This is a genomic window from Burkholderia multivorans ATCC BAA-247 (assembly GCF_000959525.1).
GTDB classification, from domain to species: Bacteria; Pseudomonadota; Gammaproteobacteria; order Burkholderiales; family Burkholderiaceae; genus Burkholderia; species Burkholderia multivorans.
Window position 1 is genome coordinate 112,030 of sequence record NZ_CP009832.1, and the last position, 57,487, is coordinate 169,516.

Consider the following 57,487-nt stretch of genomic DNA (forward strand, 5'->3'; position numbering starts at 1 on the left):
GACTACGGGATCGTCTTCCAGTCGTATGCGCTGTTTCCGAACCTCACCGTCTACGACAACGTCGCGTACGGGCTCGTCAATCGCAAGATGAAGCGCGACGCGATCCACGAACGCGTGCATACGCTGCTCGCGCTCGTCGGCCTGCCCGACAGTCATCGCAAGCATCCGGGCCAGCTGTCGGGCGGCCAGCAGCAGCGCATCGCGCTCGCACGCGCGCTCGCGACGTCGCCGGGCCTGCTGCTGCTCGACGAGCCGCTCTCGGCGCTCGACGCACGCGTGCGTGTGCGGCTGCGTCAGGAGATTCGCGCGCTGCAGCAGCGGCTCGGCGTGACGACGATCATGGTCACGCACGATCAGGAAGAAGCGCTGTCGATGGCCGATCGCATCGTCGTGATGAACCAGGGCGTGATCGAGCAGATCGGTACGCCGCTCGAGATCTACCGGCAGCCCGCGTCGCCGTTCGTCGCCGATTTCATTGGGCGCGTCAATACGATTCCGGCCGAGGTCGCGCACGACGGCACGCTGCGCGCGGGCGGCGTCGGCATCGACTGCCGGCACGGCGCCGCACGGCCGGCGCAGGGCGCGGCCGTCTCGGTGTACGTGAGGCCCGAAGACCTGCGCATCCGCGTCGCCGGCGAAGCGGCCGACAACGTGCTCGCGGGCCGCGTCGAGAAACTCGAGTTCCTCGGCGCGTTCTGCCGCGTGAGCTTCCGGATCGATGGGCTCGACGGCCAGGAGATCGTCGCCGATCTGTCGTATCGCGACGTCGACCGCACCGGCGTGTGCGCCGGCGCGCGCGTCGATCTCGCGCTCGATCGCGAGCATGTCCGTGTGTTCCCCGTTGCCCAGGAGCGACTGCAATGAGCGCCGTCCTCGCCGAGCGCCGCCGCGGCGCTACCGCCCCCGCCGACGTGCGGCAGATCACGCACTGGCACGATCGCGTCGCGCAGCTCGCGCTCGTCGCGATGGCCGCGCTGCTGTCACTGTTCCTGCTGCTGCCGCTCGCGCTCGTCGTGCATAAATGCTTCGTCGATGCGGACGGCCATTTCGTCGGCCTGCACAACTTCGTCACGTATCTCGAGGACAGCGCCGTGCTGCGCTCGATGCTGCATTCGTTGACGGTCGGCGCGCTCGTCACCGCGATCGTCGTGCCGATGGCGTTCACGTTCGCCTATGCGCTCACGCGTTCGTGTATGCCGTTCAAGAATGCCGCGCGCACGATCGCGCTGCTGCCGCTGCTCGCGCCGACGCTGCTGTCTGCCGTGTCGTTCATCTACTGGTTCGGCAACGCGGGGCTGCTCAAGCCGCTGCTGCACGGTCACTCGATCTACGGGCTGCCGGGAATCGTCGTCAGCATGGTCTACGCGTCGTTTCCGCACGTGCTGATGATCCTCGTCACCGCGCTGTCGCTCGCGGACGGGCGCCTGTACGAAGCGGCCGCCGCGATGGGCACGAGCCGCACGCGCAAGTTCTTCACGATCACGTTGCCCGGCGCGAAATACGGGCTCATCAGCGCGACGATGGTGTCGTTCACGATGTGCATCAACGACTTCGGCGTGCCGGTCGTGATCGGGGGATCGTACAACGTGCTGTCGACCGACATCTACAAGCTGATCATCGGGCTGCAGGACTTCAACCGCAGCGCGGTCGTGAGCCTGATGCTGCTGTGCCCGGCGCTCGTCGCGTTCGGCGTCGACTACTTCATCCGCCGCCGCCAGCAGTCGCAGCTCGGCGCACGCTCGACGCCGTATCAGCCGAAACCGTCGCGCGGCTTCGATCTCGCGATGTTCGCGTACTGCGCGATCGTCTGTGCGTTCTTCCTCGCGGTCGTCGGGATCGCGGTGTTCGCGTCGTTCGTGAAGTTCTGGCCGTATCAGATGAGCGTCGGGCTGCAGCACTATCGGATGGGACTCATCGCGGCCGGCATCTTCGACGCGTACAAGAACAGCCTGAAGATGGCGGCGACCGTCGCGATCGGCGGCACGATCGTCGTGTTCGGCGGCGCCTATCTGATCGAGAAGACGCGCGGCGCGCGCTGGCTGCGCGGCTTCATCAGCCTGTGCGCGATCCTGCCGATGGGTGTGCCGGGGCTCGTGCTCGGCATCAGCTACATCTTCCTGTTCAATGCGCCCGGCAATCCGCTGAGCGGGCTGTACGGCACGCTGTGGCTGCTTGCGATCGTCACCGTCGTCCACTACTACGCATCGAGCCACCTGACGGCCGTCACCGCGCTGCGGCAGATCGACGGCGAATTCGAGGCCGTGTCGGCGTCACTGAAGGTGCCGTTCTACAAGACCTTCGTGCGCGTCACGGTGCCGGTGTGCCTGCCCGCGATCCTGCTGATCGCGCGCTATCTGTTCGTGAACGGGATGACGACCGTATCGGCCGTCGCGTTCCTCTACTCGCCGGACACGCAGCCCGCGTCGGTCGCGATCCTGAACCTCGACGATGCGGGACAGATGGGCCCGGCCGCCGCGATGGCGACGCTCGTGCTCGCGACGTCGTCGTGCGCGTGCCTGCTGTTTGCCTGCGTGTCGCACGTGCTGCTGCGTCGCACGCAGGCTTGGCGCACACCGTATCGCCGCTGATTTCCCGATGCACCGATCCGATGCCCGACTTCCTCAAGGAGAAACCATGACGCTCGCCGATCAGCCCATCCTGCTCACGCCCGGCCCTCTGACGACCTCCGCGCGCACGCGCGACGCGATGCTGCGCGACTGGGGGTCGTGGGACAGCGACTTCAACGCGATCACGGCGCGGCTGCGTACGCGGCTCGTGCAGATCGTGCACGGCGAAGACACGCACGAATGCGTGCCGCTCCAAGGCAGCGGCACGTTCTCGGTCGAAGCGGCGATCGGCACGCTCGTGCCGCGCGACGGCCACGTGCTGGTGCCGAACAACGGCGCGTACTGCCAGCGCATCGCGAAGATCTGCCGCGTGCTCGGCCGCCGGCTGACGACGATCGACTACAGCGAAGACCGCCGCGTCGATCCGGCCGACGTCGATCGCGCGCTCGCCGCCGATCCCGGCATCACGCACGTCGCGCTCGTGCACTGCGAGACGGGCACCGGCGTGATGAATCCGCTGCACGAGATCGCGCAGATCGTCGCGAAGCACGGCCGCGGGCTGATCGTCGACGCGATGAGTTCGTTCGGCGCGATCGAGATCGATGCGCGCACGACGCCGTTCGACGCGGTGATCGCGGCGTCGGGCAAGTGCCTCGAAGGCGTGCCGGGCATCGGCTTCGTGATCGTGAAGCGCAGCACGCTCGAACGTTGCGAAGGCAACTGCCATTCGCTCGCGATGGACCTGTACGACCAGTGGGTCTACATGCAGCGCACGACGCAGTGGCGCTTCACGCCGCCGACGCACGTCGTCGCGGCACTCGACGCGGCGCTCGCGCAATACGTCGACGAAGGCGGGCTCGCCGCACGCGGCGGCCGCTACCAGCGCAACTATCGTGCGCTGGTCGACGGGATGCTGGCACTCGGCTTCCGCCCGTTCCTCGATCCGGCGATCCAGGCGCCGATCATCGTCACGTTCCATGCGCCGGACGATCCGAAGTACGACTTCAAGACCTTTTATCAAGAGGTCAAAAAGCGCGGCTACATTCTGTATCCGGGCAAGCTCACGCAGGTCGAGACGTTCCGCGTCGGCTGCATCGGCCACTTCGGCGAAGCGGGCATTCCGGGCGCCGTCGCCGCGATCGCCGACACGCTCAAGGCGATGGGCGTGCAGCGCATGTCCGCCGAAGCGGCCGCGTGATGCATGCCACACCGACACCGTTCGGGCCGTGCACGCGCGCGGCCCTCCACTCAACCGGCTGAACCTTCGATGCGACCTTTCTGGATCGAACAAGCGCTGTTCAACGACGGCGATCTCGCGCCCGCGCTGCAGGGCGCGACGCAGGCGGACGTCTGCATCGTCGGCGGCGGCTTCACCGGACTCTGGACCGCGATCCAGACGAAGCGGCAGAATCCGGCGCTCGACATCGCGATCGTCGAGAGCGACCTGTGCGGCGCCGGCGCGAGCGGCCGCAACGGCGGATGCCTGCTCACGTGGTCCGCGAAATTCCTGACGTTGCGGCGATTGTTCGGCGAGGCCGAGGCGATCCGGCTCGTGAAGGCATCGGAAGCGGCCGTGCAGCACATCGCGGACTTCTGCCGCGAGCATGCGGTCGACGCGGAACTGCGGCGCGACGGCACGCTCTACACCGCGACCTCGCCTGCGCAGATCGGCACGCTCGCGCCGGTGCTCGATGCGCTGGCCGCGTGCGGCATCCACAGCTACGCGCCGCTGCCGCCGGCCGAGGTTGCGCGCCGCTCGGGATCCGCACGCAATCTCGACGGCGTGTACTCGCCGATCGCGGCGACCGTCCATCCGGGCAAGCTCGTGCGCGGCCTGCGCCGCGTCGCGCTCGCGATGGGCATCCGCCTCTACGAACGCACGCCGATGCTCGCGTTTACGCCGGGCCAGCCGGTGGTCGTGCGCACGCCGTGCGGCAGCGTGACCGCGAAGAAACTCGTGCTCGCCATCAACGCGTGGATGGCGAGCCGTTTCCCGCAGTTCGAACGGACGATCGCGGTCGTCTCGAGCGACATGGTGATCACCGACCGATGCCCGGAGCTGCTCGAACGCACGGGGCTCGTCGACGGCGTGTCGGTGCTCGACTCGCGGATCTTCGTCTACTACTACCGGACGACGGTCGACGGCCGGCTGATGCTCGGCAAGGGCGGCAACACGTTCTCGTGGCGCAGCCGGATCGCACCTGTCTTCGATCGCCGCTCGCCGTACGAGAGCGAACTCACGCGAAGCCTGCACGCGTTCTTTCCGTCGCTCGCCGGCGTGCCGATCACCGCGAGCTGGAACGGGCCATCCGACCGCTCGGTGACGGGCTTTCCGTTCTTCGGCCGGCTCGACGGCGCGCCGAACGTGTACTACGGCTTCGGCTATTCCGGCAACGGCGTCGGGCCGACGTACATGGGCGGGCAGATCCTGTCGTCGCTCGTGCTCGACGCCGACAACGCATGGACGCGCAGCCCGCTCGTGCGAGGGCCGCTCGGCCGCTTCCCGCCGGAACCGCTGCGCTACGTAGGTGCGCATGTCGTGCGCAATGCGATCCGCCGCAAGGAACGCGCGGAAGACGAAAACCGACGGCCGGCGGCCGTCGACACGTGGCTCGCGAAGTTCGCGAGCGCGGCCGGCAAGGCCGACAAGGAATGATTCGCGCGTCGCGCGCCGCCGCAGCAGTAGATGAAAAAAGGGACGCCGGAAAAGCGTCCCTTTTTCATGCCGCGTGACTTGCGTACGCGGCGCGGTGCACGGCCGCGCGTGCCGAGCGCTACGCGCGCGCCTTCTCGCGCGCCGCCTTGCCGGCCGCCGGCAGGCCCTGCTCGTGCGTGCGCCGCATCCGCGCCAGACCGTGCGCGACGTGCTCGCGCACGAGCGCGACGGCCTTCTCCTCGTCGCCGTCGGCGAGCGCCTGCACGATCTTGTCGTGCTCGGCCGCCGACACCGCGATCGCATCCTCTTCCGCCTCGATCGCCGCCTGGCGGAGCAGCCCGAGCTGCCGGACGAGCCGGCGATACGTATCGGTGAGATGCGTATTGCCGACGCCGACCACCATCGCATCGTGGAACTGCACGTTGAGCTCGGTGTAGCGCGTGACGTCGTGTGTCTTCGCGGCCTCCTTCATCGACTTGACGATGCCCTTCAGGATCTTCAGCGTGTCGGCCGACATGCGCTTCGCGAGCGCGCGCGCGACCGATTCGTCGAGCATCGCCCGCACCTCGTAGATTTCCTCGGCCTCGCGCAGCGGCACGACGCGCACGGTCACGCCGCGGTTCTTCTCGTTGCGCAGCAGGCCGGCCTGCTCGAGCGCACGGAACGCTTCGCGCACCGGCCCGCGTGACACGTTCAGCTTCGTCGCGATCTCGACTTCGTTCAGCTTCTCGCCCGGTGCGTACTCGCCGGATACGATCGCGCGCTCCAGCATGTCCTGGACGATCATCGCGAGCGACTGGCTTTGCAGGAGTTCGATGGCGTTCAGCGCGTTCGGGGCAGTCATGGTCGGGCAGGCAGCAAGGCTGCGGCAGGAAACAGGGGCGCCATATCGGCGAATGATCCCTGTATACCCTTAGCCCGATATATTGTCAACAGTTTTCAGTTTCCAAAAAGCTTGCGCCGCCGCGGCGGCGCAGCGCTCACTTCGGCAGCGCCGGGATCATCCATGTGAGCACGTGCTGCTGCAGGAAGACCAGCACGCCGAGCAGCAGCGTCAGCACGACGCTGTGCCAGAACGTGCGCGCGAACACGATCCCTTCGCGCCCTTTCAAATCGGTCGTCGACACGCCGGTCGCGATATTCTGCGGCGAAATCATCTTGCCCATCACGCCGCCCGACGAATTGGTCGCGGCCATCAGCACCGGATCGAGGCCGAGTTGCCGCGCGGCGACGACCTGCAGATTGCCGAACAGCGCATTACCCGACGTATCGCTGCCCGACAGGAACACCGCGATCCAGCCGAGCGACGCCGACACGAGCGGAAACAGCGCGCCCGTCGATGCGACGCCGGTGCCGAGCGTATAGCTGATGCCCGAGTAGTTGAGCAGATACGCGAGCCCGACGATCATCATCACCGTGACGATCGCGATCCACGTCTGCCGCCACGTTTTCACCACGCACTCGAAGAACGCGCCGACGCCCGTGCGCGTGAGCGCAGCCGTGATGATCGCCGACACGAGGATCGCGGTGCCCGTGCCGAGCGGCTGGAAGTCCCAGATCGCCGCATACGGCTTCTGGTACAGCGACACGAACACCGCATTGTGCAGCCCCGGCCACTTGATCTTCACGTCGCCGATCGCCGCGATATTCGCATGCACCCACACGATCACGACGACCGACACGACGATCCACGGCAGCCAGCCGCCGAATCCGGCGCGCATGCCGCTGCCGCCCGTGCCCACGCCCGTCTCCGTGCCCGCGCCCGCGCCGCGTGCGAGCGAGAACTGCGGATCGGGCTGCGGCTTCCACATCTGCAGGAAGCCGATCGTGACGATCAGCGACGTGAGCGACGACAGCACGTCAGTCAGCTGATAGCCGAGATAGTTCGACGTGACGAACTGCGCGAGCGCGAAGCTGCCGCCCGATACGAGCAGCGCAGGCCACAGCCGCGCGATCGAACGCATGCCGCCGTACGCGCCGACCACGTAGAACGGCAGCAGCAGCGCGAAGAACGGCAGCTGGCGGCCGACCATCGCGGCAAGCGTCGTCGGCGGCAGCGAGGTGACCGCGCCGAGCACCGTGATCGGCACGCCGAGCGCGCCGAACGCGACCGGCGCGGTATTGAACAGCAGCGTATAGGTCAGCGCTTCGAGCGCGGGGAAGCCGAGCGCGATCAGCAACGCGCTGGTGATCGCGACCGGCGTGCCGAACCCGGAGATCCCTTCTAGCAGACAGCCGAACGAGAACGCGACGACCAGCAGCACGAGGCGCCGGTCGTCGGGCAGATTGTCGAGCATCCATTGCCGGAACTGGTCGAAGCGGCCCGACTTCACCGCGATGTTGTACAGCAGCAGCGCGTTGAAGACGATCCACATCACCGGCACGACGGCGAGCGCCATTCCGGCGCCGACCGCATCGAACGCGAGACCGGCCGGCATCCCCCACGCCCCGATCGCGACCGCGAGGCCCGCGACGAGCCCGGCGAGCGACGCCTGCCACGCAGGGCGGCGCAGCACGCCGAGCGCGATCAGCGCAACGGCGATCGGAATCACGGCGACGAGGAACGAGAGCAGCAGCGAGCCGGCGACGGGCGTCAGCGGCTGCGCGAAGACGATGCCGGGCGGTAGAGCGACTGTGGGATTCATCGTGTCTCCTCTGGATGGACGACGAGCCGATCGATCGGCCGCTTGCGCATGCAACGGTCTGCGTCGCCAACCGATCGGTCGCTTAAAAGAGGTTAGGAGCCACGTGCCGCTTGTACAAGGGAGGACAAGCCCGAGGCCGGCCGCTGTGCGCGGCCGTTCGCCGACGCGCAGCGGGCAGCGCGCTGACAGGCACGACAGCTACGCGCGCGTCGCGTCGCGTCGCGTCGCGCCGCCGCAATGTTGCGTGTCGAACAAAGGAGCCTGTCTGCGAGCGGGATGTTTCGTTGGGCGTCCGAAGTCTAGACTCGCTGCATCGAATCCGGCCGCGCCGCCGACGGCGCCGCGCCGGCATGCCATGGAGCCAAACACGATATGAACACGTTGAAACAGGCCATATGTGCTGCGCTGCTGATCGGCTCGACGTGCGCGGCGCACGCGCAGCCCGCATCGCGGCCGCTGACGCGCGCCGAGGTTCGTCAGGAACTCGCCGAACTGCAGGCGGTTGGCTATCGCGCGAGCCTCGCGAGCAGCCCGAACTTCCCGGACGACATGCAGACGATCATGCGACGCGCGGCCGCTGCGCGCGAACGCGCCGGATATGGCGGCACCGGCCGTGCGAATGTCGAATCGGGCAAGCCGGCGCTGCCGCGCGCAGCCGATCGCGAGACGTATGCGCACCACTGATGGCGCGCCGCACGTGCTGAGGCGCTCGCAGCAAGATCGCCCGACGGGCGCCGACGTGCGCGGCGCAGTGCGCCGCGACGCACGTCAGACGCTGAAGCGGTTCAGCGTATATGCGCGATAGGCCGCGACGAACGCGTCGAACGATCCGGCCTCCTTCGCTTCCAGCTCCGCCTGCTCGGCGAGCGACTGCTCGGCCAGTGCGGTCGATGCGCGCATCGCGTCCGCCGACGGCGGATGCGCACGGTAGTACGCGGCATGCGCTTCGCTCTGCGCGCGCGCGAACGCGAGGAACGAGTGGCCGTTCTCGCGCATCGTGCGCAGCACACGCGCCGACGGCGTGCGTTCCGGATCGGCGAGCTTCTCGCGCTGCGCGGCGATCGCGCGCGCATGCGCATCGTCGCCGCGAATCTCGTCGAGACGGCGGCCGATCGTTTCGATGTCGGCCATCAGCGCATCGGCCCACGCGCGCATCGCGATCGGCTCGCCGTCGCGCGTCAGCATCAGTCCCGGCTTGCGGCCTTCCATCGTCACGCTCGCGAAGTTCGCATTCGCTTCCTTGTACGCGTCGCAGTCGAGCGTCGGGCTCGCGTCGAGCGCGCATGCGAGCAGAAACGCGTCGAGAAAGCGCGCGGTGTCGATCGCGATGCCGGTCGGCTCGAACGGATCGATGTCGAGGCAGCGCACTTCGATGTACTGCACGCCGCGCGACGCGAGCGCATGCAGCGGACGCTCGCCCGAATAGGTGACGCGCTTCGGCCGGATCGTCGAGTAGAACTCGTTCTCGATCTGCAGCACGTTCGTGTTGATCTGGATCCACTCGCCGTCGCGGTGCGTGCCGATCGCCTCGTACGGCGGATACGGCTCGCTGACGGCCTTCGACAGCGCGTCGAGATAGCCGGGCAGCGTGTTGTAGTCGACGTGCAGCGCGGCCTGCGCGGTCGTGTTCGAGTAGCCGAGATCGCTCATGCGCAGGCTCGTCGCATACGGGCGGTACAGCGTATCGGCGTCGAACGCTTCGAGCGTGTTCGGCTTGCCGCGCAGGAACTTCGTGTCGAGCGCGGGCGACGCGCCGAACAGATACATCAGCAGCCAGCTGCGGCGCCGGAAGTTGCGGATCAGCGCGAGATAGCGCTCGGACTGATAGTCGACGAGCGTCGCGGTCGATCCTTCGTCCGCATGCAGCCGCCGCCACACTTCCTCATGCAGCGAGTAGTTGTAGTGGATGCCCGCGATGCACTGCATCGTGCGGCCGTAGCGATACGCGAGGCCGCGGCGATACACCGTCTTCAGCCGACCGATGTTCGACGTGCCGTAGTTCGCAATCGGGATCTCGTCGTCGGCGGGCAGCAGGCCGGGCATCGAGTTGTTCCATAGCAGCTCGTCGCCGAGCGACGCGTACACGTAGCGATGCAGTTCGTCGAGGCGTTCGAGCGTCAGCGCGGCGTCTCCTTCCGCGGGGGTGATCAGCTCGAGCAGCGCTTCGGAATAATCGGTCGTCAGCGACGGATGCGTGAGTGCCGAACCGAGCGCGCGCGGGTGCGGCGTGAACGCGATCATCCCGTCGCGCGTCACGCGCAGGCTTTCCTTTTCGATGCCGCGCAGGCCGTCGGGCAGATGCTGCCGCGTCGGGCCCGTGCTCAGCGCATCGAGGCGATTCAGCAGCAGTTCGGACTGGCGGTGAGTCATGGTGTTCGACATGGATGCGCAAGTGCGGGACGGCCGCAGGACGATGCCGCGCGGCCGGCTGGATTATTGGTCGCTTCGTTGGTAGCGGGCACTTTAACATCTCGCCGAAACACGCGCTTGAGGTGCGCCGGCGCGCGCGCGGGCGTGAAATCGACGGTCCGGGCGCGCGGCGTGCGGCGTTGCGCCGACGTTGCGCCGACGTTGCGCCGACGTTATGCAGCACGCAGCGAGGCGGCTGCGCAGGCGGTTGCGGATTCGTCCGACGGAACGCGGCGCGCGGCCATCGTACGCAGCGCCGGTTCCGATGCAATAGCGGCTAGCCGCCGCGCGCGGCGCCCATCCGGTCCGCGACCTCGTTCCACAGATGCAGCGCCGCGTACGCGCGCCACGGCCGCCAGCCCTCGGTGCGCTGCTTCTGGCTCGCGAGCCGGTCGAGCGACGGATCGCGCGCGGCGATCGACTGCATCAGGACCAGATCGGACGCGGGCCACGCGTCCGGATCGCGCCATGCGCGCATCGCGATGTATTCGACCGTCCACGGGCCGATGCCGGGCAATTCGAGCCACGCGGCGCGCAGCGTCGCGAGATCGGCCTGCGCGGTGTCGACCGGCACGTCGCCGGCCGCGACCGCGCGCGCCATCCCGGTTAGCGCGGCCGCGCGCTTGCCCGGCATGCCGATCTTCGCGAGATCGCACGTGGCGAGCGCGTCCGGCGTCGGAAAGCGCCAGGCGGGCGCACCGTCGGCCGTATCTGCATCGTCATGCAGCACGCGTTCGCCCGCACGTTCGACGAGCCGCCCGACGATCGTCGTCGCGGCCTTCACGCTAACCTGCTGGCCGACGATCGCCCGCACCGCCAGCTCGAAACCCGACCACGCGCCCGGCACGCGCAGCCCCGGCGCGGCCGCGACGAGCGGCGCGAACCACGGGTCGCGCGCGAGCCCGCTGCCGATCGCGGCCGGGTCCGCGCCGAGATCGAACATCGACGCGACACGCGCGGCGAATGCATCGTCGACGTGGCGCGCCGCCGCGCCTTCGACGGTCGCGATCAGACAATGCCGACGCGGATGCCGCGTCACGGTGAGCCGGCCCGGTTCGCCGTGTAGATCGACGATGCGTCGATAGACGCCGTGCGCGACCTGCTCGACGCCGGGGATCGCGCGGCCGCTGAAAAAGCGCAGCACGCGCGGCCAGTCGTACGGCACCTTGAAGCGCAGTTCCAGTTGCGCCGACGGCGGCACGTGGCCGCCGTCCGCTGTCGATGCGATCGTTGCGATTTCGATGCTCAAGCTGTGCTGTCCTCCTCGATGGCGGCCGTGGCCGGTTCGTCGTCGCGTGCGCGGCGCGCTTCGGATGCGAGCAGCGTCGCCTTGCGGCGCACGCCCCACCGATAGCCGGCGAGCGCGCCGCCCTTTTGCACGACACGATGACACGGAATCGCGAGCGCGACCGGATTCGACGCGCACGCGGACGCAACCGCGCGCACCGCGCCCGGCGCACCGAGCGCTGCGGCGATCTCCGAATAGCTGCGCGTCTCGCCGTACGGAATATGCGTGAGCGCTTCCCAGACGCGCTGCTGGAACGCGGTCGGCGCGATGTCGAGCGGCAAGTCGAAGGTGTGCCGCGTGCCGTCCAGATAGGCGCCGATCTGCGCGATGAACGGTGCGAGCCGCGCCGGCGATTCGACGAGCTCGGCCCGCGCGAAGCTCGCCTTCAGTTCGTGCACGAGCGCAGCCGGTTCGTCGCCGAACGCGATCCGGCAAATGCCTTTGTCGGTCGCGGCGACGAGCACCGTGCCGAGCGACGTCGGCGCGGTCGCATAGTCGATCCGCAGCCCCGCGCCCTGCCGGCGAAACGCGGACGGCGCCATCCCGAGCTCGCGCGGCACCGACGCGTAGAGCCGCGACGGCGAATTGAAGCCGGCGTCGACCGCGGCGCGCGTGACGGGCTGCCCGCGCTGCAGCGCCTGGCGCAGCGCGGCGCCGCGCTGTGCGGCCTGGTATTGCCGCGGCGACACGCCGACGACGCGCTTGAACAGCCGCTGAAGATGAAACCGGCTCACATGCACGGCGTCGCTCAGCTGCTGCAGCGTCAGCCGCTCCGAATGGGCATCGAGCACCGCGCAGGCGCGATTGACGATCTCGAGCTCGCGCGGCAGCCCTTCCGGCTGACAGCGCTTGCAGGGCCGGAAGCCTGCCGCCCGCGCGGCGGCCGGATCGTCGAAGAACGCCACGTGCTCGCGGCGCGGCAGCCGCGACGCGCAGCTCGGACGGCAGAACACGCCCGTCGTGCGGACTGCGTAGAAAAACGCGCCGTCCGCGTGCGGATCGCGGGCAGTCACGGCGCCCCAGCGGGCATCGTCGGTCGGATAGGCGGTTTTCATCGTAACCTCGCACTCTCGAGTGTAGACGGTGCCCACTTTAGGCGCCGGCACGTACAGTCGCGCGCCGAATCTTGCGCTGTCATCCGCGGCGCAAATCGGGGCCGCAAGCGACGCCGCCTGTCATCGCGCCGTCACAATTTTGCTGCACTGCGGGTGCGACAAAACGCCGTCCTGACGTTTTTTTACACACACGATATTGCATCGCACCATTCGTATGTGTATAGTGGTTCCTGTCTCCTCCATGTCTCCTCCTGATATGGATTAAGCCCGTTCCGCGTGAACGGGCTTTTTTTCGTCCGTCGATTGTGCCGCGTTCCGGCCGATGCGCGTGCGTGGTCTACACTCGATGAACCTTGCCTGGCGAAGGAGCGTTCGTCCATGAAACCGACCCTGCGCGGCATCGACCACGTCGTGCTGCGCGTCACCGACATGGCCGCGATGACGCGCTTTTACTGCGATGCCGTCGGCTGTCACGTCGAGAAGGAGCAGCCCGATCTCGGCCTCGTGCAACTGCGCGCCGGCGACGCGCTGATCGACCTGCTCGCCGTCGGCAGCAAGATCGACCGCGCCGACAGCGGGCCGCCCGGCGCCGGGCGCAACGTCGATCACGTGTGCCTGCGCGTCGAACCGTTCGACCCCGACGCGCTGATCGCGCACTTCGCCCGTTTCGGTGCGCGGCCCGGCGAGCCGATCGAGCGCTACGGCGCCGGCGGCTACGGGCCGTCGATCTACCTGTTCGATCCGGAAGGAAACATGCTGGAGTTCAAGGGGCCGCCTGCCGTCGTCGGCTGAGCGTGCGGCCCGCGGATGGCGCGCTCACGCGTCGGCGCGCGCCTTCAGCGTCGTCCATTCGACGGCGACCGGATCGTGATCGGCGCTCGAGATCCACGCGGCGCCGTCCTGCACCGTGCACTGCAGGCGCATCGTGCGCTCCGCGAGGCGGCCAAGCGCGGCCGCGACGCCTTCCGCGAGCGACAGCACCTGCACGTTGCGCAGCCGCTCGACCTTGCTGCGCACGCCCTGCCACCAGATATCCGACGCCTTCCCGCCGTACGCGATCACCGTGACCTGTGCGGCGCGGCCCGCTGCCTTCGCGATGCGCCGCTCGTCGGGCTGGCCGACCTCGATCCATGCGTCGATCGCGCCGGTCAGATCCTTCTGCCACAGATCGGGCTCGTCGGTGTCCGACAATCCCTTGCCGAACTCGAGACGCTCGTGCGCGAGCAGCGCGAACGTGGCGATCCGCACCATCATCCGTTCGTCGGTTTCGGACGGATGACGCGCGACCGTCAGCGCATGATCGGCGTAGTAATGCCGATCCATGTCGGCGATTTGCAGTTCGGCTTTGTAGATCGTGGATTTCAGCGCCATGCGGATGCGGCCCGGGCGGGCATTCGGTTCGGTCGGGCCGTGATGATACCGAATGCGTGCGGCCGCGCGTGTCGCCGCATGCCCACAGCACAACGGCCCGGCATTGCCGGGCCGCGTCCGATCCGCGCCGCCGGCTCGGCGAGCCGGCGCACGCGGTGCCTGCCGCGTCGCGTCGTCGTGCGACTGCGCGTTACTGCTTGATGAAGCGCGCGTCCGTCCAGAGACCTTGCTGGTCGCTGTTGTCCGCGCTGACGAACTGCACGTCGCCGTGCTCGACCGACACCACGCGGAAACGCTGGCCTTCCGGTACCGACAGGCAACGGAAGTCGTCGAAGTACTGCTGCTTCGCCTGCGCCTTGCCGTCGCGTTCGTGACTCAGTACGGAATCCAGATTGTCTTTCGACAGGCAGCCCCAGGCATTCTTCGTCAACTGGATTTCCTGCTTCGGCTGAACGGCTACATCGCCGCCCGCCTGGGCAATCGACACCATCGCACACGCGCCGACGAGGGCAAGAAAGACACCGGTACGCTTCATCATGTTTTGTCTCCAGGCTTGCGGGCACCAGGCTGGGGTTAGCTATGTGTTTAAAGGTGATCGTGAACCCGCGTTTTTCACTTTAGAAGACCGGCAAACGATAGCAAGCACATTTGTTGTGCGATCGCAATAGCGGCGAATTGTCGCACCCTGCGCGCGAGCGTTTTTTGGCGTCGGCAACGCCCGCCGCGCTTCGGCTACACGGCGGCCGGATTGATGGCGACAGTTCGCAGAGCGTTGCGGGACAAGGCTTTCAACGCAGTTACAGCGCACGGCATGAACGGTTTGGATAATCCATTTCGATGTCCAGACCATTTTGATGCAACGCACATAAAGTCGTGCGACGCGCTGCCCGATTATTGCGCTGCGCTATCCGATTTACATCATTCAAGAAAAATGCCAGAAATAAGCCGATCCGTATTTATCCGGATCGGCCCGGCCATTCGCGCGGTTCGATTACGCCGCTTGCTGCTTCGCAAAATAGTCGCGCTGGAAGATGCACATCCGATACGCGTTGTGATACGTGCCGTTGCCGAAAAATTCTTCCTTCAATTCGGCCTCGTGCTGAAAACCGCACTTTTCGTAGATGTGAATCGCCGCCGCGTTCGACGTATCGACGATCAGATACAGCTTGCGCAGGTTCAGCACCTTGAACGCGTACTCGATCGCGAGCCGCGTTGCCTGCCCCGCATAGCCGCGCCCCTGACGCTGCGGCGCGATGATGATCTGGAACTCGCCGCGGCGATGGATGTAGTCGAGCTCGATCAACTCGACGAGCCCGACCAGTTCGCCCTGCGTGTCGACCGCGACGAAGCGGCGTTCGCGCTGATCGTGCACGTGGCGGTCGTACAGCTGCGACAGCTCGGCGAACGTTTCGTACGGTTCCTCGAACCAGTAGCGCATGATTTTCGCGTCGTTGTTCAGCTCGTGAACGAAGCGCAGGTCCTGACGTTCCAGCGGGCGCAGCGCAAGCGTATGGGTCTCGTTCTGAAGTTGCATATTCGCGTCCTTTTTTGAGGCCGGCGTGTGCGTCGAACGCGTGCGTCCGCTGTCGCGGCCGCCGCGCGGCGCGTTGTAAGAAGTTGAACGCCGGCGAAGTTCAGAGCCTAGAATGGGAGCAAGGGTTCCTGCCACCGCAAGGAGGCTATCGTGATCGAGCATGTCATTCTCGGCATCTTTCTCGTGCTGCCGCTCGTCATTGTCGCAGCGCTGTTTTCCGACGAACTCTGGCAGGAACATCGCCGCCAGCATCCGCGCGACGAACACGCGCCGCATATCGACTGGAAGCATCCGTGGCGCCGCGTGCGTCGCGGCCACTGAATCGCCCGCCGCGCGGCGACGCGCCCGCGGCCGCGCCGCCGCGCGGCGGCCTCATCTGCCCCGACCGCGAGATTCCGACGTGAACGACAAACTGCCCACTCCCGCACACGACATTCCGAACGAAGCGATCGATCTGCAAATCGCCGACGTGCTCGCCGCCGTCCGCTACCCGGCGAACAAGGACGCGATCGTGGACGCCGCGCGCGACGCCGGCGCGAGCAACGAAGTGCTGTCGATGCTCGACGGCCTGCCGGAGCAGGATTATCCGGACGTCGATGCCGTCACGCGCTGGGTCGCCGGCAATTTCGGGCCCGGCATCGGCACCTGAGGCGACGCGCGCGCACGCCGCCGCCGCGCCACGCGTCCTGCGCGTCCTTTTGCGGCCCGACAGCTCGAAACGTCAGCGGTTTCGGCGATTTGTTACGGTCATTCTGACCGGAATAATGCGCCGTTACGCAATGGACGCCGGGGAAACGAATCCTTACAGCCGGTGTTCGGGGCGCTCGCTATGCTGGGTTCCATATCGAATCCAGCGGGTGAACGCGATGAAAAAGACTCTGTTGCTGATTGCCGGTGTGGCCGCGTTGCTGAGCGGCTGCATCGTCGTGCCGGACGGCGGCTATTACGACGGCGGGTATCACCATCATCATCGGCATTGGGACTGATGCCGATGCCGCGCACGGGCGCTTCGGCAACGCGATGACGCCCCGCTTGCCGCGCCTCGGCGCGCGGCGTTGAAGGTGAAGTGATGGCGGCGATTGCCGCGTCACTTCCCGATGCAAAACCTGCTGAAGATCACGCCCAGCAGGTCGTCCGAAGTAAATTCCCCCGTAATCGCATTGAGCTGTTCCTGCGCGAGCCGAAGCTCCTCCGCGAACAGATCGAGCGACTGCGCACGCTGTTCCGCATGCTCGGCCGCGCGCGCGAGGTGATCCTGCGCGGCGCGCAGCGCGATCAGATGCCGCTCGCGCGCGAGATACACGCCTTCCGCGCCGGCCTGCCAGCCGGCGATGCGCAGCAGCTCCGCACGCAGCAGGTCGATCCCGTCGCCGCGCTTCGCGGATAGATGCACTTCGGTCAGATCGCCTTCCGCGGCCGGATGCGCAACCGATGCCGGCACGCCGGTCAGATCCGTCTTGTTCAGCACGCGCACGACCGGCACGCCGGCCGGGAAACGCGCGGCGATTGCGTCGTCGTCCGCGGTCATCCCGGTGCGCGAATCGAGCAGATGCAGCACGACGTCCGCGCGCTCGATCTCGCTCCACGTGCGCGCGATCCCGATCCGCTCGACCTCGTCCTCGGTCTCGCGCAGGCCTGCCGTATCGATGATGTGCAGCGGAATCCCTTCGACCTGGATCGTCTGCGCGACCTTGTCGCGCGTCGTGCCGGCGATCGGCGTGACGATCGCGAGCTCCGCGCCGGCCAGCGCGTTCAGCAGCGACGACTTGCCGACGTTCGGCTGCCCCGCGAGCACGACCGACAGCCCTTCGCGCAGCAGCGCGCCCTGCCGCGCATCGCCGAGCACGTGCGCGAGCTGCGCGCGGATCTTCGCGAGCTTGCCGCGTGCGTCGGCCGCTTCGAGAAAGTCGATTTCCTCTTCCGGAAAATCGAGCGTCGCCTCGACCAGCATCCGCAGATCGATCACGTCGTCGACGAGTGCATGAATCTGCCGCGAAAACGCCCCGTCGAGCGAGCGCCCGGCCGAGCGCGCGGCTGCCTCGGTGCTTGCCTCGATCAGATCGGCGACCGCTTCGGCCTGCGCGAGATCGAGCTTGTCGTTCAGAAATGCGCGGCGCGTGAATTCGCCGGGCTCCGCGAGCCGCAGCCCGACCGCGCGACCGACGTCGAGGCAGCGCTGCAGCAGCAGCTGCATCACGATCGGGCCGCCGTGCCCCTGCAGTTCGAGCACGTGCTCGCCCGTATACGAATGCGGCGCCGGGAAGTACAGCGCGATGCCGCGATCGAGCGGCACGCCCTGCGCGTCGAGGAACGGCACGTAGCTCGCATGGCGCGGCGCGAGCCGCTGACCGCATAGTGCGTCGATCATCGGCAGCGCCGCCGCCTCGCCGCCGCGCCCGAACGAAACGCGGACGACGCCGATGCCGCCCCGGCCGGCAGCAGTGGCAATGGCGACGATCGGATCGGAATCGGTAGCGAGCATGGGGATCGGAGGCGGTGATCAGGCAGTCAGTGGTGCGCCCGCGCAACAGGTCGGGCAAACGAACGCCGGCATTGTAGCGCGCCCGCACCCGCACGGCGGGCGCATCTGGCCGTTTCAGACGGTATCGAATTTATCCCGGTGGGGATAAGCCGTGTCTCAGTCCCGTACACTGTCGCGCGACGCGCTTCGGACCGGTATGCCGTCCGGCGCGCATTCGCGCCCGCTCGTTTCGTTCCGCACCCGCCGGTCGTCAGATTTGGATTCGTCTGCATAGGATATGTTTATCCCATACAGTTGTCTGAAACGGGTCGGCGGAATTGCACAATCCTGTCCATGCCGACACCCGAAGAAAAAGCGGCGTTCTCGGAACGCCTGAAATTCGCCTTGCGGCGCAGCCCGGAAAAGATCGCCGGTGCGACGGAGCTTGCCAACCGCTTCAATCTGCGTCATCGCGGAACGCATCCGGTTTCGCCGCAGACCGCGCACAAATGGCTGACGGGCCGCACCATTCCGACGCCCGACAAACTCGAAACGCTCGCCGAGTGGCTGCGCGTCGAGTTGCACTGGCTGCACTACGGCCCGTCGCCGAGCGCGGCCGATCATGCGACGCCGCAACCGCTGCCGCGCGACGAACGCTATCCGCCGACACCGGAGACGATCGAACTCGCATCGAAGATCGAAGCGCTGTCGCCGCATCAGCGTTATCTGGTGCAGGAACTCGTCGAACAGTTCTACGGCGAACCGAAGGGCGACGCAAAGAAACCGTGAGCGGCGCGCCAAGCGCCGCCTGAAAACAAAAAGCCGCATGGCGGAACCATGCGGCTTTTTTGCATGCGCGGCGCGCGGGCAGATCGCGCGCGCGCCGTTGCGTCATGCGGGCTTCTTCTTGACGCCGCCGAGCTTGCGCGTGATGTAGTACTGCTGCGCGATCGACAGCACGTTGTTCACGACGTAGTACAGCACGAGGCCGGCCGGGAAGAAGAAGAACATCACCGAGAACGCGATCGGCATGAACTTCATCATCTTGGCCTGGACCGGATCCGGCGGCGTCGGGTTCAGGCTCGTCTGCACGTACATCGAGACGGCCATCAGCACCGGCAGGATGAAGTACGGATCGCGCTGCGACAGATCGTGAATCCACAGAATCCACGGCGCGCCGCGCATTTCGACCGACGCGAGCAGCACCCAGTACAGCGAGATGAACACCGGGATCTGGATCACGACCGGCAGACAGCCGCCGAACGGATTGACCTTCTCGGTCTTGTACAGCTCCATCAGCGCCGCGTTCATCTTCTGCGGATCGTTCTTGAAGCGTTCGCGCAGCGCCTGCATCCGCGGCGTGATTTCCTTCATGCGCGCCATCGACTTGTAGCTCGCGGCCGACAGCGGGAAGAACACGGCCTTGATCAGCAGCGTGAGCAGCACGATCGCCCAGCCCCAGTTGCCGACGTAGCTGTGGATCTTCTCGAGCAGCCAGAACAGCGGCTTCGCGATGATCGTCACCCAGCCGTAGTCCTTCACGAGTTCGAGGCCCGGCGCAATGCCTTCGAGCATGCGCTCTTCTTCCGGACCGGCAAACAGGCGCGCCTGCACGTCGACCGACTGGCCCGGCGCGATCGCGGCGACCGGCTGCTTCACGCCGACGCGGTACAGCGACGGATCGATCTTCTCCGCGTAGATGTCGCGCTTCGCGCCCTGCTGCGGAATCCACGCCGACGCGAAGTAGTGCTGCACCATCGCGACCCAGCCGTTGTCGGCGGACGTCACGTAGTCGGCCTTGTTCTTGTCGAGGTCGCTGAAGTTGATCTTCTGGAAGTGCTTCGCGTCCGTGTACACCGCCGGCCCGAGGAAGGTATGCGAGAACATCGGCGTTTCGACGGCCGTGTTGTCGCGCACGAGTTCCATGTAGAGCGTCGGCGTGACGGGCGTCGTGCCGACGTTGTCGATCTTCGTGTCGACGCCGATCACGTAGCTGCCGCGCGTGAACGTGTACGTCTTCACGACCTTCACGCCGCCCTTCACCGGCGACTCGAACGACAGCTTCAGCGTGTTCTGGTCGCCCGACAGCGACGTCGGGCCCGCATTGACCTGCGTATAGACGTCGTTGTGGTTCGGGAAGTCGCCGAGCAGGCCCGTGCGCGCGAGGTACGTGTGGCCCGCCGTGTGGTCGAACAGCGTGATGTACAGATCGGGCTGCTTGCCGTCGCCCTGCTTCTTCAGCGTGAGCTTCGCGAGCGTGCCGCCGCGCGTGTCGATTTCGCCGTCATACACGTCGGTCGAGAACTTCACGAGCTGCGCCTGTGCGGCGGGCGCCGTCGTTGCAGGCGCGGCGCCGGCAGCGGGCGCCGGCACGTTGCCGGCCGTCGTCGTCGCGCCGGTGCCGGACGCGCCGCCGGCAGCCGCGGGGGCCGTCTGCGTGGCGCTCGGGAAGAACATCGACGGGCGTCCATGGGACCGCTGCCAGTTGTCGTACAGCATGACAGCTGACATGAAGAAGATCACCCATAGGACGGTGCGTTTGATATCCATGCGTTGTCTCAGAGTCGATGGGACTGCGCGTCGGCGTCGCCGTGCGCGCGAGTGTCGGAGTTGGGCGGCGGGACGAGGTCGACGCCGCCCGCGGAAAACGGATGGCATCGGCACACGCGCCTGACGGCGAGATACGTGCCGCGCGCGGCGCCATGATACTGGATTGCCTCGCGCGCGTAATCCGAACAGGAAGGATAAAAACGGCAACGGTTGCCGAGCAGCGGACTCACGGCAACCTTGTAGAAGCGCAGCAAGGCGGTCAATACCGTTTTCATACCTGGGGCGACGCCGTTCGGCGCCGCGTCAAAACCGGCCGCGCGGGCGCGAACGCCGCGCTTCGGCACGGATGCGTCACTCGGACGCGGGCTTCAACGCGCGGCGGGCGATTTCCCGGGCCGCTCTGTCGAGCAGCTCGCGGATTTCGGCCGCGCACATCGCCGCGAGCGGAGCGGAAGCCGCGCTCGGCAGCGCTTTCTTGTCGAAGCGCGTGTGCTGCCGCAGCAGCAGGTCGTATCCCGCGAATTCGGCCCGCCGCACGCGAAACGCTTCGCGCGCAAGCCGCTTCACGAGATTGCGCGTCACGGCACGCGGCGCGTACTTCTTGCCGACGACGAGCCCCAGCCGCGCGGGCTGGCCGGTCGGCTTGCCGTAGATCACGAAATGCGCGGAGCGCCGCCACGGGCGCAAACGAAAAACGGATGAAAATTCATCCGTTTTCAGAAGTCGCGCAGCTTTCGGGAAGGCGGCTTTCGTCTGCAACGGATTCGCACCCGGTTCGACGGCACCCTCCGCAGGGCTGCGGACGGCGGACACAGCGCGCAACCCGCCTTAAATGGCGAGGCGCTTGCGGCCCTTCGCGCGGCGAGCGTTGATGACCTTGCGGCCGCCTGCCGTCTTCATGCGGACACGGAAGCCATGGGTGCGCTTGCGGCGCGTCACGGACGGTTGGTAAGTACGTTTCATGATGCTCTCACTTGTTCGAGAATGTCGAAATTCAGGGGACCGCGTGCCCTTACCGGACGCCTTCGGGCGAACGCAATCGCCGGAAATACAGGATTGGTTTTCGCGGAACCCGCTATTTAAACCGTTTTTCTCTTGACGGTCAATACTTTACGGTGCTTGCGCCTGTGCCGGCCCTCGCCGATCCGGCCCCGCGACCCACAATCGCACCCTGTGGATAAGTCCCGCTGTGACCGCGTTTGGCGTTAGAATCTCGCCTTATCTCCAAGAATCCCGCACGCCGCTTCGGCTCGCGCCTGCCTCGCCCCAGACCGTGACGCAGGCGCCCGAAGCACGCTCGCACGCCGCTTCGGGCCTTGTTGCGCGACCGCGACAAGGGCGCCGGCGAGTCGCTGTGCACGCATAAAACGACAGTCATTTGATGAACGATTTCTGGCAACACTGTTCCGCACTGCTGGAGCGCGAATTGACGCCCCAGCAGTACGTGACGTGGATCAAACCCTTGGCCCCGGTGGCCTTCGATGCGTCGGCGAACACGCTGTCCATCGCTGCGCCGAACCGCTTCAAGCTGGACTGGGTCAAGAGCCAGTTTTCGGGTCGGATCGCCGATCTGGCCCGCGATTTCTGGAACGCGCCGATCGAAGTCCAGTTCGTCCTCGATCCGAAGGCCGGCATGCGCAGCCCGGCGGCCGGCGCGGCGCCCGCTGCGCCGCGCGCGCCGCTCGCGAGCGGCCCGGCCGCGACGGTGGCCGCGATCGCGGCGAACCTGACGGCGAACCAGTCGGCCGCGCCTGCCGCGCCGGCCGACGTGCCGATGACGCCGTCGGCCGCCGCCGCGCATCATCTGAACAACGACGACGCCGACATCGACCTGCCGAGCCTGCCCGCCCACGAGGCGGCGGCCGGCCGGCGCACCTGGCGTCCGGGCCCCGGCGCCGCGCCCGCGGCAGGCGGCGAGGCCGATTCGATGTACGAGCGCTCGAAGCTGAACCCGGTGCTCACGTTCGACAACTTCGTGACCGGCAAGGCGAACCAGCTCGCGCGCGCGGCCGCGATCCAGGTCGCGGACAACCCCGGCATCTCGTACAACCCGCTGTTCCTGTACGGCGGCGTCGGCCTCGGCAAGACGCACCTGATCCACGCGATCGGCAACCAGCTGCTGCTCGACAAGCCCGGCGCGCGGATCCGCTACATCCACGCGGAGCAATACGTGTCGGACGTCGTGAAGGCGTACCAGCGCAAGGCGTTCGACGATTTCAAGCGCTACTACCACTCGCTCGACCTGCTGCTGATCGACGACATCCAGTTCTTCTCGGGCAAGTCGCGCACGCAGGAGGAATTCTTCTACGCGTTCGAGGCGCTCGTCGCGAACAAGGCGCAGGTGATCATCACCAGCGATACGTATCCGAAGGAGATTTCGGGGATCGACGATCGCCTGATCTCGCGCTTCGATTCCGGGCTGACCGTCGCGATCGAGCCGCCCGAGCTCGAGATGCGCGTCGCGATCCTGATGCGCAAGGCGCAGTCCGAAGGCGTGAACCTGTCGGAAGACGTCGCGTTCTTCGTCGCGAAGCATCTGCGCTCGAACGTGCGCGAGCTCGAGGGCGCGCTGCGCAAGATCCTCGCGTATTCGAAGTTCCACGGCCGCGAGATCTCGATCGAGCTGACCAAGGAAGCGCTGAAGGATCTGCTGACCGTGCAGAACCGGCAGATTTCGGTCGAGAACATCCAGAAGACCGTCGCCGACTTCTACAACATCAAGGTCGCCGACATGTATTCGAAGAAGCGTCCGGCGAACATCGCGCGGCCGCGGCAGATCGCGATGTATCTGGCGAAGGAACTGACGCAAAAGAGCCTGCCCGAGATCGGCGAGCTGTTCGGCGGACGCGATCACACGACCGTGCTGCACGCGGTGCGCAAGATCGCCGACGAACGCAGCAAGGACGCGCAGCTGAACCACGAACTGCACGTGCTGGAGCAGACGCTGAAGGGTTGAGCGCGCCGCGCACTTGAGAATCATGAGTCCGCCCCAATTTAGGAGGGGCGATTCGGTTTTGAGGCACAATACAGGTTTGACCGCCCCGGCGTCGGCGGGCAATACGTCCGGCCGCGGGGCGCTGCGAGGCTGCTGCGCTGCAGGCCGTCATCTCAACGAAGGAACTCTATGCAACTGGTCAAGACCGAACGAGACACCCTCCTCAGGCCGCTGCAAACGGTCAGCGGCATCGTCGAGCGCCGCCACACGTTGCCGATCCTCGCCAACCTGCTGATCACGAAGAACGGCCCGGACGTTTCTTTCCTGTCGACCGACCTGGAGCTGCAGATCACGACGCGCGCCGATTTCGGCGTCGGCAGCGACCAGGTGGCCACCACCGTCGCGGCCCGCAAGCTGCTCGACATCCTGCGCGCGATGCCCGACGGCCAGGTCACGCTGTCGCTCGCGGACAAGCGCCTCACCGTTCAGTCGGGCAAGAGCCGCTTCGCACTGCAGACGCTCGCGGCCGACGAGTTCCCGACCGTCGCGCAGGCGAAGGATTTCGGCGCGAGCCTGACCGTCCCGCAGAAGTCGTTCCGCCAGCTGCTCGGCATGGTGCACTTCGCGATGGCGCAGCAGGACATCCGCTACTACCTGAACGGCATGCTGCTCGTCGTCGACGGCGATCAGCTGATGGCCGTGGCCACCGACGGCCACCGTCTCGCGTTCTCGTCGATGAAGATCGACGGCGGCACGTTCGGGCGCCAGGAAGTGATCGTTCCGCGCAAGACCATTCTCGAGCTGCAGCGCCTGCTCGAAGACATCGACGACACCGTCACGATCGACATCGCCCAGACGCAGGCGAAGTTCACGTTCGGCCAGGTCGAGTTGGTGTCGAAGCTCGTCGAGGGCAAGTTCCCCGACTTCCAGCGCGTGATTCCGAAGGCGCACAAGAACACGTTCCAGATCGGCCGCGAGGAACTGCAGCGTTCGCTGCAACGTGCGGCGATCCTGACCTCGGACAAGTTCAAGGGCGTGCGCTGCATCGTCGCGCCCGGTCAGCTGAAGATCATGTCGACCAACGCCGATCAGGAAGAGGCGCAGGAAGAACTGGAAATCGCGTATCAGGGCGATACCGTCGACATCGGCTTCAACGTCACGTATCTGCTCGACGTGCTCGCGAACCTGAAGGTCGACACCGTGCAGGTGAGCCTCGGCGACGCGAGCTCGAGCGCACTGATCACCGTGCCCGAGAACGACGAGTTCAAGTATGTCGTGATGCCGATGCGCATCTGACGCGCGCGACACACGACACATTCCAGGGGGCGGCAAGCCCCTTTGGCGTTTTTATGGCGATTCGACAACCCCTCCTCTCCGCGCCGGGCCGGCGCCCTGGAGGGGCCAGGAAAACTGGAGCGGCCCGGCGTTTCCTCGCGGAAACGCACCGCGCCGCCGCTTGAGTGGCCTCGCAGAACCGGAAGATATCCATGAGTGAACAGCACAATTCGCAGCCCGATAACAGCAGCTACGGCGCCTCGTCGATCCAGATCCTCGAGGGTCTGGAGGCGGTGCGCAAGCGCCCCGGGATGTACATCGGCGACACGTCGGACGGCACCGGTCTGCACCACCTCGTCTTCGAGGTGCTCGACAACTCGATCGACGAAGCGTTGGCCGGGTACTGCAACGACATCCACGTGACGATTCACGCCGACAACTCGATTTCCGTCGTCGACAACGGCCGCGGGATTCCGACCGACGTGAAGATGAACGACAAGCACGAACCGAAGCGCAGCGCCGCCGAGATCGTGATGACCGAGCTGCACGCGGGCGGCAAGTTCGACCAGAACAGCTACAAGGTGTCGGGCGGGCTGCACGGCGTCGGCGTGTCGTGCGTGAACGCGCTGTCGAGCTGGCTGCGCCTCACCGTGCGCCGCAACGGCAAGAAGCATTTCATGGAGTTCCATCGCGGCGTCGCGCAGGATCGCGTGATCGAGGTTGTCGACGGCGAGGAAGTGTCGCCGATGCAGGTGATCGGCGATACCGAGAACCGCGGCACCGAAGTGCACTTCATGGCCGATCCGACGATCTTCGGCACCGTCGAGTACCACTACGACATCCTCGCGAAGCGGATGCGCGAGCTCTCGTTCCTGAACAACGGCGTGCGGATCCGCCTGACCGACCTGCGTTCGGGCAAGGAAGACGATTTCGCGTTCGCCGGCGGCGTGAAGGGCTTCGTCGAGTACATCAACAAGACGAAGAGCAACCTGCACCCGACGATCTTCCACGTGATCGGCGAGAAGGACGGCGTGGGCGTCGAAGTCGCGATGCAGTGGAACGACAGCTACAACGAGAACGTGCTGTGCTTCACGAACAACATTCCGCAGCGCGACGGCGGCACGCACCTGACCGGCCTGCGCGCCGCGATGACGCGCGTGATCAACAAGTACATCGCCGATAACGAAATCGCGAAGAAGGCGAAGGTCGAGACGACCGGCGACGACATGCGCGAAGGCTTGTCGTGCGTGCTCTCCGTGAAGGTGCCGGAGCCGAAGTTCAGCTCGCAGACGAAGGACAAGCTCGTTTCGTCGGAAGTGCGTGCGCCGGTCGAGGAAGTCGTCGCGAAGGCGCTCGAGGAGTTCCTGCTCGAAACGCCGAACGACGCGAAGATCATCTGCGGGAAGATCGTCGAGGCTGCGCGCGCGCGCGATGCCGCGCGCAAGGCGCGCGAGATGACGCGCCGCAAGGGCGTGCTCGACGGCGTCGGGCTGCCGGGCAAGCTCGCGGACTGCCAGGAGAAGGATCCGGCGAAGTCGGAAATCTACATCGTCGAGGGCGACTCGGCGGGCGGCTCGGCGAAGCAAGGCCGCGACCGCAAGTTCCAGGCGATCCTGCCGCTGCGCGGCAAGGTGCTGAACGTCGAGAAGGCGCGCTACGACAAGCTGCTGTCGTCGGAGCAGATCGTCACGCTCGTGACCGCGCTCGGCTGCGGCATCGGCAAGGACGACTACAACCTCGACAAGCTGCGCTATCACCGGATCATCATCATGACCGACGCGGACGTCGACGGTGCGCACATCCGCACGCTGCTGCTCACGTTCTTCTACCGTCAGATGCCGGAGATGATCGAGCGCGGGTATGTGTATATCGCGCAGCCGCCGCTGTACAAGGTGAAGGCCGGCAAGGACGAGCGCTATCTGAAGGACGATGCGGAGCTGAACGCGCACATGCTGCGGCTCGCGCTGCAGGGTTCGGAACTGCTGCCGAGCGAGAACGCGACGCCGATCACCGGCGATGCGCTCGGCGAGCTCGCGCGGTCGTATCTGATGTCGCAGAGCGTGATCGAGCGGCTGAGCCGCCTGTACGACCCGGCGGCGCTCGAGGCGATCATGGATGGCGTTTCGATCGATCTGTCGAGCGAGGCGTCGACGGAGGCGTCGGCGAAGGCGCTGCACGCGGCTCTGCATGACGACACGCTGAAGAACGAAGTGCGTGTGGTGCCGGCTTACGATCCGGTGCGCGAACTGCGGTCGCTGCGCGTCGAGCGTGCGCATCACGGCAACGTGCGCGTTTCCGTGATCGACGAGGAGTTCCAGCACACGGCGGATTATCAGCAGCTTGTGAATACGGCCAAGACGTTCGAAGGGCTGATTCAGGCCGGCGCGGTGATCAAGCGCGGCGAGCGCAGCATGGCCGTGACGGACTTCAAGAACGCGATGAAGTGGCTGCTCGCGGATGCGGAGCGGAATGTTTCGAAACAGCGGTATAAGGGGTTGGGCGAGATGAACCCGGAGCAGCTGTGGGAAACGACGATGGATCCGAATGTGCGACGGTTGCTGCGTGTGCAGATCGAGGATGCCATTGCGGCGGACGGGATCTTTACGACGCTGATGGGCGATGAGGTGGAGCCGCGGCGGGCGTTTATCGAGTCTAATGCGTTGAGGGCGGGGAATATTGATGTTTGATGTGTTGTCGGGCAACGCATAACGCCATACGCTTTCGACGTATAAGACGAGAGCTTTTTAAAGGGAACGCAATTGCGTTCCCTTTTTTGTGCTCAGCGTTCGGGAGACGGTTGCTTCAAAAGCCGTCTTCTTGGGAGGCCACCATCCAGACGCGTTTCAGCTGTATAGGCCGAGACCTCCCCGGTCAGTCAACGTCAGGTTAGGTCTCGGCCAATACGACCGCTCGCCGCCAATGGCGGTGATCGACCCTGAGCTGACAATCGACGCGGCGCAGACTCGGCGGCACGTTACAAGGTAGAACGACCGCACGGCCCACTGTTGCTACGGCCAACTCGGCGGCCATTGCGAATGCTCAGGTATCGGTGCTCGCAGGGCGGCCATAAGTTGCCCGCACCTGTCATTCCCACCATAACAGCCTCAACCGTCCGAGCTGAGACAAGCAGATAGCATCGGTCAGTTTGTATCCTCGAGGCTGAAGCCTATCCCTGCAATTGTCGTCTTTGGAAAAAGACTGCGAAGCTCTTCCGTGATGTATGGAATGTATCCCTTTAATGGTCCTGTTATCAATTCTGCGTTCGCTAGGGCTCCAATGCAGAACTGAAGGAGCGAAATGCTCTTGGGGTATGCCGCTCCAACTTGATCCAAGGCCGCCTCGATGGTTTCCAAACGTTTCTCAACGAACCGTTCAGCTACCGCTCCCTTTACCGCATCCTTACTGGTCGAAATGATAAGGCGTTGGACATTCTCACAGAATCGCATCCAGCTTAATGGGCGTATTTCTAGGGGAAGAGTTCCTTCATCAAATCGAGAGCGAAATACCTGTTCTATTCTGGCTCGAATAGCCACGTCCGGCCATTTCTGCTTGTGAATAGCATTCGCTGCGCCATCGAAGCCCAAAACTAGCATATCTAACTGCTCGACCGACGCTTTTAGCTGTGCAGCCAGCCTCAAACGACTCCAATCGACCCGCTCACCTTTGTACGCTAATGAATGCGTCGCTACTGACCATGCATGTTCGAACGCTGTACGAACTTGAATTTCAAATGAAATCTTCGTCAATTCGCTATGTGCGGCGAAATCACTGCTCCGCAGTTTGGCAACAACGCGGGTCGCATCGAACCGAAAAACTGCGGGATCTTTAAGAGTTGTTCCTCGCAATTTTATTTCAACAACATCAAATTGGTCCTTGAGCCATTGAATCACCTGTTCCTCTTCATCGAGGAACGGAATTACTATGGAGCATCCGTACAGGTCGTCAAGTTTGCTCCAACTGTCAAAACGACCCGTTTCGATCTTCTCGAAGAGCGACTCAGTATCCTTGAGGCGCCCTACGAATGCGTAACCGTGCGCGTTGCAAAAATTAAAAATTCGTTCGCGAGCACGCTGCTCAACCTTCTCAAGGTAAGGCTTATACAGGTTGTGCTTTTGGACAAGCTGCGCAGGGATGATCACGCTTGTTTCACCGCCAGTATAGATCGCATGTACCGCACACGTGTCTCGCGCGGCCCTTTGTCGTTCGATGCAGATCTTGCTGCATCGAAATAGTTAGCAAGCGCGAGATCGGCTTCGCGAGCCTCCAAAAGGTCAACTGTGTTCACAAATCTGCGCAATGCGGCCGCAGATTGCTCAGTTGACCCGAGTTGCCCATCCTGTTGCAGTGAATCTATAGCGCCAAAAAGGGCGTAGAAATCCGCCTGATTTCGAAGTCGTGTGACAGCAAGATCTTCATCAGCTGCTAACACGCCTGCAATGTACGAAATCGCCGCACGGTACCGCGCATCACATTCGACACGCGCCTCCCATTCAGAGTCACGATCCGCAAAGGCCTTATCCAAGTCATCTTGGCTGTAGCCCCGCGGCCCTTCTTCGAGCAACAACAAAAGGAGGGCAGTGAACTCAACATCCTTCATTTGCTTCCTGGACTGAGCGGCGAAGCGAGGAAAGTTGGCCGGCAGCACTGACTGTTGCCACTCCGACAACTGCTCCGATAGCTGAATAAATTCCCCGTCCAGCCTTGCGTGGCGAAGTTCTTGGGCCGTTAGTTTTGCGACATTTCTATTAATTCGATCGAAAATCGAATTAATTACGCCCTCATCATTCGTCGGAATATATTCAACGAGCAATTGATACGACCAAAATGCCCGACGCACATTCTCGTCAAGTCCCTCGAAATACTTCCCTCGAAGCGCGGTTAACTCAGATTTCTCGCCGACAGCAAATTTTCCCTGCACAAACTCGAGGATGGTAGTAATCCGCTGCTTACCATCAACAACGTGATACATGGATGTTCCCTCTGCACTTATTTCCTCGTAGAGAAATATCGCAGGAGCGGGATAATTAAGCAGGACGGTGTCAATGAAGTACGCTTTAAACGCATCATTCCAAACGCTCCGTCGCTGGTATGGCGGATCTAGGTCAAGAGCAGATCTCTTGTAGAGATCATAGAACCAGCTTAGGTTCTGAAAATTTTGTCGGCGGATCATATTTTAAGAAAGTGGTGTTGTAAGGTGACGTCGGACCGCACAAATATACCAGCTACGGCAGTAATGCGTGATGGTCCAACTGAACTGCCGGAATATGTCGATGGCACATATTACCGGAACCGAAAGCCGGTGAAGCTGCCACCACTGCGAGCTTCCGGGAGCGCACTGGTCGTTCCGGCGTCTTCATGCATGAACCAGTGAACGGCTCTTCATGGCCGAACTGAGTCAGCCGATCTGACGCTGACCGTTGGATCTAGTCCAACCTTTTACATTTCAGCGGCAGCTCGGCTTTGAGATCCTCATCCAGCCGCTCGTATTGCTCGAACAGTTGTTCGAGCAGTTCCTTCTGCGTCCAGAGGCGCAGCCGAAAGAACTGTGAAGCGAGCTGTTTTTGCACGTTGCCTTTGAAGCCGCCCCATGCCACGAACAGGCCTTGGTCGGCATTGAACTTCGTCATGGCACCCAGCAGTTTGTCTACCGGCTCGCGGCCAATCGGCGAGTCTTCGGACTTTACCTCCACACACAAACGCGGCGCCGAAAAACCGAGAGGGCCTGAGCCCGCGAGAATGTCGGTACCACCGTCTGCACCCTCCGGGCTGCGGTAGGTGGTGTAGCCCTGCGCTTTCAAGATACCTTCGACCAATCGCGTCAAGCCGTGCCCCTTGAAGCGTGCTGACACCAACGCGGCGATCTGGTCCCGTGCGAGTTCATCGAGGTCAGTGTCCGCCGCCTCCACGTCCGTCGTCGTTGCCGTGGCAGCCTTGGCGGGCGCTGCGAGGGTTTCTGCCTTCCACCCGTTGGCTCGCATAGCGGCAATCCGCTGCTCTGCGTTGTTACGCTGAATGCGGCAGATCGTCAGGAACGCACCGAAAGAGAACAGCAGGTCTTTGCCAAAGTGTGTTCGCGGAATCGCCTCCCCGATCCACTTAACGGGTCGCCAATGGAAGAAGGGATTCGGCCCGGCCTTCTCGGCATGGTAGTCGCCGGTGATCTCACCAATATAGACTGCCGCTTGGGTCTTCAGCGGCAACACTACCAGGTCACCCTTTTGCATTTCATGCGCAAACGGCCAAACCTGACTCACCCAATTCAACACGGTCTCGCGCTTCGCCTCAGGGTAGCGCTGTGTCATTTCCGCCGTCAACTCGTTACGCTGCTCGAGCTGCGCGAGATCCACGTCCAAGTCATCCCAGGTCACATAAATCCGGCTCTCCTGGATGAACTTCTGTTCATATTCGCCGTGCGAGCCGGCACGGACCAGCCAAATCGCCATATTTCTTCGAGTCCTCAGTGTTCAGCAGTCGCGAATGCGGCAGCCGGTGCGGCCAATAAGCGCTCAGCGTTATCGATCCGAGATATACCGGCCGGCTACGAGGCAAACACTCACTTTGATCGAGAATGATTTGAACGCCTTCACGCCCTTTGTCCATGATCAACGGTCATCGTGTTAGGAGAGACGACGCTCCGGCCGCTCCGCAAACATCAGTACACGAATCACGACTCCGCGAAGGGAGAGTAGTCGCAGTTTCGCATTCGGTGACTGCAATCGGTCTGGGGAGGCAGCGTTGCTGCGGCAATGGATTATAGCGACGGAACTGGCGACCGGGCGTCCGCCGAACACGGCTGCGCGACTTATTTCCAAATGCGCATACTCGTCCGAGGCTTCGACGTCGGCCCTTTTCCGAAGAAAAAGAAGATAACGCCGTGATGAAATTACATGTCCAGTTCCATCGCAAGCTTCAAGCTTCGCTTGCGTTCCAGTGACGTGATTGCTCGTCTCCAAAGCTCCTGAACTGCGATCCCATCCACAATTTGCCTTCTAGCCGCGTCCTCCTTTTTCGCAATTTCAAGATGCCAGCTTAGCTAGAGTTACAACAGCACCACACCGAAAAAGCGCAGGCCGCTTCACGCGGCCCTTGCTTCATCCACGGCTGGCTCAACGCAAATCACTTCCGTCATCAACCGTTACAGACGTGAGCACGACAACGCCCCGCCCTCACCTCCCCACCATCGCCCGCAGCACCCCATCCCTCCGAATCAACCCGTGATAAAGCGCCGCGCCAAAATGCGCGAGGAACGTCAAAAAGAACAGATAAGCCAGCACGCGATGCGCGACCCTGAGCCACGCGAACGTCACCGGATTCGCCGCAACGATCGCGGGCAACTGCACGCCACCACCGAGCGTCACCGGATACCCACCCGCCGACAGCATCGCCCATCCAATCAGCGGCATCGCGACCATCAACGCATACAGCACAAGATGCGACCCATGCGCGGCCACCTTCTGCCACCACGGCAGATCGTCAGGCAACGCCGGCGGCTTCGACGAAAGCCGCACCACGATCCGCACACAAACGAGCACCAGCACGGCCACACCCAGCGGCTTATGCAGCGCTACCAGAAAATCGTGCCGCTCGGACACCGACGCCACCATCCCCACGCCGACGAACAGCATCGTGAGCACCATCGCGGCCATCACCCAATGCAGCACGCGCGCCGGCAAACTGAAAGTCGTAGAAGCCTTCATCATCGTCCCTCCGCACTCAACCGCGCCGCGTCGGCCACGCCGGCCTCTTCGCTTGTCCTGCGCAGATACGAATCCGCATACGCCGCGGACCGCGCCGCCAGCAACGGATCGCCCGACACCTGAATCCCGCGCGGCAGCACCGTCGGGTCGTAATTGACGTCGCGGCACGGCCCGCTGTCCTGCGGCTCCACGTGATCGAGCACGAGCGTCCCCGCGTCGATCGTCGTGCGCTGCGCAGGCCAGACCTTCGTCGCGTCGTCCACCGGATCGCCAGGCTCGGCGAGCGTGACGAGCAGCTTCCACTTCTGCGCACCGTCCGCGATGCGCCGCGTCAGATCCTGCTCCAGCACGTTCGGATCCGCGGCGGTAGCGACGTCGCCGGCGCCGGCCGTCTGCTCCGGCACGACGCGCCACCGCACCGCGTGCCGCTGCCCGGCCGCGTCGACGAAGTAGAATGCGTTCAGCCCGTAATAACTCTCGGTGACGTAACTCGCGCTCGGCTTCGCACCCTTCACCCATTCGCGGAACGCGGCCGTCTCCGGATGCGCGGCAAAAAACGCCTTTACCTTCCCCGGATCGGGCTTGCCGGTCGCCGGGTCGGGTCGCGTCGCGAGCAATTGCGCGTAGAACGCCTGCGGCGTCGCGATCGGAAACACGGGCATCGCGTTCATCCCGGTGCGCCATTGCTCGCCATCGGGCGCCGTCAGCTTCAACGCGAGGCTGCGGATTGGCACGCTGCTGTCGGGTGCATACGGATTCCCGCCCGGCAACGCGAAGCGCCCGACCACGGGCGTGCGCACGGGCTTGAAGAACGGCGCGACGGAATACTGGCTCGCCGTGCCGTTGCCTTCGAAGTAGCCGGTCACGCAGACGCCCTTTGCGTGATTGCGCCGGAAGCCGGGATGCAGGCCGCCGGCGGTCTGCAGCGCGTCGACGAGCCGGTGCGGGGTCAGGCGCGCCGGCGCAAGCCAGCCGCCGACATAGCCGAACGCCAGCGCAGCGCCCGCGACGGCGCCGCCGATCGCGGCCCAGCGCCACCATCCGCGGCCGGGCTCGCGCGGCGGCGGCGAAGAAGAGGAAGATCGTTCCATGAATGCACTCCCGATCGTCAGATCATTGTCGAACGCGCGTAGGACGCCGGCCGCCCGCCTTTATTCCATGAAGAAATTTTTCGTATGCTGATGGAATAACGGACGTCGACCGGCGTCCTACGCGGCATCTCCACGTTTCCGGCAACGGTCCGGCCATGCCCTCAAACGCCCTCGACGACGACGCGTTACGCGAACTCATCCCTCGGCTGCGCCGCTTCGCGCTGTGGCTCGCGCGCGATGTGCATGCGGCCGACGATCTCGTGCAGTCGACGCTCGAGCGCGCGCTGTCGCGCTGGACGAGCCGTCGCGACGACGCGTCGCTGCGCAGCTGGCTGTTCACGATCCTCTACCGGCAGTTTCTCGACGGCAAACGCAGCGCGAAACGCTACGCGTGGCTGCTCGGCCGCATGCGCGACGACGAAGAGCCGCATTGGCCGTCCGCCGAGCGCGAAGTCGCCGCGCGTGCGACGCTCGAGGCGTTCGGCCGGCTGTCCGACGAGCAGCGCAGCCTGCTGCTGCTCGTCGCGGTCGAGGGCTTTACGTATCAGGAAGTCGCCGATCTGCTCGACGTGCCGATCGGCACGGTGATGTCGCGGCTGTCGCGCGCGCGTCAGGCGCTGCGTTTGCTTAGCGACGGCGAACTGCCGGCCCCTTCACTGCGGTTGATGAAATGAATCCGATCCGTCCCGACGAACACGATCTCCAGGCCTATGTCGACGGCCAGCTCGACGACGACGCACGCGCCGCGGTCGAGCGCTATCTCGCGCTGCACCCGGAGAGTGCGGAACAGGTGAAGCAATGGCAGCAGGATGCGCAGCGTCTGCGCGCCGCGCTCGAAAGCGTGCGGATGCCGGGCGAGAACCCGGCGCTCGATCCGGCCGCGATTCGCGCACGACGCGCGGAACGCGCGCGGATGCGATTCGCGATGGCGGCCTCGTTCGTGTTCTGCGTCGGGCTCGGCACGTTCGGCGGATGGCAGGCGCGCGGGTGGAACGCGCAGCCGGCTGTCGCACCGATGAGCGATGCGCTCAACGCTTACCGGATGCTGGTGGTCAATCGGACGGCAAAGGTCGATTACCGGCCGACGGGTGCAAGCGATCTGCAACGGTGGCTCACCACGCGCGTCGGCACGTCGGCGAAGCTGCCGGATCTGAGCGCCGCGGGGTTCAGGCCGGTCGGCGGGCGGTTGTTCACGACGGACGTTGGCGCCACGTCCGCGATGGTGCTCTATGAGGACGATGCGGGGCGAACGCTGAGCTTCTATGTCCGGCCCGCGGAATCGTCGCGCCGGCTGCTGCCGGCCGGACAACGCGTGGACGGTGCGCTACTGGCGCGGTATGGATCGGTGAACGGGCTCAACTTCGCGGTGGTCGGGCCGGCGGATAGTCTCGAGGAGAAGGCCGTCGTGCGGGCGCTGGATCAGCAGACTTGAGCCAGGCGGCTCGGGGTGCGGCTGCGGGTGGATGCCGTTGTCAGGCTCGTGGGGTGTAGTCTTTCGGTGGCTTGAAAGCGCTCATATCGTCGATTCGGATGCACAGCGTTTGGGTTTGCTTTTGTGGTCGTTGTCCACACCGTGGAATCTCCGTGCGATGCGTACCACGTGAGCCGGATTTTCTTGTTCGGATCCACAGGGTTTGATGTCTTTTCGGATCGGGATATCCACATCCGTCACGATGGTGGGCGCATTCAAGCTCATCGAATCTTCTCAATTTCGACGCCCACAGTGCTTCGAGTGGCTTGGGAAGAGCATATCCACAACGCGCTCGCCTGTTTGGTTCACAGCGTTGCGACTGATGTGCGGCCCGGTTGTCCACATGGACGAGCCGTAACGCTACAAGGCTTTGCCTTTTCATGACACGCCGGTCCGTGGCAGCGCGAATCATCAAACCGTTGGTCCGGACCTACGCGACGATATCGCGATTCGGCTGTGGTCCCTCAAGGAAATACTCCGATTCGTCGGGAATGACGCCGTCCGTATATCGCTTGTCTTCCCACAACAGCCGCTAGTGTGTCTTGACGGGTAGTCCGAGGTCGTTATCCCTCAGCTTCGGCGCGCGGATGTCGCGAATGAAGTAGTTGAAGCAGCCGTTGTTGCGCAAACGGCGATGGCCGATGGGCACGATGCCGAGCAACTTCTCTCGCTCGATGACTACGGGTTCCCAGATGCCGTCACAAGGCACCTTGTTGCCGGACTTGATTACCGGGCCGATAGCCTGTGGAACCGCCGGCAAGTCATCGGGAAATACCGGATACGGAAGCGTGTAGAAGCCGTGATCGTATGCGTTCGGTGTCAGCAACAGCCCGACCGATCGCAGTTGCGCGAAGTCTCTATGTCCGGGCCCGAACGGCGCGTATTCCAGTTGGGCTTCCGATGCATGCAGAAGTTGGGCCAGCACATCGACCTTCGGCGGGTAGGGGAACGTCTGCGCACCGCGGTCCCAGTAATCGGGATGCGGGAAGAAATACGCGTTCAAATGGTTATACCGATCGATTGCGTATTGCAACGGCTCGCCGCGCTGCCAGACGAATCGGTTCCCGCGGGCTAACTCGGACAACCCTCGATCATAAGCGGCAAGGATCTCGGAAATGATCGACAAATTGTGCGGCGGTAGGGCTTCCGGATCATCTTCCGGCCATGTCTTTACCGCGTTCTCGTACTCGTTCGCGAAAAACGCAAACGCGTCACGCTTGCGCTTCCAGAGCGAAAAACTGGTCAGACGCTGAACCAGCCAGAAGACTCTGCGCCTCGTCATGTCGTCTGTCATGTCGTATAGCTTGATTGTGTTCGTCATCGGACAAAGGGCAGGAAGTACTGCGATTCGTCAGGGATGATGCCGTCGGCATATCGCTTGTCTTCCCACAACAGTCGCCAGTGTGTCTTGACGATCGCGCCCGTAGCGTCATCTCTGACGTTCGGCGCATGAATGTCCCGAACGAAATAATTGAAGCAGCCGTTGTTGCGCAAACTGCGATTGCCGACCGGCACGACGCCCAGCAATTTCGATTGCTCGATAGCAACGGGTTCCCAGATGCCGTCGCAAGGCACCTTGTCGCCGGATTTGATCACTGGACCGACAGCTTCTGGAATCTCCGGCAGGTCGTCCGGAAATACCGGATACGGAAGCGTGTAGAAGCCGTGCTTGTATGTCTCGGGGGATAGCAGCAACCCTATCGAACTCAGTTGTGCGAGACAGTTATCCAAAGGTTCCGGTTCGAGCGGCGCGTACTCTACTTGGTACTCCGATGCATGGAGTAATTGGGCCAGCGCATCGACCTTCGGCGGGTATGGGGCAACCTGCGCACCGCGATCCCAGTAATCGGAGTGCGGAAAGAAATATGCGTTCAAATGGTTATACCGATCGATTGCGTACTGCAACGGCTGACCGCGCCGCCAAACGAACCGGCACCCTCGGGCCAACTCGGACAAACCTCGATCGTAAGCGGCAAGGATCTCGAAAATGATCGGCAAATTCTGCGGCGGTACGGCTTCCGGATCATCTTCCGCCCATGCCTTCACCGCCTTCTCGTATTCGTTCGCGAACGTCGCAAACGCATCACGCTTGCGTTTCCAGAGCGAGAAGCTGGTCAGGCGTTGAAGCAGCCAGAAAACGCTGCGCCGCGTCGCGTCGTCCGCCATGTCGTATAGCTTGATCGTGTTCATCATCGTGGGAACGGGAGCGACGAGCCCCGATTCGGATGACCCCCAAGTACTGTGATTCGTTTGGAACAATGCCGCCCCCGTACCGCGTGTATTTCTCCGACAAACGCCAATACGTAGGCGCCAACATCACGTTCAACGCGTCGACGTCAATAGCGCATGTCGGTATTACGAACGCGTCACCAGATGCCACGTCACCCAGTGCACCTTGAGCTCGCCAAGATTGTCCCTGACCAGCATGTCGGGCATCGCAGCGCCGGCTTCGACGCGCACGGTCTTGCCGCCATATTCGTCCGTGTGCCACTCGCCGGAGACCGGACAAATGTCCCCCGTTCGGACTTTCGCGACGGAATGACGGTCTGGTGCTGGCATCGACGGCGGCTCGAGGAAATACTGCGATTCGTCCGGGATGATACCGTCGGCGTATCGCTTGTCTTCCCACAGTAGTCGCCAGTGCACCTGAACAAGCCCACCGGTCTGGTTGTTCATAAGATTCGGCGCTCGAATATCGCGGATGAAGTAATTGAAACAGCCGTTATTGCGCAAACTTCGATTGCCGACCGGCACGACGCCCAGCAACTTCGATTGCTCGACGGCAACGGGTTCCCATATTCCATCGCAAGGCACCTTGTCGCCCGACTTGATGACCGGACCTTCCGGTTCCGGAACCTCGCGCAAATCCTGTGGGAACACTGGATACGGGAGCGTATAGAAGCTGTGCTTGTATGCCGTCGGAGACAGCAGCAATCCTACGGATCGCACTTTCGCAAGATCGGTATGTCCCGGTTCCAAAGGCGCGTACTCCATCTGATATTCCGACGCATGCAACAGTCGGGCCAGTGCATCGACCTTCGGCGGGTAAGGAGCTGCCTGCGCACCGCGATCCCAGTAATCGGGATGAGGGAAGAAATACGCGTTCAGATGCTGATAGCGGTCGATCACGTGTTGCAGCGGCTCACCACGCTGCCAGACGAATCGGTACCCTCGGCCCAGTTCGCGTAACCCCTTGTCGTAAGCAGCGAGAATCTCGAAGATCGTGGGCAAATTGTCTGCCGGCATCGACTCCGGATCATCTTCGGGCCAGGTCTTCACCGCGTGCTCGTATTCGTTCGCGAACAACGCAAATGCATCACGCTTGCGCTTCCACAGCGAAAAGCTGGTCAGGCGTTGAAGCAGCCAGAAAACCTTGCGGCGCGTGGCGTCGTCCGACATGTCGTATTGCTTGATCGTATTCGTCATCGCTGGCCTTCGTAATTCACTGCTGATCGCGTCGTTGCCGTTACTGTGCTGTTGGTCGTCTTGGTCTGGATTTCGTCGCTAGCCAGCCGGCGCGTCTTCGTCGAGTACTTAATGTCGCCCTCATATTTACTGTAGCCGTAGACCTTCTCGACATTTTCCCAGTTCGTCTTGTGGAACTCGATCTTGACGCCGTCGAACTCTCGTTGAACGTGCAGCTCGGCGTGACCGGTAACGTTTAGGAACTGCTGCTTGATTTTGTTCCCTTCTTCGGTCACGTATTCCGACAGTTTGCCGAAGTCGACTACCAATTGGTCACCGCCGCCCTCGAGATACTGCATCGGCGTCGCGGTGCCGTACTGCTCGGCAATCTTTCCGCCCCAGGCATTGGCCGTCGGCATCCGCTCGCCGAAATCGTGCGGCAACTGCATGATGACGATGAATCCATTACCGTTCCAGGTATCCAGCACCGCGGAGAGCCTGCGCCACTCCTCCGCGGTCTTCGGCGGTTCCCCGACACCCCAGAACGCGGGATTCCTGCCACCTGCCGTGCTACCGCCTTTGTAAGTCGCGAGTTCAGACGGGTTACCGAATACGCGATACACCTTCTTGCCGGCCAATTCCTTTGCGGTCAACGCCTTGATGGTGCCACTGAACGACGCGACGTCGAGAAAGACTTCGGCTTCTTCGAACATCGGCATCGCTCCCTTTCTCTTGAGAATGTCCGGCCATCCTTCGGCAATCTTGGGGCCGTACTTTGCCTTGAGCCACGCTTCGACCTCACCGTCGTCAGCGAGGCATTGCGCCGACGGAAAACGACCCCGACGAATATCACGAGCCAGCCTGCGCTCCTGCAGATACGCTTCGACCTCACGCTCCAGTTTCGGCGCCCCACCCGTCGCGATTTCGTGCACCTCACCGCGATACACCATGTTCTGCAGCACCTTGAGCTTCGCGTTCAGCTCCTTGATCGCCTCCGGCACGATCTGGTCGGCCATGTCCTGGATCGCGTGGAAGCCGCTGCTGACACGCTCGAGGGCCGCCCGCCATTTGTCCGGCAACATTCGTCCGACGCGCGCCGCGAGCGAACGCTGAATGGCCACGCGGACCGTCGCGCAAAAATCCTTCAGCCTGGTAACGACCTGGGCCTGATACTTGGCGAGATCCAGGGCCTTGAGCCACTTCGGTGCGTCGCCATGCCCCATCCGGTTCAGGAATTGCACGACCGCCTTCAGCAACTCGGCATCTTTCGCGACATCTCCGGTGACTTTCAGCAGCAAACGCCCGACGCCTTTGATGACACCGCCCACCACCGGGATCAGCGCAAAGATCAGGACGACCAGCAACACGCGTTGCGTCGTATCGTTCCGCTTGACCGGATCCTGGCTCATACCGATGCTGACGGCCAACAGGTCCCGAACCGCAGTCGCATCGCCCACGAGCGGAATCATGCCGATCACGGCATCGACGATGATCTGGCTGATCGTCTGCTTTTCATTGAATGCGCCTTCGAGCGTTCCCCAGCACCATTGCCCGACTTCCAGCGACGTTGCCCTGAAATCCTCAATCGTCCAGCTCACGCTTACGCTCCCCCGTGCCTGTTGATGATTGAATCGATGTCGGCATCGGAAAGACGCTCTCCCTTGTAGTCGGGATTCGCGGTCGTATCCTTGCGCGCATACGCGCGCGCATCCGGCCCGAGTTCAACCTTGATCGCTCCCGCAGGCACGTCCTCCAGACGCATCCGCCCATGCGAATCGAGCACCCCTTCGCGCGTGCTGCCGTCGGGCAGCCTGCTCGAATCACAGTCGCCGGACTGTGCTTATCCAAAGGTGTTAACAGAGTTCGTATACATACGTAGTGATAGTTAACAAGCCCTCCGCATCACAGTGGATAACCTCCGTAACGCACTGAATTGTCAACACGAAGCGCAATGCATAACCGCACGCGATGCGCGTGCACAGCTCTGTGCAGCACAGAACAACTTTCCGGCGATTCACAGCTTCGCGAACCTATCCTCAATCGCTCCACTGTGAATCCAGAGGCTTGCCGAATGGTTATCCAGAGCCCAATGTGGATAACGTGACGACACCGACTCGTTGCGCTGTGCCCGCACGTCCGTAGACAGACCGCACCATCGCCGGCGCTCCCGCATCGCACCCCGCCCGTCCTCACCACGCGCGTCAAAAAATTTTCATGAAAGGGCTTGTGCTCCTCCCAAACCCTCTCTATAATTCGCGGCTTCTTAGGCTCGTAGCTCAGTTGGTTAGAGCACCACCTTGACATGGTGGGGGTCGTTGGTTCGAATCCAATCGAGCCTACCAACGAATAATCGAAGGGGTCCGGCAGCACGCATTGCTTCATGCAATCCGGCTCGCCAAATGATCAAACGCCACGCGGCAGGTTCGCGTGGCGTTTTTCTTTTCCGCATTGCATATTGCGTTTGCGCTTCGGCATCGCGCCGTCGCGCATCAATGCAGATGCTTCAGCTTGTCCGGATTGCGCACGACGTAGATCGCGACGATCTTGCCGTCCTCGATCTCGAGCGCCGTCGTCTGCAGCTCGCCGTCGGCTTCGCGCGTGACGAAACCGGGCAGGCCGTTGATGAAGCCTGCCCGCACGAGCATCGACGCCTGCGTCGCGAACAGCTCGGCCAAATGCGCGTGCACCTTCATCACGCGCTCGAACCCGAACACCGGTTTGGCTGCGGCCGTGCGCTTGCCGCCGCCGTCCGAATGCAGGCTCACGTCTTCGGCGAGCATCGCGCCGAGCATGCGCATGTCGCCGCTGCGCGACGCCGCGAAGAAGGCTTCCGCGAGCTCGATTCCGCGCTGCCTGTCGACGCGAAACCGCGGCCGCGCTTCACGCACATGCGTGCGTGCACGCGCGGCGAGCTGCCGACACGCAGCGGGCTCGCGCTGGATCGTCGCGGCGACTTCGTCGAACTCCAGCCCGAACACGTCGTGCAGCAGAAACGCCGCACGCTCCAGTGGCGAAAGCCGTTCGAGCGCAAGCATCAGCGGCAACGTCACGTCTTCCTGTTCGTCTTCGTCGACGACGGGCTCGGGCAGCCACGGCCCGACGTACGTTTCGCGCCGATACCGCGCCGACTTCAGATGATCGAGACACAGCCGCATCACCATCCGCCGCAGGAACGCCTCGGGCACGCGGATCGCGGTGCGGTCGACGTCCATCCAGCGTATGAACGCGTCCTGCACGACGTCCTCCGCATCGGCGACGGACCCGAGCATCCGGTACGCGACGCGAATCAGCATCCGGCGCAGCGGATCGAAGCTCGCGGCCGCGTCGCCCATCGTGTCCGCGGGATCGACGTTCGTCATCAGGCCACCATCTTCGCGGCGGCGGCCTTCGCCTCGGCCGGGTCGACCCATAGCCCGAAGCCTACGGCCAGCCGGTTCCAGCCGTTGATCACGTTGATCATCAGCGTGAGCTTCACCTGTTCCTCCTGCGTAAAGTGCGCATTCAGGTCGGCATACGCGGCGTCGTGCGCGTGGCCTTCGGACAGTCGCGTCAGCGCATCGGTCCAGCCGAGCGCCGCGCGTTCGCGGTCGGTGTAGCAGGGCGCCTCGCGCCAGGCGGCGAGCAGGTTGATCCGCTGCTCCGTCTCGCCTTGCGCGCGCGCTTCGACGGTGTGCATGTTAAGACAGTTCGCGCACGCGTTGATCTGCGATGCGCGGATCTTCACGAGCTCGATCAGCGTCGGCTCGAGGCTTCCGGCCGCGGCGACCGATACGGCCATCCAGTCCTTCATCAGTGCAGGCGCAACGGCAAACGGATTGAGTTTCGCGGTCATGGTCCTTCTCCTTTCGTGTGGGTTCCGATGACATGACGAGCGAGCACCCGGCCCGTGTGACATCCCGACGAAAAATTTTTCAATTCACGTGACGATCGAGAGGCCGGGGAGGGGAAACGGAAAGCGATGCGTGCGGCGGTTCGAACGTGCATCGAGCGGATCCGAATGACGGAAGCCACCCGTCCATCGGCCCGGGGGAACGCTGTCGCGGCGTGCGACGGCATTCGCGAAACCGCGCCGCATGTCACGCCAGCGCGAAGACAATCGCCGCGTGAGTGTCAGAAGGCGTCAGCAGGCCGCCGGGCGGGCATGCGCCTTGCGGCCGTCCGCGCGGGCCGCCGCATAAGCGATAGCGCTTCACCGCTCATTGCCGCACGCACACCGACGCATGCTTTCAAATTTCTTTCGTTTCCGCTTTCCGCGCAATCCGATTCGCGACCTTCACATTTCTGGACCATACTGTTCTGCACGGGCAGATGGACTGACGCCGCTTCTGCGGCCCGGCGCGCGCGCCGGCTGCCCGATGGACGCAGCACCGAAGGTCGCACGTCAGCCGCGCGCAACCGAGCGCGAGGCTTTCCTTTTTCCGGCAACGCAACGCAGCGAATTGCGACGTGGACGGTAAACCGATGAGCCTCCTTGCATCCCAGCTTCAGCGCCGTTATCAGGACGTGCGCGCCCATAGCGTCGCGTTGACGGCGACGCTGTCCGCCGAAGACCAGGCCGTGCAGTCGATGCCCGACGCGAGCCCGACGAAGTGGCATCTCGCGCATACGACCTGGTTCTTCGAAACGGTCGTGCTGATGCGTCGCGTGCACGGCTACACGCCGTTCAACGACGCCTTCCAGTTCCTCTTCAATTCCTACTACGAAGCGCTCGGCCCGCGTCATCCGCGTCCGCAGCGCGGGCTGCTCACGCGCCCGTCGCTCGACGAAGTGCACGCGTACCGGCAGTACGTCGACGAAGCGATGCTGAACGCGCTCGCCGGTGCGGATCCGTCGCTGCTCGATACGATCGCGCCCGAGATCGAACTCGGCCTGCATCACGAGCAGCAGCACCAGGAACTGATCGTCACCGACATGCTGCACGCGTTCTCGTGCAATCCGCTGAAGCCGGCCTACCGCCCGCGCGGCGATGCCGACGCGCAGGCGCTTGCCGCGGGAGACGCAGGCCCGCTGCGCTGGCTGCATCGGCCGGGCGGGCTCGTCGAAATCGGTCACGGCGGCGATACGTTCTCGTTCGACAACGAGCGGCCGCGTCATACGGCGCTCGTGCGGCCGTACGAGATCGCGAATCGGCTCGTCACGAACGCCGAATTCGCGGCGTTCGTCGCCGACGGCGGCTATGCGCGCCCGGAATACTGGCTGTCGGACGGCTGGGCGACGGTGCAGCGAGAAGGACGGCAAGCGCCCGCGTACTGGATCGCCGACGACGAAGCCGCGCACGGATGGCGCACCTTCGGGCTGCACGGCGTCGAATCGCTTGCGCCGGACGCACCGGTCTGTCACGTGAGCTTCTACGAGGCGGCCGCGTACGCGGAATGGGCGGGCGCGCGGCTGCCGACGGAATTCGAATGCGAAGCGGCGTTCGGCGCGGACGGCATCCGGCAGATGCTCGGCCACGTATGGCAGTGGACACGTTCGTCGTACGAGCCGTATCCGGGCTTCCGGCCGCTTGCCGGTGTCGCGGCCGAATACAACGGCAAGTTCATGGTCGGCCAGCAGGTCCTGCGCGGCAGCAGCATCGCGACGCCGCCGGGCCATGAACGGCCGACGTACCGCAATTTCTTTCCGCCGGCTGCGCGCTGGCAATTCACGGGAGTTCGACTTGCGCGAGACGTCTGACCTGACGGCCACGACCGGTGGCCAGCTACCCGCCCGCGAAGTGCGGCCGAGCGCGTTCGAGCGCGACCTGATCGACGGACTGTCGCGCACGCCGCGCAGCATCCCGCCGAAATACTTCTACGATGCGACGGGCTCCGCGCTGTTCGATCGCATCTGCGAACTGCCGGAGTATTACCCGACGCGCACCGAACTCGGAATCCTGCGCGCGCGTGCCGCGGAGATCGTACAGCGCGTCGGCCCGCATGCGGACATCGTCGAATTCGGCGCGGGCTCGCTCGAGAAGATCCGCATCCTGCTCGACGCGTTCGCCGCGCACGGCGCCAACGCGCCGCTGCGCTACGTGCCGATCGACATCTCGGCCGACTATCTGCACGGCGCGGCCGCGCGGCTGCGCGCCGAGTATCCGTGGCTCGACGTCGCGCCGATCGCGGCCGACTACACGAAGGCCGAACAGCTCGCGGAACTCACCGCGGCGCCGCGGCGGCGCATCGGTTTTTTTCCGGGCTCGACGATCGGCAACTTCTCGCCGGAAGAAGCCGACGCATTCCTGCGCGATGCGGCGCAACTGCTGCGCGGCGGCGGCCTGCTGGTCGGCGCGGACCTCGTGAAGGACGAGCGCGTGCTGCACGATGCGTACAACGACGCGCAGGGCGTAACCGCACGCTTCAACCTGAACCTGCTCGCGCGCGCGAACGCCGAGCTCGGCGCGGACTTCGATCTCGATGCGTTCTCGCACTGCGCGTTCTACGATCCGCAGCGCCAGCGCATCGAGATGCATCTCGTCAGCGACGTCGCGCAATCGGTGCAGGTACGCGGCCACGTGTTTCATTTCGATGCGGGCGAACGCATCCACACCGAGAACTCGTACAAGTTCACGATCGACGGCTTTCGCACGATCGCGCGACGCGCCGGGTTCGTGCCCGATACGGTGTGGACCGACGCGGACCGGCTGTTCAGCGTGCACTGGCTGCGCAGCGTCGACGATATTCGCGCGTGAATTCGAGCCCATCGCCGGGCCGGCCCCGGCGTTGCATTCCGCATGCCGATGCGCGTGCGCCACGCGCGACGCACGGCCGTTTTTTCCTTTAGCGACAAGTACTTGCCGACGACCGTAAACGCGCGTTACCGGTCTCGCACACCGGTTTCACCTGTATCCGCGCGTGTTGCCTAGACTCCAAACCGTATTCACACGAAGCACGACATACGTGCAGGGAGTCGCGAGATGAGCAAGAAACTTCTTCTCGGTGCGGTTATCGGTGTAGCGGCGCTCGCCGCGTCGGGCGTGGCATCGGCCCACGTCGACCTGTCGGTCGGCATCGGCGTGCCGGGCGTCTACACGGCGCCGGCACCGGTCTATGTGGCGCCGCCGCCCGTCACGTATGCGCCGGTCGGCTATCGCTACGACGACTGGCGTGCGCGCGAATGGCGTGAACGCGAATGGCGTCGTCACGAGTGGCGCGAACACGAATGGCGCGAGCGCGACCGCGGCTGGCGCGGTGGCCGCTGGGATTGAACGCCGGCCGGCTCGCCGGTCGGCCTGATCGATGCGACAGGAGCGTGATCGCATCATGTCGATTCGAAGTTTCCGTACCTGTGCCGCCGCCGTTATCGTTGCGCTCGCAACGATCGGCAGCGCGCATGCGGCCGGCTGTATGAAAGGGGCGGTGGTCGGCGGCGTCGCCGGCCATTACGCGGGCCACCACGCGGTGGCAGGCGCTGTCGGCGGCTGCGTCGTCGGCCATCACATGGCGAAGAAGCACGCGCAGGAGCAGGCCGAGCAGCGCAACGAACGCGCGCAGTCGGCGCCGCCGAAGCAGTAAGTCAGCGCAGCCACCAGGCGGAAGGGCGCCACGGCGCCGCTTCCGCGTTTCATTTTTCTTCTCCGCTATCGCCGGGCTCCGGCGTATTCGTCCTATCAAAGCACGCAACGCGCGTCGTTACGATCATTTACAACGTCGCGATGCACGCCGATCGCGTGCGTTCCTAGAATGCAGTCACTCGAATACACACAAGGGAGGAGCACTCGATGAAAAAACAACGATATCTGTCCGTGCTGGCAGCCGCGCTGCTCGCACTGGGGACGGTCTCCGCACACGCGGCGGCCGGCGGCAACGGTGGCGGGAATGGCGGCGGTCATGGGGCGGGCGGTTCCGGCGGCAATGCGGGCGGCATGTCGGGCGGCCACATGAGCGGCGAAGCGCTGAGCAATTCGAACGGCTTTCACGCGGGCGATCGCGACAAGGGCCTCGCGCGTGCGGCCGATCGCTCCGATACGATCGCCGATCGCGCCGGCACGCAGCCGGGACGCGGGCATACGCACGGCCATGCCGCGCACACGGCGTCGCACGGCAAGCATACGAAGCGCAACGCGTTCGGTAAGACGACGCTGTAACGCGGCCTGCAGGAAAAAAGGGAAGGGCGCACGTCCGAATCGCATGGCGGCGCCGGAATCGCATCCGGCTCACCGTGCATTCGGGCGTGCGCCCTTTGCTCGCGCGTCGCGTCGTGCAGACGCGATGCTCGTTTCATGTCGACAGGCGCCGCGACACGTGCGCCCGCTCCAGCTGCGCGTCCCGTCGGCCGCGACAGCATTGCCGCCGACGCTCGCCTTACCGCGCCGTGCGCGTCGGCGCCGCAGCGACGTCGAACAGCGCGTCGACGTGCCGGACGCGCACGAACCGCGCCGCATCGTCGCCGTCGGCCAGCGCACGGAAATGCGCTTCGCCGCACGCGAGCTTCGCGCGCTCGTGCTCGGTCGGCGTATCGCCGTCCGCATTCGGCGTATCGACGACGAAGTACAGCCGCTCGCCGCCGTCCTGCTCGGCGAGCACCGCCCAGTCGGGGTGATAGCTGCCGAGCGGCGTCGCGACGCGGAACCACGCGGGCAGCTTCGCATACAGCTTCACGCCGTCGTGCGCCTCGAGCGCGTCCGCGAATGCGCGCTCCGCGTCGGTCTCGCAGACGACGGCCTCGTGGATCGACTTGCGCGCCTCGAGCCGCAGGTTGCGGAGATAGCCGGTCAGCGCCTCGCTCTCGAACGATTCGAGCGCGTGTACGTGACGATCGCCAAGCTTCCGGTACGCGATGCCCGCGACGAGCGCGAGCCGCTTGCAGCGATTGATCGCATCGGCCGCGACCGCGATGAACTGCTGCGGATTCACGCGGAAATCGTCGAGCCGGCCGCTGTCCGCGAGGATCGTCGCGAGCGAGCGGCGCGTGAGCTGCGTGCGGTCCTGCAGTTCGGTCAGCAGGTCCGGCAGCGGCAGTTCGCCTTCGTCGATCAGCACGGTGCCGGCGCCGCCGACCTCGATCGCCTCGACGCCCGACTTGCCGATGTCGATCTCGGCCTTGCGCCATTGCAGGCGTGCGCGCGCGATGTCGGGCGCGTCGCGCAGCGCGGCCGCGCAGTCGCGCACCAGCTTCGCATTGTCGAAATCGACGCGATACACGGTGCGATGGCGGATGCGATCCCATAGCGCGCGGAAATCGTCGCCGAATACGACGGCCTTGCCCGATGCATCGCGCCGCAGCGCGATCGCGCGACGCTCGTCGGCATTGCGCACCGCGAAGCGGCCCGACAGCTTGCGCAGCGTCGCGACGATCGGCGCGCGCAGCGACTCGAACGCGTCGGGCAGCACGAGCGCGCTTTGCCGCAGCGCGTCCTTCAGCCGGTCGAGCACCTTGCCCTGCGCGTCGACGTAGCCCTGCTCGTGCAGATGCATCCACAGCACGCGCGACAGTTCGACGCCGAGCGCATGCGCGGGTCCGTCGCCTTCCTGCACGGGCAGCGCGGCGAACTGGTGCTGCTCGACGATCCCGAAGCGGATGCCGGTGTCGGCCTCGATTTCCTTCTGCAGGTTCTCCGCGAACGACTCGTAGCGCTCGGTCGCGATCACGGTCAACGTGTTGACGCCCGGATCGCGCACGCGCTCGCCGTCCTGGTCGACCGCGAGACGCAGCCCGCGGCCGAGCGTCTGGCGGCGCTCGCGCTCGGTCTGGATGTCGCGCAGCGTGCAGATCTGGAATACGTTCGGGTTGTCCCAGCCTTCCTTGAGCGCCGAGTGCGAGAAGATGAATTTCAGCGGCGTGTCGAACGACAGCAGCGCTTCCTTCTCGCGCATGATCAGCCCGTACGCGCGTTCCGCGTTCTCGCGCGCGACGGCGCTGCTTTCACTCGTGTCGGTCCAGCCGCCCTTGCGGTCGATCGAGAAGTAGCCGTTGTGGGCGCGTTCGACCTCGCGCGCGATGTCGACGCCGTCGAACAGCGCGCGATACGCGGGCACGCGCGCCGCGCGCGCGTATTCCTCTTCGAAGATCAGCGCGTATTCGCCTTTGACCGGCATCCCGTTCTCGTCGTAGCGCCGATATCGTTCGACCGAATCGACGAAGAACAGCGACAGCACTTTCACGCCGCGCTCCGCGAGGCGCAGCTCCTTGTCCAGATGCTCGCGGATCGTGCGGCGAATCATCTCGCGCTGCACGGCGAGCGTGTCGATGTCGCCGAACGCCTCGCCGAGCGACAGGAACGTTTCGCCTTCGGGATGCCGCAACTCGACGTACTCGGCGCCCTTCGCCGCATGCACCTCGCCGATGCGCAGCCCCGCGTAGAGCGCGCGCTTCGTCAGGCGCTCGAGATCGTCGCCGTCGGTGGCCGACACGAGCTGGCGCTTCACGCCGTTCGCGGTCGCGACGTCGAGCTCGAGACGCGCGCTGATCGCGCCGCGCCGGTTCGACACGCCGACGAGCCGCACGTACGGCTTGTTGTGCGCATCCTCGACGATCGCCGATGCGATCTCGATCTGCTTGACGAGCTTGCGCTCGTACGCGTCGACCGCATCGAGCCGGTACACCATGTGATGACGGTCGACGTGCGTGGCCGAATAGCGCAGCGTGCAGAGCGGATCCATCGCGGCGAGCGCCTCGCGGCCGCGCCCTTCGAGCCCGCCGTCGACGCTCTGCGGCTCGTCGACGATCACGATCGGCCGCGTCGCGCGGATCAGGTCGATCGGTTTCTCGCCGCCGGTCTTCTCGCTGTCCTTGTAGAGGTTGTTGACTTCCTTCTTGTTGATCGCGGCGACCGTCATCACCATGATCTGGATCGTCGCGCTCGCCGCGAAGTGGCGCACCTGGCCGAGCTTCGCGGAGTCGTACAGGAAGTAGTCGTAAGGCACGCCCGCATACAGCGCGCGGAAGTGATCCTCGGTGATCGCGAGCGTCTTGTGCACGCCTTCCTTGATCGCGATCGACGGCACGACGATCACGAATTTCGTGAAGCCGTAGCGGCGGTTCAGCTCGAAGATCGTGCGCAGATATACGTAAGTCTTGCCGGTGCCGGTCTCCATCTCGACCGTGAAATCGCGCGAGCCCGGCGAGCCGGAGGGCGGCAGCCCGCCGCGCAGCTGCACGTCGGCGAGGTTGCGCGCGAGTGCGTCGTCGGTCAGCGACAGCCGGTTGCCGACGCCGCGCTCCGACATCGCGAAGCCGAGCGAGCCTTGCGCGGCGGCCGTCGTGCCGGGCGCCGCGCTCGCGAGCACGCTGAAGTCGCCGCGATACGATTCCTGGCCGCGAAACAGGTCGCAGACGGCGTCGATCGCGTCGCGCTGATAGTCGAGATCCGCTTCGAAGTGCAGCCGCATCACAGGCTCCGCACACGCTTCACGCCGTGCTGTTCGAGCAGCGCGGCGAGATTGAGCTTCGCGACGTCGTCGACGAAGCCGCTGTCGCGGAACAGGCACGTGACGTCGCGCGTCGCGCCGCTCGCGTCGAGCAGGGCGACGATCCCGTCGGCGAGCGGCTCGGCGTCGTCGCGCGACACGCGTGCGTCGAAGCACGCGACGATCTCGCGCCCGATCAGATGCACGGTCTTGCCGGCGATCGTGTGATGCTCGACCGGCGTGCACAGGTCGAGGCCGAGCTTCAGCGTCAGTTCGGCGAGCAGGTCGTCGTCGGTGCGGCCGGTCTTCACGTGCTCGACCGAGGCGAACAGCGCATGGTCGAAGTCATCGCGGCGCGGATCCCACTCGATCACGTTCGTCGTGTCGAGCCGGTACACGCGAAAACCGAGGTCGCCATAGCTTTCCGGATAGTCGCGCGCGACCTGCTGCGCGGCGCGGCGCAGACGCTCCTTCGTCACTTCGGCGAGCGTCGCCGGCTTTTTCAGCTTCGCGCAGAAATCGGCGGCGGCCTGCTGCGTCTTGTCGCGACGATCGAGCGGTTCGGGCAGCTGCACGAGGATGTAGCGGCGCGCGCCGCCGTCGGTCGCGTTCACCTGCATCACCGCGTGGCCGGTCGAGCCGGAGCCCGCGAAGCAGTCGAGCACGATGTCGTCGCCGCGCGTGCACCAGCCGATTACGGCCGCCGCGAAATCGACCGGCTTCGGCTGCTCGAACGGAATCCCGAGCGCCTTCAGCAGCGCGTCGTCGGAACCACCGAACGGCAGCACCGACGGCACGTTCTCGTACATGTTTTCGTCGAGATAGTAGATGCGCTGCGGCTGCGTGGTTTCGTCCGGGCCGAACTCGATCTGTCCGCGCTCGAGCAGCGCCTGCATCGTCGCCGGCGGATTGCGCCAGCCGCGCGCGGGCATCGCGCACGGCTTGCCGGTGACCGGGTGGAGCAGCGGCGTGAAGTATTCGTCGGGCGCCTTCTTCTTGTTCGGCCACGCCATCGACACGAGACGGTACACGCGCCCGTCCTCCGACAGCCGGTCGTACATCGCCTCGCCGCCGGACAGGTTCGTCTGCGCCTTCACCCACGCGCGGTATGCCTTCGCCGCATCCTTCGGCGTGCCGCTGCGGTACATCGCGTCGTGCGCGGCGTCGAGCATGCGCTGCGCGTTGCGCTTCGGCCGCTTCAGCGGCGCGCGCTCGAGCAGCGTTTCCGCATTGCGTGCGAACAGCACGAGCGACTCGTGCTGGTAGGCGATGCCGCGCGCGTCGCCTTTCGGATTGCGCTTGTCCCACACCGCGACGCCGAGCTCATTCTCCTCGCCGAAGATCTCGCGCAGCATCAGCACGAGCGCGTGCACTTCGTGCTCGTCGATATGTACGACGATCAGCCCTTCTTCGGACAGCAGCGCGTGCGCGAGCTTCAGCCGCGGATACATCATGTTCAGCCAGTCGGTATGGAACCGGCCGTTCGCCTCGGTGTTCGTGCTGCGCTTCACGCCGCCTTCGGTCTGCCCCGTCATCGCGAGGTAGTGGCGGATGCTGTCGCTGAAATCGTCCGCATACACGAAGTCGTTGCCCGTGTTGTACGGCGGATCGATATAGACGAGCTTCACCTTGCCCGCGTAGCTCTTGTGCAGCAGCTTCATCACGTCGAGGTTGTCGCCCTCGATCATCAGATGGCGCGTGTCGTCCCATGCGACGCTGTCGTCGGGGCAGGGCCGCAGCGTGCCGGTCGAGGGCGTCAGCGCGGCCTGGCGCGCGTCGCGCTTGCCGTGCCAGTGAAAGCCGTAGCGCTCGTCGGCGTCGCTGACCGTGCGGTCGCCGACCAGCGTCTTCAGCACGTCGACGTTGACCGATACGCCTTCCGGGCCTTCGGTCACGAGTTCGGGGAACAGCGCCTTCAGGCGCGCGACGTTGTCGGCCGTGAAATCGGTCGACATCGCGAGCGGGTTCGCCGCATCGAGTTTCTGCATCGTCTTTTCCATCGGGGGCCCGGCCGCCCGCGCCGGCAACGTCGGGCGCGGCCGCGGCATCGGCGGCAACGGCCGCCCGGGCAAACCCGAAACGCTAGCGAGTCGGTCGGCGCAGGTCAAGCGCCGATATGCACACCGTGGCCGCCGATCGCGCGCGATCGCCCGCCGGACGGGCCGCGCGGCCGATCGGCACGGTTGCCGCACGCGCGGCACGAGCGCGGCGGACGGCACGCGTCGCGCAAGACGAAAAAAAGGGCACGGTCGGTGCCAGGCGCCGGCGTGCTCACGTGGAGTTCTCTCGAGCGGCGACGACGGCGGGGCGCGACCGGCTCTGCGCCGATCGCCGCGCGAGGATCAGAACCGCGTCCGAATACCGGTCGTCAGTTCGAGGCGGTTGTTCGAGCCGAACGTCGACGCGACCTTGTACCCGCCGTGCAGCTTCATCCATATAGTCGCCTGCCAGATACAGCTCGGTGCGCTTGCTCAGGTGATAGGACACCGATGCGTACAGCGTCTCCTTGAAGCCGTTGCCGACGCGCGCGCGTGCGACGTAGGACGCTATCGACCATTGGGGATACGAATCGATGCGAAACGGAGGAACAGCCGATATGCGGTGCACCGCAGGCGTACACCACGCGAGGAACACTCACACCATGCCGGCCTTCGCGCGAAGGATGTAACCGAGCCCGCGCAGCGTGATGATCTCCGCGCTGCTCGCGGCCAGATGCTTGCGCAAGCGATGGATGTAGATGTCGATCGCATCCGCGCTCGGTTCGTCGTCGAGCGCGAACACGCTGTCCATCAGCCGCGCCTTCGACACGGTCTTGTTCTGCTGCAGCATCAGCGTTTCGAGGATCGCATGCTCGCGTCGGCGCAGCATGAGCGGCGCGTCGCCGCAGCGGAATTCGCGTGTGCCGAACGCATAGACGAGGTCGCCGCACACGAGCTGCGTCGAGCCGACGCCGGCCTGCCGCCGGATCAGCGCGCGAATGCGCGCGACGAGCTCGCGCGATTCGAACGGCTTGACGACGTAGTCGTCGGCGCCGGCGCCGAAGCAGTCGACCTTGTCGTCGACGGACCCGTGCGCGGTCAGCATCAGCACCGGCACGTTGTCGTTGCGGCGCCGCAGCCGCGCGAGCACCTCCTTGCCGCTGATGCCCGGCAGCCGCATGTCGAGCAGCACCGCGTCGTAGCGCTCGGTCTTCAGCACGGTGTCCGCGCGTTCGCCGTCGCCGACGCAGTCGACGGCGAAATCCTCGCCGCGCAACAGGTTCACGATCCAGTGCGCGAGTTCGGCGTTGTCTTCGACCAGCAGGAGTTTCATCGCAGCGTTCTCTTCAATCGTACGCAGGCAGCCGCACCGTCACGACGACGCCGCGGTTTCCGGGGCCCGGCGCGAGCGTCGCGCTGCCGCCGTGCGCCTGCGCGATCTCGCTGACGATCGCGAGGCCGAGCCCCGAGCCCTCCGTGTCGGACGACACGCGGTAGAAGCGCTTGAACACGTGCGGCCGCGCTTCCGCCGGAATGCCGGGGCCGTCGTCGATCACGTCGAGCACGACCGTGTCGCCGTCGCGTCGCGCGGCCACGGTCACACAGCCGCCCGGTTGCGTGTAACGCACCGCATTGTCGACGAGATTCGTCACGAGCGCACTCAGCAGGCTGCCGCTGCCCGCGACGTCGAGCCGCTCGCCGAGCTCCGCGCCGAGATCGATGTCGCGCCGCTGCGCGAGCACGATCGTCTCCTCGAGCACGCTCGACACGAGCGCGGCCAGATCGACGCGCTGCGTCAGCAGCGTCGACGGCGTCGCTTCCGCATGCGCGAGCAGCAGCAGCTTGTCGGTCACGTCGGCCATCTTGCGGCTGCTGCGCTGCATGCTGTCGAGCACCGACGCGAGTTCGCGATCCTCGTGCCCGCGCTGCTGCGCGTACTGGATCTGCGTGTCGAGCACCGCGATCGGCGTACGCAACTGGTGCGCCGCATCGGCGATGAAGCGCCGCTGCGTCGCCGTGTGTGTGTTCAGCCGCGCGATGCACTGATTGATCGCGTCGACGATCGGCCGCAGCTCATGCTGCAATCGCTCCGGACGGATCGGCTCCAGCTCCATCGGCCCGCGATCGGCGACATCGTCCTTCAGCTTCATCAGCGGCCGCAGCTCGAACGTGAGGCCGAGATAGACGAGCACGACCGCGAGCACCAGCATCAGCGCGAGCCGCACGAGCTGCGGCCGCCAGATCGTCGCGACCATCGCGCTGCGCGAGCGCGTCGTCTTCGCGACGACGACCGTCACCGTATCGACCTGGCCTTCGTCGTACAGCTGGCGGTCGTAGGCAACGGCGCGCAAGCGCGTGCCGTCGAGCGTCGTGTCGTACGCGATGGGCTCCGCGCCGTGCCGCGCGACGACGTCGAGCGCGGGATTGCCGGCCAGCAGACGGCCGTCGCTGTCGATCACCTTGTAGAACACCGAGTCGCGCGACGGCGACTCGAAGATTTCCAGCGCGGCGGGCGGCACGTCGGCGACCGGCAGTCCGTTGCGCCACTCGATGTCCTCGCCGATCGTGCGTGCGGACGCGACGAGCGTGCTGTCCTGCACGAGATCGGCGGTGCGCCGCGCGGCGTCGTAGGCCATCGCGGCCGCGATCAGCACGAACACCGCGAGCGGCAGCAGCAGCCACCACAGCAGCCGTCCGCGCAGGCTGTGCGCCATCGATCGTCGCTCCTTGTGCTCGAAACGCCGCCGCGCCGGGGTGGCCGGCGCGGTGGCGGTGTCGTGTTCTACGTGACGGCGGCGCTCAGAATGCGGCGGGGCGCCACTTCAGCAGCCGTTTCTCGACCCAGGTGAGCAGATAGTCGGCGGCGAGCGCGACCACGGCCAGCACGATCATCGCCGCAAACACGCCGCTCGCGTTGAACGCACCCTGGGCGGTGGAGATTAGCAGGCCGATCCCCTGCTTGGAACCCAGGAATTCGCCGACCACCGCGCCGACGAGCGCGAAGCCGAAGCTCACGTGCAGGCTCGCGAGAATCCAGCTGAGCGCGGACGGAATCACGACGGCCGTCGTGATCTGCCGGCGCGACGCGCCGAGGATCTGCGCGTTCGCGATCAGGTAGCGGTCGGCTTCGCGCACGCCCTGGAACGCGTTGCCGAACACGACGAAGAACACCATCACGACCGCGAGCGCGATCTTCGACGCCATCCCGAGGCCGAGCGCGATCACGAACACCGAGCCGAGCACGACGCGCGGAATCGAGTTGGCGATCTGGATGTACAGCCCGAACACGTCGGCCATCAGCTTGTTGCGGCCGAGCACGATCCCGCAGATCACGCCGGCGACCGACCCGATCAGGAAGCCGATCGCGGTCTCCTCGAGCGTGACCCAGACCTGCGTGAGCAGCGGGCCCTGCGAGGTGCCGTTCACGAACCAGTCGCGGATCTGATCGAAGATCAGCGACGGCATCGAGAAGAAGAACGGATCGATCCACTTCAGCCGCGCGGCGAGCTCCCAGCCGCCGAGCACGACGACGAGTACGGCGATCCGCAGCGTGACGATCAGCGTGCGCCGGCGGCGCAGCCGGCGTTGCGCGGCGCGCTCGTCGTCCTCGAGGGACGTCGCCGGCAGGGCGGTGGGGGGAAGCGTCATGTCGGTCATGCTCCTGTCCTTGCTGTCAGCCGATCTGCACTTCTTCGCGCAGGTCGTGCCAGATGTCCTTCGAAATCTCGATGAAGCGCGCGTCGTAGCGCACCTCCGACATGACGCGCGGGCGCGGCAGGTCGATCGAATACACGCGCTTGAGCGTCGCCGGGCGTGCAGTCAGCACGAACACGCGATCGGCGAGCGCGATCGCTTCCTCCAGATCGTGCGTGACGAACACGACCGATCCCTTGTTCGCGGACCAGAGCTGCAGCAGCTCGTCCTGCATCAGCGTGCGTGTCTGCATGTCGAGCGCGGAGAACGGCTCGTCCATCAGCAGGATCTCCGGCTGATTGATGAAGGTCTGCGCGAGCGCGACGCGCTTGCGCATCCCGCCGGAGAGCTGATGCGGGTAGTGCTTGGTGAACTTGTCGAGGCCGACCTTGCGGATCCATTCCTCGGCCTGCGCATACGCGACGTCCTTCGAGCGGCCGCGAAACAGCGGGCCGGCCGCGACGTTGTCGATCACGTTGCGCCACGGGAATACGGCGTCGGCCTGGAACACGAAGCCGATGCGCGGATCGATGCCGTCGACCGGGCGGCCCATCACGCGCACTGCGCCCGAGGCGGGCTTGAGCAGCCCGGTGATCAGGTTCAGTGTCGTCGACTTGCCGCAGCCGGTCGGCCCGACGATCGCGATGAACTCGCCGCGCGCGACGCTCATGCTGAACTCGCGCAGCGCGACGGTCGCCTTGCCTTCCGGTGAAATGAAGCGGCACGACACGTTGCGAAACTCGATCGCCGGCGTGCTCGCGGAAACTGCCTGGTTCATCGCATAGTCCTGCGCGTGAAGAGGGCGCCGAGGCGGCGCCTGGCCGGCCAGCCGGGCCGGAACGGCGCGCGCGACGGCGCTCGGGCCGCCCGCGCGCGAACCTGCGTCTATTTCGCGGCGACGAATTCGTTCGTGTAGGTGCGCGCGAGATCGATGTGCTTGCCCTTCACCGACGGATTGAACGCGGACAGCACCTTCAGCACGGTCGCCGGGCCGTCGGCCGGCATCTTGCCGTCGGCGGTGTACATCGGCAGCGACGCCTTCAGCGCAGCGACGTACAGCGCCTTGTCCTTCTGGTAGTCGGCCGGCATCTTCGCGGCGATTTCCTCCGCGCTGTGCGTGTGGATGAACTGCATCGTCTTCGCGAACGCGTGCGCGAGCCTGGTCGCCTGCGCCTTGTGCGAATCGGCCCACGCGGACTGCACGTAGAGGCTCGCGGCGGGATAAGTGCCGCCGAGCGCCGCGCGCGTGCCGTCCACGGTGCGCATGTCGACCAGCACCTTCGCGTCGCCCATCTTCTCGAGTGCGGACACGGTCGGCTCGGTCGTCATCCCGGCATCGATGCGGCCCTGCTTGATCGCGGCGATGAAGCTCGCGTCGGCGCCGACCGGCAGCATCGTGTACTGCGTCGACGGCACGCCGTGCTGCAGCGCCAGATACTGCGTGAGGAAGCTCGTCGACGAGCCGAGGCCCGTCACGCCGAGCGTCTTGCCCTTCGCGTCGGCCATCGACTTGAACGTCGGCGCGGCCTTCGTCGACACCATCTCGACCTCGCCCGGCACCTGGCCGAACACGGCGATCGCCTTCACGTCCTTGCCCTTGCTCTGCAGGTCGATCGTATGGTCGTAGAAGCCGACGACGGCCTGCACGGCGCCCGCGAGCAGCTCGTTCTCCGCGTCGACTCCGGCCGGCTGCGACAGCAGCTCGACGTCGAGCCCTTCGGCCTTGAAGTAGCCGAGTTCCTGCGTGAGGCGCGCGGGCAGATAGATCAGCTTCGCGATCCCGCCGACCATGATCGTGATCTTGCCGCCGTCGTCGGCGAGGGCGGGGTGCGCGGCGAGCGCGCAGCTCAGGCTGGCTGCGACGGCGAGGGTGCGCAGGATGGGTCGCATCGGGTTGTCTCCGTTCGTTGTATTCGTGTGGCGCGATGCTTGCTGCATCGTCGCATCGAGTATAGGAACGCGAAACCTTCCGCAACCTTTCACGGGGGCGCGATTCGTTTAGGGGTTTTCCAGCAATTGGGGGCACCGGTGCGGTCGAGCGGCCGGCCGGCGGCGCCAAGCGCGTCGCATTCGCC

50 protein-coding genes, 1 tRNA gene and 2 pseudogenes (1 of these 53 cut by a window edge) are annotated in these 57,487 nt (G+C 64.9%); 20 read left to right on the forward strand and 33 right to left on the reverse strand.

Annotated features, from left to right (window positions below; all coding sequences use genetic code 11):
- From NP80_RS12970 to NP80_RS12985, 4 genes are all read left to right on the forward strand, one after another.
- Positions 1 to 864, forward strand: the 3' portion of a protein-coding gene (locus tag NP80_RS12970) for a putative 2-aminoethylphosphonate ABC transporter ATP-binding protein (RefSeq protein ID WP_006407233.1). 228 nt of this gene lie to the left of the window's left edge; the window shows 864 of its 1,092 coding nt (coding positions 229-1,092); the start codon falls outside the window, past its left edge; its stop codon occupies positions 862 to 864.
- Complete coding sequence (locus NP80_RS12975; protein WP_006407234.1) at positions 861 to 2,588, forward strand: putative 2-aminoethylphosphonate ABC transporter permease subunit; 1,728 nt, start codon at positions 861 to 863, stop codon at positions 2,586 to 2,588. The genes NP80_RS12970 and NP80_RS12975 overlap by 4 nt, the downstream gene beginning before the upstream one ends.
- A 46-nt stretch (positions 2,589 to 2,634) precedes the next feature.
- A complete protein-coding gene (locus NP80_RS12980; RefSeq protein WP_006410379.1) occupies positions 2,635 to 3,765 on the forward strand; it encodes a 2-aminoethylphosphonate--pyruvate transaminase in 1,131 nt (376 codons plus the stop codon).
- Between the two features lie 69 nt (positions 3,766 to 3,834).
- Positions 3,835 to 5,223, forward strand: a complete 1,389-nt coding sequence (locus NP80_RS12985) for an FAD-dependent oxidoreductase (protein ID WP_006410381.1) — start codon at positions 3,835 to 3,837, stop codon at positions 5,221 to 5,223.
- Between the two features lie 118 nt (positions 5,224 to 5,341).
- Here the strand turns inward: NP80_RS12985 and NP80_RS12990 are convergent, their stop codons facing one another.
- Together NP80_RS12990 and NP80_RS12995 are read right to left on the reverse strand one after the other, a co-directional pair.
- Entirely contained in the window at positions 5,342 to 6,067 is a 726-nt protein-coding gene (locus tag NP80_RS12990; protein WP_006410383.1) for a phosphonate utilization associated transcriptional regulator, read from the reverse strand.
- A gap of 136 nt (positions 6,068 to 6,203) precedes the next feature.
- On the reverse strand, positions 6,204 to 7,868 hold the full coding sequence (locus NP80_RS12995; protein ID WP_006407238.1) for an L-lactate permease: 1,665 nt from the start codon (positions 7,866 to 7,868) through the stop codon (positions 6,204 to 6,206).
- A gap of 372 nt (positions 7,869 to 8,240) precedes the next feature.
- Here NP80_RS12995 and NP80_RS13000 point away from each other — a divergent pair, with 372 nt between their 5' ends.
- On the forward strand, positions 8,241 to 8,552 hold the full coding sequence (locus NP80_RS13000) for a DUF4148 domain-containing protein (protein WP_006407240.1): 312 nt from the start codon (positions 8,241 to 8,243) through the stop codon (positions 8,550 to 8,552).
- A gap of 84 nt (positions 8,553 to 8,636) precedes the next feature.
- On the opposite strand, the gene gshA is transcribed toward NP80_RS13000, so the two are convergent.
- The 3 genes from gshA to ada form a co-directional block, all read right to left on the reverse strand.
- Positions 8,637 to 10,250, reverse strand: coding sequence for a glutamate--cysteine ligase (gene gshA / locus NP80_RS13005; protein WP_006410378.1), 1,614 nt, complete (start codon positions 10,248 to 10,250; stop codon positions 8,637 to 8,639).
- Between the two features lie 304 nt (positions 10,251 to 10,554).
- On the reverse strand, positions 10,555 to 11,526 hold the full coding sequence (locus NP80_RS13010) for a DNA-3-methyladenine glycosylase family protein (protein ID WP_045593743.1): 972 nt from the start codon (positions 11,524 to 11,526) through the stop codon (positions 10,555 to 10,557).
- Complete coding sequence (gene ada, locus NP80_RS13015) at positions 11,523 to 12,620, reverse strand: bifunctional DNA-binding transcriptional regulator/O6-methylguanine-DNA methyltransferase Ada (protein ID WP_035489469.1); 1,098 nt, start codon at positions 12,618 to 12,620, stop codon at positions 11,523 to 11,525. The genes NP80_RS13010 and ada overlap by 4 nt, the downstream gene beginning before the upstream one ends.
- Positions 12,621 to 12,998: 378 nt before the next feature.
- Between ada and NP80_RS13020 the strand changes: the two genes are divergently transcribed.
- Positions 12,999 to 13,412, forward strand: coding sequence for a VOC family protein (locus tag NP80_RS13020; protein WP_006407247.1), 414 nt, complete (start codon positions 12,999 to 13,001; stop codon positions 13,410 to 13,412).
- A gap of 24 nt (positions 13,413 to 13,436) precedes the next feature.
- On the opposite strand, the gene NP80_RS13025 is transcribed toward NP80_RS13020, so the two are convergent.
- The 3 genes from NP80_RS13025 to speG all read right to left on the reverse strand — a co-directional run bounded on the left by NP80_RS13025 (position 13,437) and on the right by speG (position 15,525).
- Entirely contained in the window at positions 13,437 to 13,991 is a 555-nt protein-coding gene (locus NP80_RS13025; RefSeq protein ID WP_006407248.1) for a YaeQ family protein, read from the reverse strand.
- Positions 13,992 to 14,181: 190 nt separating this feature from the next.
- A complete protein-coding gene (gene sap1 / locus NP80_RS13030) occupies positions 14,182 to 14,529 on the reverse strand; it encodes a surface attachment protein Sap1 (RefSeq protein ID WP_006401763.1) in 348 nt (115 codons plus the stop codon).
- Positions 14,530 to 14,982: 453 nt separating this feature from the next.
- A complete protein-coding gene (gene speG, locus NP80_RS13035; protein WP_006411849.1) occupies positions 14,983 to 15,525 on the reverse strand; it encodes a spermidine N1-acetyltransferase in 543 nt (180 codons plus the stop codon).
- A 150-nt stretch (positions 15,526 to 15,675) separates the two neighbouring features.
- Here speG and NP80_RS31420 point away from each other — a divergent pair, with 150 nt between their 5' ends.
- Both NP80_RS31420 and NP80_RS13045 read left to right on the forward strand, forming a co-directional pair.
- Complete coding sequence (locus NP80_RS31420) at positions 15,676 to 15,846, forward strand: hypothetical protein (RefSeq protein ID WP_006407250.1); 171 nt, start codon at positions 15,676 to 15,678, stop codon at positions 15,844 to 15,846.
- A gap of 79 nt (positions 15,847 to 15,925) precedes the next feature.
- Positions 15,926 to 16,174, forward strand: coding sequence for a DUF2795 domain-containing protein (locus NP80_RS13045; RefSeq protein ID WP_006407251.1), 249 nt, complete (start codon positions 15,926 to 15,928; stop codon positions 16,172 to 16,174).
- Positions 16,175 to 16,612: 438 nt separating this feature from the next.
- On the opposite strand, the gene mnmE is transcribed toward NP80_RS13045, so the two are convergent.
- A complete protein-coding gene (mnmE, locus tag NP80_RS13050) occupies positions 16,613 to 18,007 on the reverse strand; it encodes a tRNA uridine-5-carboxymethylaminomethyl(34) synthesis GTPase MnmE (RefSeq protein ID WP_006407252.1) in 1,395 nt (464 codons plus the stop codon).
- A 333-nt stretch (positions 18,008 to 18,340) separates the two neighbouring features.
- On the opposite strand from mnmE, the gene NP80_RS13055 reads away from it, so the two are divergent.
- Complete coding sequence (locus NP80_RS13055; protein WP_006407253.1) at positions 18,341 to 18,775, forward strand: transcriptional regulator; 435 nt, start codon at positions 18,341 to 18,343, stop codon at positions 18,773 to 18,775.
- A gap of 102 nt (positions 18,776 to 18,877) precedes the next feature.
- Here the strand turns inward: NP80_RS13055 and yidC are convergent, their stop codons facing one another.
- The 4 genes from yidC to rpmH all read right to left on the reverse strand — a co-directional run bounded on the left by yidC (position 18,878) and on the right by rpmH (position 21,499).
- The gene (gene yidC, locus NP80_RS13060; RefSeq protein WP_035489466.1) at positions 18,878 to 20,536 is read right to left on the reverse strand and encodes a membrane protein insertase YidC; all 1,659 of its coding nucleotides are present in this window, start codon (positions 20,534 to 20,536) and stop codon (positions 18,878 to 18,880) included.
- Positions 20,537 to 20,544: 8 nt separating this feature from the next.
- The gene (gene yidD, locus NP80_RS13065; RefSeq protein ID WP_035489464.1) at positions 20,545 to 20,811 is read right to left on the reverse strand and encodes a membrane protein insertion efficiency factor YidD; all 267 of its coding nucleotides are present in this window, start codon (positions 20,809 to 20,811) and stop codon (positions 20,545 to 20,547) included.
- A gap of 76 nt (positions 20,812 to 20,887) precedes the next feature.
- On the reverse strand, positions 20,888 to 21,349 hold the full coding sequence (gene rnpA / locus NP80_RS13070) for a ribonuclease P protein component (protein ID WP_006407256.1): 462 nt from the start codon (positions 21,347 to 21,349) through the stop codon (positions 20,888 to 20,890).
- A 15-nt stretch (positions 21,350 to 21,364) separates the two neighbouring features.
- A complete protein-coding gene (gene rpmH / locus NP80_RS13075) occupies positions 21,365 to 21,499 on the reverse strand; it encodes a 50S ribosomal protein L34 (protein WP_004198824.1) in 135 nt (44 codons plus the stop codon).
- Between the two features lie 418 nt (positions 21,500 to 21,917).
- On the opposite strand from rpmH, the gene dnaA reads away from it, so the two are divergent.
- The 3 genes from dnaA to gyrB all read left to right on the forward strand — a co-directional run bounded on the left by dnaA (position 21,918) and on the right by gyrB (position 27,433).
- A complete protein-coding gene (gene dnaA, locus NP80_RS13080) occupies positions 21,918 to 23,492 on the forward strand; it encodes a chromosomal replication initiator protein DnaA (RefSeq protein ID WP_006407258.1) in 1,575 nt (524 codons plus the stop codon).
- Positions 23,493 to 23,660: 168 nt separating this feature from the next.
- On the forward strand, positions 23,661 to 24,767 hold the full coding sequence (gene dnaN, locus NP80_RS13085; RefSeq protein WP_006401750.1) for a DNA polymerase III subunit beta: 1,107 nt from the start codon (positions 23,661 to 23,663) through the stop codon (positions 24,765 to 24,767).
- Between the two features lie 191 nt (positions 24,768 to 24,958).
- On the forward strand, positions 24,959 to 27,433 hold the full coding sequence (gene gyrB / locus NP80_RS13090; RefSeq protein ID WP_006401749.1) for a DNA topoisomerase (ATP-hydrolyzing) subunit B: 2,475 nt from the start codon (positions 24,959 to 24,961) through the stop codon (positions 27,431 to 27,433).
- 453 nt (positions 27,434 to 27,886) lie between these two features.
- Here the strand turns inward: gyrB and NP80_RS29565 are convergent, their stop codons facing one another.
- The 5 genes from NP80_RS29565 to NP80_RS13110 all read right to left on the reverse strand — a co-directional run bounded on the left by NP80_RS29565 (position 27,887) and on the right by NP80_RS13110 (position 33,534).
- Positions 27,887 to 28,885, reverse strand: coding sequence for a hypothetical protein (locus NP80_RS29565; RefSeq protein WP_157160120.1), 999 nt, complete (start codon positions 28,883 to 28,885; stop codon positions 27,887 to 27,889).
- Entirely contained in the window at positions 28,882 to 29,916 is a 1,035-nt protein-coding gene (locus tag NP80_RS29570) for a DUF262 domain-containing protein (protein ID WP_080559129.1), read from the reverse strand. Before NP80_RS29570 ends, NP80_RS29565 begins: the two co-directional genes overlap by 4 nt.
- A gap of 253 nt (positions 29,917 to 30,169) precedes the next feature.
- Complete coding sequence (locus NP80_RS13100) at positions 30,170 to 31,189, reverse strand: restriction endonuclease (RefSeq protein WP_006407260.1); 1,020 nt, start codon at positions 31,187 to 31,189, stop codon at positions 30,170 to 30,172.
- A gap of 723 nt (positions 31,190 to 31,912) precedes the next feature.
- Positions 31,913 to 32,446, reverse strand: coding sequence for a cytochrome b (locus tag NP80_RS13105; RefSeq protein WP_006401747.1), 534 nt, complete (start codon positions 32,444 to 32,446; stop codon positions 31,913 to 31,915).
- The gene (locus NP80_RS13110) at positions 32,443 to 33,534 is read right to left on the reverse strand and encodes a catalase family peroxidase (protein ID WP_006407261.1); all 1,092 of its coding nucleotides are present in this window, start codon (positions 33,532 to 33,534) and stop codon (positions 32,443 to 32,445) included. Before NP80_RS13110 ends, NP80_RS13105 begins: the two co-directional genes overlap by 4 nt.
- Positions 33,535 to 33,689: 155 nt before the next feature.
- On the opposite strand from NP80_RS13110, the gene NP80_RS13115 reads away from it, so the two are divergent.
- The gene (locus tag NP80_RS13115; protein WP_006407263.1) at positions 33,690 to 34,208 is read left to right on the forward strand and encodes a sigma-70 family RNA polymerase sigma factor; all 519 of its coding nucleotides are present in this window, start codon (positions 33,690 to 33,692) and stop codon (positions 34,206 to 34,208) included.
- Positions 34,205 to 34,966 (forward strand): anti-sigma factor family protein, encoded by a 762-nt coding sequence (locus NP80_RS13120; protein WP_006407264.1) that lies wholly within the window; start codon positions 34,205 to 34,207, stop codon positions 34,964 to 34,966. The genes NP80_RS13115 and NP80_RS13120 overlap by 4 nt, the downstream gene beginning before the upstream one ends.
- Before the next feature lie 472 nt (positions 34,967 to 35,438).
- On the opposite strand, the pseudogene NP80_RS13125 reads toward NP80_RS13120, so the two are convergent.
- From NP80_RS13125 to NP80_RS13145, 5 genes and pseudogenes are all read right to left on the reverse strand, one after another.
- Positions 35,439 to 36,326: pseudogene (locus NP80_RS13125) on the reverse strand (Imm72 family immunity protein); the annotation flags it as partial.
- Positions 36,323 to 37,198 carry an Imm72 family immunity protein gene (locus NP80_RS13130; RefSeq protein WP_006409646.1) on the reverse strand — a complete coding sequence of 292 codons (876 nt, stop codon included), beginning with the start codon at positions 37,196 to 37,198 and terminating at the stop codon, positions 36,323 to 36,325. The pseudogene NP80_RS13125 and the gene NP80_RS13130, both read right to left, overlap by 4 nt.
- A 162-nt stretch (positions 37,199 to 37,360) precedes the next feature.
- Positions 37,361 to 38,431, reverse strand: a complete 1,071-nt coding sequence (locus NP80_RS13135) for an Imm72 family immunity protein (protein ID WP_006409653.1) — start codon at positions 38,429 to 38,431, stop codon at positions 37,361 to 37,363.
- A complete protein-coding gene (locus NP80_RS13140) occupies positions 38,428 to 40,008 on the reverse strand; it encodes a hypothetical protein (RefSeq protein WP_006409649.1) in 1,581 nt (526 codons plus the stop codon). Before NP80_RS13140 ends, NP80_RS13135 begins: the two co-directional genes overlap by 4 nt.
- A gap of 2 nt (positions 40,009 to 40,010) precedes the next feature.
- Positions 40,011 to 40,193, reverse strand: coding sequence for a hypothetical protein (locus NP80_RS13145; RefSeq protein ID WP_006407270.1), 183 nt, complete (start codon positions 40,191 to 40,193; stop codon positions 40,011 to 40,013).
- A gap of 482 nt (positions 40,194 to 40,675) precedes the next feature.
- Here NP80_RS13145 and NP80_RS13150 point away from each other — a divergent pair.
- Positions 40,676 to 40,752: transfer RNA gene (locus NP80_RS13150), tRNA-Val, on the forward strand.
- A 147-nt stretch (positions 40,753 to 40,899) separates the two neighbouring features.
- Here NP80_RS13150 and NP80_RS13155 read toward each other — a convergent pair.
- On the reverse strand, positions 40,900 to 41,769 hold the full coding sequence (locus tag NP80_RS13155; RefSeq protein ID WP_006409651.1) for a sigma-70 family RNA polymerase sigma factor: 870 nt from the start codon (positions 41,767 to 41,769) through the stop codon (positions 40,900 to 40,902).
- Positions 41,769 to 42,242 carry a carboxymuconolactone decarboxylase family protein gene (locus tag NP80_RS13160; RefSeq protein ID WP_006407272.1) on the reverse strand — a complete coding sequence of 158 codons (474 nt, stop codon included), beginning with the start codon at positions 42,240 to 42,242 and terminating at the stop codon, positions 41,769 to 41,771. Before NP80_RS13160 ends, NP80_RS13155 begins: the two co-directional genes overlap by 1 nt.
- Before the next feature lie 629 nt (positions 42,243 to 42,871).
- Between NP80_RS13160 and egtB the strand changes: the two genes are divergently transcribed.
- The 5 genes from egtB to NP80_RS13185 all read left to right on the forward strand — a co-directional run bounded on the left by egtB (position 42,872) and on the right by NP80_RS13185 (position 46,478).
- On the forward strand, positions 42,872 to 44,086 hold the full coding sequence (gene egtB, locus NP80_RS13165) for an ergothioneine biosynthesis protein EgtB (protein WP_035946383.1): 1,215 nt from the start codon (positions 42,872 to 42,874) through the stop codon (positions 44,084 to 44,086).
- A complete protein-coding gene (gene egtD / locus NP80_RS13170; protein WP_035946385.1) occupies positions 44,070 to 45,083 on the forward strand; it encodes an L-histidine N(alpha)-methyltransferase in 1,014 nt (337 codons plus the stop codon). Before egtB ends, egtD begins: the two co-directional genes overlap by 17 nt.
- 225 nt (positions 45,084 to 45,308) lie before the next feature.
- Complete coding sequence (locus tag NP80_RS13175) at positions 45,309 to 45,599, forward strand: hypothetical protein (RefSeq protein WP_006407276.1); 291 nt, start codon at positions 45,309 to 45,311, stop codon at positions 45,597 to 45,599.
- 52 nt (positions 45,600 to 45,651) lie between these two features.
- Positions 45,652 to 45,906: a glycine zipper 2TM domain protein gene (locus tag NP80_RS13180; protein ID WP_035946387.1), complete on the forward strand. Its 255-nt coding sequence runs from the start codon at positions 45,652 to 45,654 to the stop codon at positions 45,904 to 45,906.
- 206 nt (positions 45,907 to 46,112) lie between these two features.
- A complete protein-coding gene (locus NP80_RS13185; protein ID WP_006407278.1) occupies positions 46,113 to 46,478 on the forward strand; it encodes a hypothetical protein in 366 nt (121 codons plus the stop codon).
- Between the two features lie 217 nt (positions 46,479 to 46,695).
- Here NP80_RS13185 and NP80_RS13190 read toward each other — a convergent pair whose 3' ends face one another.
- The 8 genes and pseudogenes from NP80_RS13190 to NP80_RS13225 all read right to left on the reverse strand — a co-directional run bounded on the left by NP80_RS13190 (position 46,696) and on the right by NP80_RS13225 (position 57,302).
- Entirely contained in the window at positions 46,696 to 49,722 is a 3,027-nt protein-coding gene (locus NP80_RS13190) for a type III restriction-modification system endonuclease (RefSeq protein WP_006409643.1), read from the reverse strand.
- Positions 49,722 to 51,740, reverse strand: a complete 2,019-nt coding sequence (locus NP80_RS13195; RefSeq protein ID WP_006401726.1) for a site-specific DNA-methyltransferase — start codon at positions 51,738 to 51,740, stop codon at positions 49,722 to 49,724. The genes NP80_RS13190 and NP80_RS13195 overlap by 1 nt, the downstream gene beginning before the upstream one ends.
- A 342-nt stretch (positions 51,741 to 52,082) precedes the next feature.
- A pseudogene (locus tag NP80_RS13200) lies at positions 52,083 to 52,266 on the reverse strand (porin); the annotation flags it as partial.
- A gap of 108 nt (positions 52,267 to 52,374) precedes the next feature.
- Positions 52,375 to 53,052, reverse strand: a complete 678-nt coding sequence (locus NP80_RS13205; protein WP_006409650.1) for a response regulator — start codon at positions 53,050 to 53,052, stop codon at positions 52,375 to 52,377.
- 13 nt (positions 53,053 to 53,065) lie between these two features.
- Positions 53,066 to 54,433: a sensor histidine kinase gene (locus NP80_RS13210; RefSeq protein ID WP_045593751.1), complete on the reverse strand. Its 1,368-nt coding sequence runs from the start codon at positions 54,431 to 54,433 to the stop codon at positions 53,066 to 53,068.
- Positions 54,434 to 54,518: 85 nt separating this feature from the next.
- Positions 54,519 to 55,376, reverse strand: a complete 858-nt coding sequence (locus NP80_RS13215) for an ABC transporter permease (RefSeq protein WP_006407285.1) — start codon at positions 55,374 to 55,376, stop codon at positions 54,519 to 54,521.
- Between the two features lie 16 nt (positions 55,377 to 55,392).
- Positions 55,393 to 56,190: an ABC transporter ATP-binding protein gene (locus tag NP80_RS13220; RefSeq protein WP_006411156.1), complete on the reverse strand. Its 798-nt coding sequence runs from the start codon at positions 56,188 to 56,190 to the stop codon at positions 55,393 to 55,395.
- A 107-nt stretch (positions 56,191 to 56,297) separates the two neighbouring features.
- Positions 56,298 to 57,302 (reverse strand): ABC transporter substrate-binding protein, encoded by a 1,005-nt coding sequence (locus NP80_RS13225; RefSeq protein ID WP_035489485.1) that lies wholly within the window; start codon positions 57,300 to 57,302, stop codon positions 56,298 to 56,300.
- Between the last annotated feature and the right edge of the window lie 185 nt (positions 57,303 to 57,487).

Coding starts and splice junctions, on each gene's coding strand:
- NP80_RS12975 (WP_006407234.1), top strand. CDS start 861: ATGAGCGCCGTCCTCGCCGAGCGCCGCCGCGGCGCTACCGCCCCCGCC.
- NP80_RS12980 (WP_006410379.1), top strand. CDS start 2,635: ATGACGCTCGCCGATCAGCCCATCCTGCTCACGCCCGGCCCTCTGACG.
- NP80_RS12985 (WP_006410381.1), top strand. CDS start 3,835: ATGCGACCTTTCTGGATCGAACAAGCGCTGTTCAACGACGGCGATCTC.
- NP80_RS12990 (WP_006410383.1), bottom strand. CDS start 6,067: ATGACTGCCCCGAACGCGCTGAACGCCATCGAACTCCTGCAAAGCCAG.
- NP80_RS12995 (WP_006407238.1), bottom strand. CDS start 7,868: ATGAATCCCACAGTCGCTCTACCGCCCGGCATCGTCTTCGCGCAGCCG.
- NP80_RS13000 (WP_006407240.1), top strand. CDS start 8,241: ATGAACACGTTGAAACAGGCCATATGTGCTGCGCTGCTGATCGGCTCG.
- gshA (WP_006410378.1), bottom strand. CDS start 10,250: ATGTCGAACACCATGACTCACCGCCAGTCCGAACTGCTGCTGAATCGC.
- ada (WP_035489469.1), bottom strand. CDS start 12,620: ATGAAAACCGCCTATCCGACCGACGATGCCCGCTGGGGCGCCGTGACT.
- NP80_RS13020 (WP_006407247.1), top strand. CDS start 12,999: ATGAAACCGACCCTGCGCGGCATCGACCACGTCGTGCTGCGCGTCACC.
- NP80_RS13025 (WP_006407248.1), bottom strand. CDS start 13,991: ATGGCGCTGAAATCCACGATCTACAAAGCCGAACTGCAAATCGCCGAC.
- sap1 (WP_006401763.1), bottom strand. CDS start 14,529: ATGATGAAGCGTACCGGTGTCTTTCTTGCCCTCGTCGGCGCGTGTGCG.
- speG (WP_006411849.1), bottom strand. CDS start 15,525: ATGCAACTTCAGAACGAGACCCATACGCTTGCGCTGCGCCCGCTGGAA.
- mnmE (WP_006407252.1), bottom strand. CDS start 18,007: ATGCTCGCTACCGATTCCGATCCGATCGTCGCCATTGCCACTGCTGCC.
- NP80_RS13055 (WP_006407253.1), top strand. CDS start 18,341: ATGCCGACACCCGAAGAAAAAGCGGCGTTCTCGGAACGCCTGAAATTC.
- yidC (WP_035489466.1), bottom strand. CDS start 20,536: ATGGATATCAAACGCACCGTCCTATGGGTGATCTTCTTCATGTCAGCT.
- yidD (WP_035489464.1), bottom strand. CDS start 20,811: ATGAAAACGGTATTGACCGCCTTGCTGCGCTTCTACAAGGTTGCCGTG.
- rpmH (WP_004198824.1), bottom strand. CDS start 21,499: ATGAAACGTACTTACCAACCGTCCGTGACGCGCCGCAAGCGCACCCAT.
- dnaA (WP_006407258.1), top strand. CDS start 21,918: ATGAACGATTTCTGGCAACACTGTTCCGCACTGCTGGAGCGCGAATTG.
- dnaN (WP_006401750.1), top strand. CDS start 23,661: ATGCAACTGGTCAAGACCGAACGAGACACCCTCCTCAGGCCGCTGCAA.
- gyrB (WP_006401749.1), top strand. CDS start 24,959: ATGAGTGAACAGCACAATTCGCAGCCCGATAACAGCAGCTACGGCGCC.
- NP80_RS29570 (WP_080559129.1), bottom strand. CDS start 29,916: ATGATCCGCCGACAAAATTTTCAGAACCTAAGCTGGTTCTATGATCTC.
- NP80_RS13100 (WP_006407260.1), bottom strand. CDS start 31,189: ATGGCGATTTGGCTGGTCCGTGCCGGCTCGCACGGCGAATATGAACAG.
- NP80_RS13105 (WP_006401747.1), bottom strand. CDS start 32,446: ATGATGAAGGCTTCTACGACTTTCAGTTTGCCGGCGCGCGTGCTGCAT.
- NP80_RS13110 (WP_006407261.1), bottom strand. CDS start 33,534: ATGGAACGATCTTCCTCTTCTTCGCCGCCGCCGCGCGAGCCCGGCCGC.
- NP80_RS13115 (WP_006407263.1), top strand. CDS start 33,690: ATGCCCTCAAACGCCCTCGACGACGACGCGTTACGCGAACTCATCCCT.
- NP80_RS13120 (WP_006407264.1), top strand. CDS start 34,205: ATGAATCCGATCCGTCCCGACGAACACGATCTCCAGGCCTATGTCGAC.
- NP80_RS13130 (WP_006409646.1), bottom strand. CDS start 37,198: ATGATGAACACGATCAAGCTATACGACATGGCGGACGACGCGACGCGG.
- NP80_RS13135 (WP_006409653.1), bottom strand. CDS start 38,431: ATGACGAATACGATCAAGCAATACGACATGTCGGACGACGCCACGCGC.
- NP80_RS13155 (WP_006409651.1), bottom strand. CDS start 41,769: ATGACGAACGTCGATCCCGCGGACACGATGGGCGACGCGGCCGCGAGC.
- NP80_RS13160 (WP_006407272.1), bottom strand. CDS start 42,242: ATGACCGCGAAACTCAATCCGTTTGCCGTTGCGCCTGCACTGATGAAG.
- egtB (WP_035946383.1), top strand. CDS start 42,872: ATGAGCCTCCTTGCATCCCAGCTTCAGCGCCGTTATCAGGACGTGCGC.
- NP80_RS13175 (WP_006407276.1), top strand. CDS start 45,309: ATGAGCAAGAAACTTCTTCTCGGTGCGGTTATCGGTGTAGCGGCGCTC.
- NP80_RS13185 (WP_006407278.1), top strand. CDS start 46,113: ATGAAAAAACAACGATATCTGTCCGTGCTGGCAGCCGCGCTGCTCGCA.
- NP80_RS13190 (WP_006409643.1), bottom strand. CDS start 49,722: ATGCGGCTGCACTTCGAAGCGGATCTCGACTATCAGCGCGACGCGATC.
- NP80_RS13195 (WP_006401726.1), bottom strand. CDS start 51,740: ATGGAAAAGACGATGCAGAAACTCGATGCGGCGAACCCGCTCGCGATG.
- NP80_RS13205 (WP_006409650.1), bottom strand. CDS start 53,052: ATGAAACTCCTGCTGGTCGAAGACAACGCCGAACTCGCGCACTGGATC.
- NP80_RS13210 (WP_045593751.1), bottom strand. CDS start 54,433: ATGGCGCACAGCCTGCGCGGACGGCTGCTGTGGTGGCTGCTGCTGCCG.
- NP80_RS13215 (WP_006407285.1), bottom strand. CDS start 55,376: ATGACCGACATGACGCTTCCCCCCACCGCCCTGCCGGCGACGTCCCTC.
- NP80_RS13220 (WP_006411156.1), bottom strand. CDS start 56,190: ATGAACCAGGCAGTTTCCGCGAGCACGCCGGCGATCGAGTTTCGCAAC.
- NP80_RS13225 (WP_035489485.1), bottom strand. CDS start 57,302: ATGCGACCCATCCTGCGCACCCTCGCCGTCGCAGCCAGCCTGAGCTGC.